A 57,671-nucleotide genomic window follows, 5' to 3' on the forward strand; every position below is an offset into this window, starting at 1 on the left:
TAAAAAATCAATACAAAATCAGGCTGGATCCAATAGCGGGTCCAGTTTTTTTTGTATGCCCAATATGCCCTCAATCCCTTATTCAATAAGGGTTCATAGCGTGTGCGGATGTTGTTCCAATCCCGTTTCAATACAGTTCGAAAGAATACGGAAAAGAAGAAAAGAAGCTATGAGAAAAGAGGATTTCTCGGTTTCTTTTCTCCCGTTTTTCTCTTCATTCCGTTCCCTTCAGGGAACATCTTTTTTACATAGTCAGAATATTCGATACAAGTCAGAGTAGAGAAAAGAGATGGAAAATGGGGAAATTCCTCTATTCTGGGGAAGAACTTTTTAGCAGAAAAAGGAAAGGGAAAAGAGGGTATGGAGCTTAGAGCTGCAAGGGTTTGAGGGGGATGGGGGATGAGAAGGGTTGGGGAAGGACTATAATACAGCTAAATATAATGATAAGAATGTATCTAATTGTTCTTTATCCATGTCTATCATTCTCCTGTTTTACAATCGAAAAATTCGATTATAGCTATCTGATATATTCGTTAAACAAATAATACTATATGGGATACAATTTAATCAAAGACATTTTTTTTATAGGGGTGATAAAGTATGTTCAATTATTTGATTTTTGATGTCGACGGAACGATCTTAGATACCGAAGCAGCAATATTAAAATCTCTACAAAAAGTGTTGGCACGTGAAGGTGAGGAATACGAAATTGAGGAATTGAGATTTTCTTTAGGAATACCAGGAAAAGAAACACTTCGAAGACTAAATGTGAATGATGTAGAACGTATTCATTTAGAGTGGGCGAAGGAAGTATTAGAATTTTCCGAAGAAGTAAATGTGTTTAAAGGGTTAGAAGAGATCCTAAAAGTTCTGTCAAATAAATCTGTCAAAATGGGTATTGTTACATCCAAAACACATCAAGAATTAAAGGATGAATTTGATCCATTCGGATTAAGCTCATATTTTCGATACACAATTAATGCTAATGATACCGAGAAGCACAAGCCACATCCTGACCCCTTATTAGCTTGTTTAGAAGGCTTAGGTGCTACTCAACGTGATGTCATTTACATTGGAGATTCAATCTATGATATGCAATGTGCAAAGAGTGCTGGGGTGAGATTTGCTCTTGCTTTATGGGGAGCTAAGACGGTAGATCGGTTTGAATCAGCGAACTATATATTAAAAGATCCGAAAGATATTTTAACTTTAATAAATAATTAAAACTATAAGTATTAATTTGATTCGGTGGTGAAGAGCAATGGAACCAAAATGGCTAGAATGGGCAAAACAGCTTCAATCAATTGCACAAGCAGGGCTAACGTATTCGAACGATATATACGACTTGGAAAGATTTGAAATGATTAGGGCCATTAGCGTTGAAATGCTGTCACTACATACGGGTGCTAGTAAGACTGTAATAAAAGATTTGTTTGCCAACGAAACAGGTTATGCAATTCCTAAAGTAACACGTGCTCGGTCTGCTCTTGAAACCTTCATTGAAGGATTTTCTGGAACGATTGTCTGTGACGGTTATTCTGCCTAGGGCAAAATAGAGGATGTCACCTTCGCAAATTGTTGGGCACATGTTCGCCGTTATTGGTTAAAAGCAGACAGTAAAAACGGGCAAATTGGAGTTAAATATTGCGATGATCTATTTCGACTTGAGAGGCAATTTAAACATTTGTCTCCAAGTAAACGAAGGAAAAAACGCAAAAAATACTCGAAGCCAATCGTTGATGAATTCCTTAACTGGGTTAAAAATGCGCCATTCTATAGCAAAAATGCACTTGGGAAAGCAGCTGAATACACGTTAAACAGAGTGAATGGCTTGAGAGCATTCTTGAGTGAGGGCCGAATTGAGATAGATAACAATCCAGCTGAGAACGCCATTCGTCCAAATGTGATCGGTCGAAAAAATTGGCTATTTTCTGTTAGCGAAGCTGGTGCAAAAGCCAATGCAATTTGTTTAAGTATGGCAGAAACGGCAAAAGCAAATAGTGTTGATTTCTATCGTTACTTGGAGAAGATAATGACGGATCTTCCCAATCTGGATATCTATCAAAATCCGGAAATTATCAATCAATACATGCCTTGGTCAAAAATGATTCAGGCTGCATGTAGTAAATAAATGCAATAAGCCGTAAATTCGCTTAAAAAAGTCGTGATTTACGGCTGTTTGTGGTTCGTACCGGAGGGTACACTTATTTTTTATATTTCGGGCTTACCTTACTGTTCAATAAAATGTATTCAACAAGCGGAAGCATTATAATAAGAAGCAATCACTACTTTTTATATTGAAATCATTGAATAAGACAATTGTGTTTTACTAATAGCTAATGGAAGATTTAAATAATATTTAAATAATATTTAAATGGTATTGACAGTGACGTAACGTTACAGCTTATCCTCTTAAAATAGGAGGTGAATAACTTGGATCAAAGAGAATATTACATTAATCAGTTTGCAAAGAGAGCATCTATTTCTGTCCGTACCTTGCGTTATTATGACAAACGAGGGTTGTTGGTTCCTTCAAAATACGATGAATCAGGGTACAAATTATATACCGATGAAGATTTTACAAGACTACAATTTATATTGTCTTTTAAATTTTTGGGCTTTTCATTAAATGAAATACAAGAAATTTTGTCTCAGTATTCAGAAGGAATACAAGAAAGACTTGGACAACAAAAATCAATGATGATGGGAAGGCGTATTCAAATTGATCAAATAATTGAAACGATTGAGGAAGTTGAAAAGTCCCTTCAATCAGGTGAATGTAACTATGAGTTAGTAACAAAGTTGATCCAAGTAACAAAAATGGATTTAAAGCCAGAATGGGTAAATAAATATCTAAGCAAGAACGAGCGCCAAACAATGAGAGAAATAGCTAAAGAATCGTATTCAAAAGAAGCGTTACAGAAATTAGTTTCAAGAGGATGGACAGAAGAAGATCATAAACAGCATTTAAATAAGTATCAGTATTTTAGAAAAATACTGACAAAACTTGTTAATGAGGGATACTCGCCTGAAAGTACCACAGCACAAGAATTAGTTTCGTATTTACAAGAAATGAACAAAAGTTATAGCAAAGATGACCCTGAAATTAGAGAAGGTATGAAGAAATCTTGGGGAAAGTTTAATTCATTACCTGATAATGAAAGGCCAAAAACGTATAATATACCCGATAGAGAAAGAGAGTTTATTATAGAGGCCAGTAAAATTTTCTATTCGAAGAAAAAATAAGGTTTTCCTATACAATAATTTAAATTAGCTAAATGGAGCTTTAGCTGACAGAATAATGACTGTGATTAATTATTGCTTTACTGAACAGTACAAGAATACTGTGTAGTAAAACGACATCTATTTGCGCTGACTTTGTGAAGAGGTGTACTTAAAGTAACGGGGACTTTAACACAATAAGAAATAACTGGAAGAGCCGGGTCTGTGGAAAATCTTGTGTAAGTAATATTTGACAATCTTTGCAAGGCAAGAATAAATAGGTATAAAAAAACATCATCTGTCAAAACTAATATTGGCTTTTACCATAAAACAGGATAGGGCAATGCAGAAGTGCAACCCGAGCGGTTCTATGGTTTTTACCCTAAAACGGACGTATTTATACTGTCCGTTTTTTGTGTCTGTTTTAGGGAAAATAAAAGCGATAAACTTCAGGGGTTTGGGGACAGAGTCCCCAATTATGATGTTTGGTTCAAAATCTCTAGCTGGCTCAAGATCATGTCCCAATTACGGTAACGCATGGTCCATTTCTTTGTAATATTTTGTGAAGCCAAATAAAGCATTTTCCTTAAGCTATCATCATTGGGAAAGATAGACTTTGTCTTTGTTACTTTTCTAAATTGGCGGTGTAGCCCTTCAATAATATTCGTAGTATATATTATTTTCCTAATTTCCGGCGGATATGCGAAGAAGGTAGCCAAAATATCCCAGTTTTCTTCCCATGACCTAATTGCTGATGGATACTCTTTGCCCCATTTTTCCTTAAATTCGATAAGTCTTTTTAAAGCAGATTCCTCGTTGATTGAGGTATATATCTTCTTCAAATCAGCGACAAACTCTTTTAAATGTTTATAAGAAACATACTTGGTGCTTGAACGGATCTGGTGAATGATACAACGTTGAATACCGGCAAAAGGATACACCGCTTGAATGGCTTCTCTAAAGCCTGTAAGCCCATCTACACAGAAGAGATTAACGGTTTTTACCCCTCTGGTTTTCAAATCGTTCAACACACCTAACCAAAACTTACTGCTTTCATTTCCTCCAACCCAGATTCCTAGTATTTCTTTATATCCTTCATTGTTAATTCCTAAAACAACATAGGCTGCCTTCGAGACGATTTGATGATTATCTCGAATTTTATAATGTATGGCATCCATGAAAACAAAAGGATAATAGGCTTCAAGCGGACGATTATGCCACTCATTGACTTGTGGCATAATTTTTTCGCTAATCTTACTAACTAACTCAGAGGAAATTTCAATGTTATAAAGATCTTTTATTTGTTCCTGGATATCTCTTGTGGACATACCATGAGCGTATAGTGACAGTATTTTTTCTTCCAGTCCGTCCATATTCCTTTGATATTTGTCCAAAATTTGTGGCTCGTACGAGCCATTTCTGTCCCGAGGAACACTTACTTCAACCTCTCCAAATTGAGTTTTTAATTTCCGTTTAGTGGAACCGTTTCGGTAATTGCTTGGCCCATCACCATGGCGTTGGTGCTTTTCATAGCCTAGCTGCTCATCAATTTCACATTGGAGTACTTCTTCCAGGATATCAGCAAACATTTCTTTGATGGTGTCCATAATTTGATTAGTGCTTGTAAATTTTTCTTGTTTAACAATTTCTTTGATTAATTCCTTTGGTATTTTCATGTCGAAAAATCCTCCTTAGCAAGTATTATTTATCCTAATTCTTGCCAAGGAGGATTGATATCAAACCTATTTACACAACTTTTTCCGCACTGTCTGTGACAGCATTAATTATAACTTACAAAAAAGCTCCCTTCCTTAGATAAATTGAAGGATTCTTCAATAAAAATTACGTTCCATATCCGAAGGTTTTTCCGGCACTATTTCCGGCAGACCTTCGGTTTTTTATTCGAAAATCGGAAAAAGTCGCACTGCAAATCAATTTCAGTCCCATCTCCATTTCATTAGTATTCAATCCTAATCCATTCGTTTTTCTTTATTCTCGTTATCCAGTAAGGGTTCCGGCAGCCTCCTATTCCTTTTTAGTGTTTCTCTTCATTATTTTTATCCAGTTAATCATCAGTTTTTCGTTCAGTACCTTTCCATAGTGATTGAGCCAGCGTCTTGAATAAAAAAAGGAAATAATAGAAAATAAATTACAAGCTCTATTAAGAATTGGAAGGGCAGTTATATAGGTTCGATAAAAAATAAAAAATATCCAAAGCTAACTTGATATTGGAGTGGAATAGATGAAAAGTATATCAATTTTAATTGCTGATGATGAGGAGGAGATTGCTGATCTGGTTGCCATCCATCTAGAAAAAGAAGGATACGATTGTCTTAAAGTACATGATGGGCAGGAAGCCATACGTGTTATCCAGACGCAGCCCATTGATCTGCTCATTTTGGATATTATGATGCCGAAACTGGATGGATTTGAAGTAACCCGTCAGATTCGGGAACAATATAATATGCCTATCATTTTTTTGAGTGCGAAAACTTCTGATTTCGATAAGGTACATGGGCTGGTCATCGGGGCAGATGATTATATGACGAAGCCATTTACCCCCATTGAATTAGTCGCACGTGTAAATGCTCAATTGCGGCGCTTTATGAAGTTGAATCAGCCCAAAACAGAAGATCATAAGGCGATCTTGGAATTTGGCGAAATCGTGATTTCTCCTGAACAACGTACAGTCTTCCTTTATGGCGAAAACATCGAGCTAACGCCAAAAGAGTTTGATATTTTGTATTTATTAGCTAGTCATCCAAAGAAAGTTTATAGTGTAGAAAATATTTTTCAGCAGGTTTGGGGGGATGCGTACTTTGAAGGCGGCAATACGGTCATGGTGCATATTCGTACATTACGGAAAAAACTTGGGGAAGATAAGAGAAAAAACAAGTTGATCAAAACGGTTTGGGGAGTGGGGTATACATTCAATGACTAAATATATCCGCAGTTTTCGCTCCAAACTAATCGTATTATTTGGTTTAAGTATGCTTCTGGCTGGCATGCTAACTTACATACTTTTTAAAGGACTCCAGCTTTATTATCATACGATGGTTCGTCGTGGTGACTCCTTGGCCATCCTTCGTCAATTCATAGAACGTATTGGAGACTTAAACTTCTTTTTTATACTATTTATCTTACTATCGATACTATTTTTCTATTTACTCACAAAGCCGTATTCTGCCTATTTCAATGAAATATCAACCGGAATTCATTATCTCGCCCGCGGTAACTTTAAACATCGGGTTTATGTACAATCAAATGATGAATTTGGAGATGTTGCACAAGCGATTAATCTGGCAAGTGAAAAATTAGAAGAAGCCATCCAAAGAGGCGATTTTTCAGAAAACAGCAAAGAACAGTTAGTCGTAAATTTGGCTCATGATTTGCGTACTCCGCTGACTTCTGTTTTAGGATATTTAGATTTAATCCTTAAGGATGACAAGCTGACGAAAGAACAAGTCAGACATTTTTTAACGATTGCCTTTACAAAATCTCAGCGTTTAGAAAGACTGATTGATGAATTATTCGAAATCACTAGAATGAACTATGGCATGCTGCCAATCGATAAAAAGCAAATTGATTTATCTGAGCTTCTTCATCAATTAAAGGAAGAATTATATCCTATCTTCGAAAAGAATCATTTGATTGCCCGAATGAATATTCCCCCCCATTTACCTATTTGGGGTGACGGTGAGCTATTAGCCCGTGTATTTGAAAATCTTTTAACCAATGCCAATCGTTATGGATATGATGGTCAGTTTGTAGATATTAACGGATTTGTTGATGCAGGTGAAGTGGTTGTTCAGGTAGTTAATTATGGAGACCGTATTCCCCAGGAGGAACTTCCGTATCTTTTTGATATGTTTTATACGGGTGATAAAGCACGAACACATCAAGAAGATAGCACAGGTCTTGGTTTATTTATTGCAAAGAATATTGTGGAGCAGCATCATGGAACGATAACGGCCGAAAGCAGTTTAATACGAACTGTATTTGAAGTTCGTTTACCGCAGGAAAACGGACAAAGTGAACAGGTTTAAAATTTATCTATAGGATTTAAGAAAAATTTAAACTTTACCCTACTCTTTTTTTAAAAAGTTTTTCCTATTCTAGTATCTATCAGAATAAGGAGGAGCTTGAAATGAAGAAGTGGGGATTTTTTTTGTTTTTATTATTGTGTCTGAGTTTTGTAATAGTCAATAGAGAATCTTCTTATCAAGATAATGAAGAGGTTCAAAATGATGAAAAAAATAACAATGATCATTTAGATAATAGTGAGACCCCTGAAAGTTTCCGAACAATCGAGATTACAAAAGAACAGGTCTTTCAAGGGAATTTACTTTTGGTTAATACTGAGTATCCGGTTCACCAAGAGAGTATAAAATCAGATGTGGTTAATTTATTTACGCATAAAGAATTGACAATGGGATACGGGCTGCTGGATCACGAGATTAAGTTATCAGAGGACGTTGCAGGAAAATTTTCGGAGATGATAGCTGCTGCTGGAGAAGAGGGGGTCAGACATTTCTTAATTACTAGCGGCTTTCGAGACTTTGATGAGCAAAGTGTACTTTACCAGGAAATGGGGTCTGACTATGCCTTGCCTGCAGGCTATAGTGAACACAATTTGGGTTTATCACTAGATGCAGGATCTACTCAAATGAAGATGGATGCAGCACCTGAAGGAAAGTGGATCGAAAAAAACGCTTGGAAATACGGCTTTATTTTACGATATCCAAAGGATAAAACAGAAGTTACGGGAATTCAGTATGAACCTTGGCATATCCGCTATGTTGGTTTTCCGCACAGTGCAATTATGGAGGAAAAGAATTTTGCTTTAGAAGAATATTTAGAATTCCTAAAAGAACAAAAGTCCATTTCTACTACAATTCAAGGTGAAAAATATGAGATCTCTTATTATCCTGTAACCAAAGATACGACGATTCATGTGCCTTCCAATCTTCGCTGGGAGTTATCAGGAAACAATATGGATGGTGTAATTTTGACAGTGTTTCTGGGTGCAGCACATACGGATCGCAAGGAGATAAGGATGGCGGAATGAAAAAAGACCTACTTAACGAACAGAACTAGCATTATTCAGGGTGACGCCAGCTTTTTAACATAAAAACGACGTTAGCTAGGACATCGGGTAACACTTAAACAAAAGAATTAGAGGAGATTAAATGAGAAAAAAATTATCTAGAGGATTGCTTGCTTTCTATTTAGTGACACTAATCTGGTTAGTGTTATTCAAAGTACAATACAATATTTTGTCAGTATTTAATTATCAGCATCGAAGTCTCAACTTGATTCCATTTGTTGCACATGGAAGTTCCAAAGAGATGGTAGATAATGTTATAATCTTTATTCCTTTTGGTTTGCTTTTGAATGTCAATTTCAAAAAAATTGGATTTTTAGCTAAGTTGGCTTATACACTGGTTTTAAGTCTTACTTTTGAATTTATTCAATTTATCTTTGCTATTGGGGCGGCAGACATAACGGATGTAATGACAAATACGGTTGGAGGCCTTCTTGGACTGAAATTATATGATTTGAGCAATAAGTATATAAATAATAAAAAATTAGACAGTGTGATTATCTTTGCAGGTGTACTTTTGCTCGTATTATTGCTCTATTACCGTACCCATTTAAAAATTAAATATTCTTAGTTTATTTACCTCAATGATCTACATTTAAATAAGGAAAATTGTCATTCCTCTACGCTGGGAAACCGTTGCTTTTAATCTTTAAGGAAAGTGTTGTAAAAAATTTTAATATTTGAAATAATTGTCATTGAACTAATAGGGCAGGTCAGCAGAAGTAGGATATTAATTTCCCTAGATTGAATTTAAAGAATCCAGAAAAGAGAGGTTTATAAATTTTGATAGAGTACAATGAATCATTTATTCAGTTACAAGGTAATCAAAAATTATCTTATATTAGTTACGGGGACACGAATAGTAATACTGTTATGTTCCTTCATGGTTTCGGTTCTTCGGCTAGTTCGATCCATCCTGATACAAAATTATTAGATAAATATAATATTCGTTTCTTTGCCATTAATCGCCCAGGTTATGGAGATTCAGATGTTGTGATGAAATATTCGATGGAGGATTTTGCTGATTCAATAAATGAATTTCTAATTGCTAAAGGAATCAAAAAGACTTCGATTATTGGATGGTCAGCAGGTGGATTATATAGCCAAGTTTTCACAGACAAATATTCCGAAAAAGTCACATCCCTTAACTTAGTTAGCAGTGCCATACCTCTAAATAGTAATGAAACCAATAGGATTCTGCCCTCGAATTGGAAAATGATTAAAAACATGAACAGATACATCCCTCTTATGACAAAATATTATTTTAAAAGTCTCAGCAAGAAAATGACCAAAGATTTGCATTCTACAATACAAGAATCTATAAAACAAATGGTCGAAGAGGACAAAAGAGTTGCAAATGACCCCATACTACAGCAGGCCATTATCAAAGGTGCTGTGGAAAGTTACCGTAATAGTGGTATCGGGGTATATTACGATGCTCTTGCATTATGCAAAAAAATGAATGACAAAAAGAGTCCTATTTTTAACGGAAAAATAAATATATGGCAAGGCGGCAAAGATACTATATGGACACCTGATACCTCAAATTTCCTTCGTGAAAAGTATTCTAATTCCACTTATTCCTTTGTCGATAATGAAGGTCACTTGCTTTATTTATCCCATTGGGATGAAATTCTTAAAAAGTCAATAAGCTAAACGGTGGCATTACTTCAATAAGAATCTTCCATGGAAAATGAAAAGAACTCAGAGTGGTAACCATGAGTTCTTAGTGTAAAACACTTATTTTGTGCGATTTTAACCGAATGCCAACCCCGTGCAAAGTTGAGTTTATAATAGGTTTGAACAAGTAGCTTTATATCAAGGTTTAAGGTAGTTTTTTTGGTTGGATTTCATGCCATTTTCACCATAACTAACCAAAGCTAATCAAATGGTTCAGTAAGATCTTAACTTTGCAATGGGTTTTATCATAAAACCATCTTCATGCCAGAACTCCAATTTGAACGTGATCATGGGAGACCCGAGGCCTATTTCTTCTTATTCGTTAAAAATAATGCTGGTATAAACATGACTGCTATCACAATAACGGATACTAAAAAGCCGATTTGGTAGCCATGAAGGATATTCGGCAATGTGGGTTCTAGTCCTGAGATGACCGTTGCCACGACCGTTGCTAATACAGCAGAACCAAAGCTTGATCCGACATTTTGAATAATCCGGCTGCCGATACTGGCCTGTGGAATTTGTTCTTTTTGAAGCCCTGTGTAAGCATCCGTCATTAATGGCATGGTAATTCCTCCAACACCAACTCCTCGAATAAATAACACAATCGCTATTAAAACAAAATTCGTTTTCTCGTCAATAAAGATAAAGGGAATGGAACCGAGCAGTGAGATGATAAGACTTACCATCACGACGAATTTTGCTCCAATTTTATCAATTAATTTTCCGATTGTCGGCCTTGCAACAAGCATTCCCAACCCTTGGGGGAACATAGCGAGTGCCGCTTCAATGAGAGTATATCCTCTTACATTTTGGAAAAATAAAGGCAGTAATAGCATCGGCCCATTTGTAGCAATACCAGCTAAAAACATCCCGGCTATTGAAGCAGAAAAACTTTTATGAGTGAATAGATGAAGCGGCATGACGGTTTTGTTCTTTTTTATATAATTATAAATGGCATAAATGACGGCCGTAACGATTCCAATTCCTACAAACAAAAAGGTTTGCCGGTTTTGAAAACTAGCAAAATGTGCTGCCCGAGTAATTCCATATATCACAGTGGAACTCATAATCGCCAGCAGAAGGATTCCTGCCCAATCCATTTTGCTGTCTGCATTAAATGGTTCAAAATCGTCAAGGCGTTTGGACACAAGAAATAGTGCAATTAAACCAACCGGAATATTAATGAAAAAAATCCAGCGCCATGTAGTTAATTGAATGATTAATCCACCAATAATTGGACCAAAAAGTGGACCAAGAATGATGGGTGTTCCAATCACAGCCATTAATCGCCCCAGTTTATCTGGGCCGGCAACTTTCATCAATAAAGTGGTCATTAATGGAATGATAATGCCCGCACTCATCCCTTGAAATATCCGAAACACTAGTAAACTTTCGAAGTTCCAGCTCAATCCGGAAAGCAAACTGAATAGAATAAAGCCCAGTTCAGCATAAATTAACACCTTCTTGCCGTTAAACTTATCCATAAGCCAGCCTGACACCGGCACAGCAACCGCAAGTGCTAATACATAACCCGTAATGATCCATTGAATCATTTCCAGTGACGTATGAAAATCCTTCCCAAATTGGTTGATCGCAATATTGACCATAGTAGTGTCAAGCATTGGCGCTATGGCAGCCACAGCGATTGCCCAAGCGGCACGCGTCACTTCTTTTGGAAGCTTTTCTTGTTTTATCTTTTCCTTTTCCACAGCAATCCTTCTTTCTATTTTAGATACAAAATGTATCTTATTTACCACGAGTAGTAATATACAACAAATTTTGATAAAATACAATGTGTATCTTAAGATTTTATTTGAGGTGAAAAAATGGCACAGCAAAGACGGCGTGGAAAAGAATTAAAAGAAGCGATTTATCAAAGCGCCCTTGACATACTAGAAACTGAAGGCTATAAAGCCATTACTTTTCAAAATATCGCTAAACGAGCACAGACAAGTCGTAGTGTTTTATATCGAGCTTGGTCATCGCCCTTTATCCTTTTGTATGAAGCGGTTAGATGGAAGACCTTTCAAAATGGGAATGGTAGTATAGGGGATGCCAGCTTTGACACAGGAAGCTTACGCGGGGATTTAATGGCACTTTGTCAATATTTCGTGAACAACTCACTTGCCTTTTCGTCTGAATTCTTGAAGGTCTTTCTGAATGAAATGATTGAAAATCCTGAAATCTCCCATCTGTCAGAGAAAATATCCGAATCCAACTTGCATGTCATTGGCAAGATTATTGAGAGAGCCATCATTCGTGGAGAAATCAAGCATGAGGTTAGTAACCTGGTCAAGTTGCTGCCTTTTGAGGTATTGCGTTATCATCTCGTTTTTATGAAGGATGATGAGGTTGATGATAAATTCATCGAGCAACTAGTGGATGAGGTCATGCTGCCAGCTATGACGAAATAGCTGATTGATGGACTCTGCGAAAGAGCCGCCGAATGGGGTGAAAAATATCAGAAGGCTCCTTTGATTGTGGGATTCTTCTGATATTTATCACATTCCCTAATTTCGTTCAATTATTTTTTTAGGACTCCTTGAATAACTAAAGTAATCCCGGTTAAAAAGTGAAATATCATTCCTACAACAGGAATAAATCCAATTATATTTCCAATTATACCTAAAATGTGACCGGATTTTGTGCGATGAGCATTTGATGAGAGAATGACACCTGCTATATGAAGGATAAAGAGTATAATGAGCGGGCTCCATGCATGAGCCAAAATGATGGCTCCCCCTAAAATGGGAATACCAAAAAATAATTCCACCAAACCTATTCCTATTTTGTACCACCTATTAACTGAATCCAATTCGATCTCTCCTTTAATAGAAACTGTTTCGTTCATTTCGTAAATCTTTATAAGACCTCCTTTTTCAATATGTCCTTCTCTTTTAATTATATGATGAAATATCTTTCCTTGGCTGCCATTAAGTATGTATGATGAAATTTTTAATAAGAAAATGGAGTTGAGAATCCGTAGAGGGCGGGAGACATTTAAATATATACTAATAGATGGGTGTCGTGTCGTAAATAAAAAAGGTTATTGACAAATGAGTTTATAAACCATATAATTATCTCGAATTCAAGATAAATTAATTCGAGATTTTGAGTGAGCTGAACTTTTAAATCAGCTTAAGAAAAAGATACCTTTAACTGGATTTTTTTTAAGTATATATCTCGAATTCGAGATAAAATAACAGAGGAGGATTTAAGGAGTGGTTAAAATGAGCAAGAAAACAATGGGTATTCACCATATAACGGCAATTGTCGGCCACCCGCAAGAGAACGTGGATTTTTACGCAGCCATTTTGGGTCTGCGTTTAGTCAAGCAAACAGTAAACTTTGACGATCCAGGTACTTACCACCTCTATTTTGGGAATGAAGGCGGAAAACCTGGAACCATCATCACATTCTTCCCATGGCCAGGTGCTCGTCAAGGAATTATTGGTGACGGCCAGGTAGGTGTTACATCCTATGTTGTTCCGAAGGGTGCTTTTGAATTTTGGGAAAGGAGACTGGAAAAATTCCATGTTCCTTTTACTAGAATAGAACGATTTGGAGAGAACTATTTAGTGTTTGATGATCCTCACGGGCTTCATCTTGAAATCGTGGAGAGAGAAGAAGGTGAAACCAATAGCTGGACTTTTGGCGGCGTAGCACCTGAAGTCGCTATTAAAGGTTTTGGCGGGGCCACTCTTTTCTCCACACAGCCTAATAAGACAGCAGAATTGTTAGAAAATGTAATGGGGCTGGAGCTGGTTGGCAGGGAAGGGGATTTTGTCAGGTACCGTTCAATTGGCGATATCGGCAATACAATCGATGTTAAATTAACTCCTGGAGGTCGTGGACAAATAGGAGTGGGGACTGTACACCACATTGCATGGCGGGCAGTGGATGATGAGGATCAATTGGATTGGCAAAAGTATGTGGCAGCGCATGGTTATGGTGTCACTCCTGTAAAGGACAGAAATTACTTTAATGCCATTTACTTCAGAGAGCATGGGGAAATCCTGTTTGAAATTGCTACCGATCCTCCAGGTTTTGCTCATGATGAATCGAAAGAGACAATGGGAGAAAGATTGATGCTGCCATCACAGTATGAGCCGCATCGAGAACAAATTGAAAGAGTATTATTACCGGTTAAAGTAAGAGAACTGGACTGATTTTTCGGATTAAGAGTAACCGTAACAATAGTGAGGCACATGAAAATTTCATGCGCCTGTTTTTTTCACTGCTATTGGTATGGTTTTCATCAAGCTTTATGCTTTAAATGAAAGACATTAAGTTCGCCAACCCTTTAGCGATAGCAAAGGCATTCATTGCAGCGGTTGACTTTTGATATGGCTAATTCCATATTGGTGTACTTACCCTAACTGGCGTTTAAATGCTTTAATGGCGAAAAAGTAAGTGATGACCATGATGCTGGCGCACCAGGCAAGCGCGACCCAGATATCGCTGCCAACGGACCCTTCATACAAGAGGGCACGAATCGCATTCACGATGGAAGTCACGGGCTGGTTCTCAGCGAACACACGGACAATTTTGGGCATGGTTTCGGTAGGGACAAAGGCCGAACTGATAAACGGCAGGAATATCAGCGGGTACGAGTAGGCTGATGCCCCCTCCATTGTCTTCGCTGTCAATCCAGGAATGACCGCAAGCCATGTCAGCGCCAGCGTAAACAGCCCGAGTATCCCAGCTACCGCGAGCCAATCCAGGATACCGGCGCTCGAATGGAAGCCCATCAAGAGTGCGACGAGGAAAACGACTACGAGAGTAAGGGCATTAGAAACAAGCGAAGTCAACACGTGAGCCCACAATATCGACGAGCGCTTGATGGGCATGGTAATGAACCGCGCCATCAGCCCGCTCTTTACATCCGTAAACATCCGAAAGGAAGTGTAAGCGACGCCGGATGCAATCGCCATTAGCAAGATACCCGGCAATAAATAATTGACGTAGTTGTCCGTTCCTGTCTCGATGGCGCCGCCAAATACGTAGACAAACAGCAGCATCATCGCAATCGGCGTAATCGCCACCGTAATAATCGTATCCGGGCTGCGCATGATGTTGCGCATTAAACGTCCAAGTAATATCCCTGTTTTGCTTTTCATTTACATTTCCTCCTTTTTGTTGATGATCGCGAGGAAAATTTCCTCCAATGTCGGCTGCTTCTCGATATACTCCACTTTCGCTGGCGGAAACGTCTCCTTGAGTTCGGCAAGGGTACCGGTCGTGATGATTTTTCCGCCATGCAGGATGGCGATCCGGTCCGCCAGTTGTTCGGCTTCTTCCAGGTACTGGGTAGTCAGCAAGATGGTCGTTCCGCTGCCGGCAAGCTCCTTGACGGTATTCCAAACCTCAAGCCGCGCTTCAGGGTCAAGCCCTGTCGTCGGTTCGTCGAGAAAAATGACGGCTGGCGTCCCGATCAGACTCATGGCGATGTCAAGCCGGCGTTTCATCCCGCCAGAATACTGGTCCGCCCGGCGATTGGCCGCGTCACGCAGGCTAAATTTTTCCAGCAGATGGTCGGCGACTTGAGCAGGATTGGCAACTCCCCGCAGTTTGGCGATCATGATCAGGTTTTCCCTTCCTGTTTGCATGCCATCTAAAGCGGCAAACTGTCCGGTCAGGCTGATGCTCTGGCGAACATGATCTGATTGGCGCTGGACGTCAAAGCCACAAATTGTTGCTTCGCCGCCATCAGGCTTCATTAACGTCGATAGGATGTTGACTATCGTCGTTTTGCCTGCGCCATTAGAACCCAACAGTGCGAAAATTTCACCACGCCGTACCTCAAAATCAACCCCCTTTAAGACTTCCTTGTCTTTAAAGGATTTTTTTAGCCCTTTTACTGAAATTGCCGCATTATTCATCCTTTTTTCCTCCTTATACTAATGTTGTTTTACGGGGAGAACATGCCTATCCTTGTCTATTAAGTCTGACTGATAATCTGTATTACTTATTACTGGGTTAAAAATATAACTGAATAGCAAAGTTGGCAGTTCACTTTTGAAACCAGCTAATCAGTTGGTATTATTTATTCGATTTATTTTTTCCCAACCGCTTCATGATACTATGATTCAAGTCTTCGCGATACTTGGCGGTATAGGTTTTAGCGTTTGCCACGAGTTCGTCGGCAAAGGAAGCCACATCGTCCCCGGTAATGTCGAGCACCTGTCTGCCTTCCGCTGCACCGGCTTCGAACAACTCTATTAATTCATATTGCATGTGGAGCATATCCATCCCATTGCCCGCTGAGAAATTCCACATGTAGTTTTGAATTTTCTTAAATACGTACTCATAGTCCTCTGGCAGGGCTTCGACCCTTGCCATCATCATCTTGTACTCTTTTTTATCGCCTATCATTTTTTTGAACAGTTCCAACATATTATTTTTCCTCCTTTTTTAGATCAAGCTGAACAAGACATTTCCATAAGATCGGACGGAATATCTTTTTCGGTTAGGTAGACTTTAAGGCATTGATTTTTGAAGATACGAAATCCCATTTTTCCCAAAATAATTCAAGTTCCTTCCGTCCAGCCTCATTAAGTGTATAAAACTTGCGGGGCGGCCCCATATCTGACGGTTTTTTTTCTATATTGACCAGCTTTTTCTTTTCTAATCGCACGAGGATGGTGTAGACCGTCCCTTCCACGACTTCGGTAAACCCCAGCTCGTTAAGAAGGCGGGTAATCTCGTAGCCATAGGTTTCATGGCGGCTGATGATTTCGAGCACGCAGCCTTCCAGCGAACCCTTCAGCATTTCAGTTAAATTTTCCATGTTCAGCACCTCCTCAACTTTGTCTGACATTTATCCAGGATAGCTTAGTACAAAGGGGTAATTTTCGGAAATCAAGCTATTTAGTATTACTTATTACAAGTACATTGTAACACTGAGTAGATGAGGGTGTCAATAAACTTTCATAAAAATAGGCAGATGATTCATCGGTAAATATCTCTTATTCGTGAGGATTTGTTAGATAAGGAATGAGAATATCTCCCATATTAGTTCTAAGTATGTGTAAAAAAATTCATAACTATATGATTCGTTAGGGGATAGGAATAGAGCTTACTATTCAAATTTGAAAAAAAACTTTGGTAGACTTTATAACATGCTAATAGACTTTATATGTAAATCTTCCTAAAATAAGAACATAATTAAGTAAGGACTTGGTAAAATAGCTGAATTATTGTAAAATGTTGGTAACCACATCGAATAGTGCTTTAAAAATTCTCAATATTCTAATTATTAAATGAATCAAAAGTCAGTCAATAGGATAAACGAAAATAGAGGGGATTGATTTATGTTTAAAAGTGTTAACAGTATTCATTTAACATTTAACAGTAGAATGATGGCGGGAAGCAGTTATTTTAATCAAAATCAGGATGTTGTGTGAGTAAAAGAGGATGATAAAAATTGAAAAGGGGATAATTTTTATGACAATGGATGTTAGAGACATGACAAGTCCAGAACAGTTAATGGGCCATATTCAACATATTGCCCAATGGGTCCGGTTATCTGGTTCGCCGGAGGAGTCCAAAGGCTTTGATTATATAGAGGAAAAATTGACAGAGTGGAAAATCAGCTATAAACGAATCACCCATCCAGCATATATTAGCTTGCCTGGAAAGGCATCTGTAACCATTAAAATGCAGGGCATAGAAATGCCTATAGAATGTATCACACATGCCATGGGTGCCAATACACCTAAAGAAGGAATAGCGGGATCATTGGTTTATGTTGGGAAAGGGATGCCTGATGATTATAAACATTTTCCTCAAGGGGCAATTGCTTTAGTTGAGGGTTTAGCGACTCCATTAAGTACGCTGAATGCTGGAAAAGCGAACGCAGCAGGCGTTGTTTTTATTAATGGCAGTGAATTTCACGAGATGATTGTATCCCCAGTATGGGGCTCTCCTCCTTCAGACCGCCAGCACCTATTGCCTGAGATTCCAGTTGTCTCTATTTTGGAAAAGGATGCAAGAAAAATAAAAAGTCAACTTGCTCAGCAAATACCTGTTCAAGTTACTTTGAATACAGAAGTATTAACGGAATGGAGAGAAATTCCATTATTAATCGCTGATATTGAAGGAAATCAATATCCGGAAGAAGTGGTTATGTTAGCTGGACATGTTGATTCATGGCATTATGGAGCAATGGATAACGCGAGTGCGAACGCTGTGCAGTTAGAAGCCTTACGTGTTTTTCAACAAAGAAAAGATAAGCTTGTCCGCAGTTTAAGGGTTGCCTTCTGGTCAGGGCATTCACATGGGAGATATGCCGGATCCACTTGGTATGTTGATGAGCATTGGGCAGAATTAGAGGAGGAACTAGTGGTCCAAATGTATGTAGATTCTGTTGGCGGCAAAGGGGCAACTGTTCTTTCTCAAGCCTGGGCCATGTCAGAGACGAAACCTGTTGCGATTGAGGCCTTAGCATTAGAAACGGGTGAAGTATTCGAAGGTGGACGCTTTGGACGCGGAGGAGACCAGTCTTTTTATGGTATCGGGGTTTCAGGATTGTTTATGTGTCTTTCTGAACAGCCCCCCATCACAGACCCTAAGTACATTGGTTCGAGTAATTTACTTGGCGGGAATGGAAAAACAGGCGGGCTGGGTTCGTGGTGGCATGCAGTAGATGATACCGTCGATAAGTTAGATCCAGCTTTTCTAAATAGAGATGCCCGGATTTATCTCTACTCATTATCTAGATATTTAGAAGAGCCAAGATTAGCTTTGGATTTTAGGGAAACAATCATGGAGCTGCGGAATCATCTCCTCCAATGGCAGAAGATAGCTCAGGACCGATTTGAACTGAGTGAGGCTGTTAAATACTGCAATCAGTTGGAGGAAGTGGTTCAGCCATTTTATCAGGCGCAAGATCTTGAACCTACAATTTTTAATCAGATAGTGATCACTTTGGGTCGTATCTTAATTCCGCTAAATTATACAACTGGAAACAAATATGAACAAGATTTAGCGCTAAACTATCAGCCCATTCCGTCTTTAGAACCCATTCAGGATTTACTCAAGACCGAGCCAGGGAGTGATGAGGAACAGCATCTGCTTATTTTATTGAAACGCCGATTAAACTATGTTTCTAATACATTGCGTAAAGCCAGCCAATATCTGAAGGAATTTCCTGCTGTTAAACAAATACCTGAAAGTATGGAAATGCGAAAATAATAGCCAGGTGTATTGATGTTATTATCGTTCTTTATATGGAGGAAATGACTATTTAATAAACTTGCATATAGCAAAAATTAAGCATCCTACTGGGGTGTTTTTTTTTGCAACATAACCCAGTGTAATATTTGGGATTATTTCACTATGGATAGGTGGAAGTATGAAGTGGTTTAATGTTAAAGTAGTAAAAATGTTTAAGGGTTAGCATATAATCAACGCTCATAAATACTTTGAAAAGGGCAAACCTGTTGAAAAACAGGGACGCAAAACCACAGATCTAAGGCAGTGACTAGGATGGCTGGGTTGCCGAAGGAGAAAAAGAGAAATGAACAAGCAGGATGATAGGAGATTAACACTAAATAGATTCAAATACTTATTAGATTATTATGCTTTACCTCTGAAAATCACGCTTTTATATGCCGTTTTGGGCAGTATTTGGATCCTATTTTCCGATCAAGCGTTAAAGGTATGGTTTATATATAGTACCCATTTGTATATATCATTGGCCATTTTTAAAGGGTATTTGTATGTCATTGTATCGTCTGTCATGATATTTGCTCTTGCTTCAAGAGGCATCATTCGGGACAAAAAGCGATCCGAGCTTGCCTTGGGTAAAAGTGAACAAGCCTTGAAAGAATCTATAAAAGAACTGGCTGATGTTCAAAGAGCGTTAGCTGAGTCTTCCATCATAGCGATAACGGATAATAGGGGAATCATTAAATTTGTAAACGATAAATTTTGTGAAATATCTCAATACACGGAAGAAGAGCTGCTTGGAAAAGACCATCGCTTATTAAATTCAGGCTATCATTCCAAGGAATTCTTCAAAGAAATGTGGAGAACCATTGGAACAGGACAAACGTGGCGGGGGGAAATTCGAAATCAAGCCAAAGATGGCAGTTTTTATTGGGTATCCACAACCATTGTTCCTTTCCTTAATCATCAAGGAAAACCGTATCAATATGTCTCCATCCGAAATGACATAACTGAAAAAAAGCTGGCTGAAGAATCCTTGCGGAAAAGCGAGGAACGCTATCGATTCATTGCCGAAAATATGACGGATCTAGTTAGGATTGTAGATACAAAAGGAGTCGTGACCTATGCTTCACCCTCACATGAACATGTACTAGGGTATTCTCCAAAGAGAATGGAGGGATATTCTGCCTTTAAATTGATTCACCCGGATGACATGGATCATGTGCAAAGTCAATTCAGGAGTGGAATCATGGCAAAGGAGGACCATACGGCTGAATTCCGAATGAAACATGCGGAAGGCCATTGGGTTTGGATTGAAGCACATGCTAAACTGGTTTTAGATGAACAAGATCATATCCTCAGCCTTCAATTTGTGGGCAGAGATATTACGGAAAGAAAAATGCTGGAAGAGAAATTGAGCAATATGGCTTTTTATGATCCATTAACAGGCAAGCCAAATCGCAGACTTTTTCAGGAAAAGTTAAAACAAGCAATAAAAGAGGCAGATCGGCATAAACGAAAATTTGCTCTTTTGTACTTTGATATGGACAATTTTAAAAAGATAAACGATACATTTGGACATGACGCAGGGGATGAATTGCTCAAGCAATTTACCGAGCGGGTCCAGAACTGCATTCGTGACATTGACACACTTGCAAGACAGGGTGGAGATGAGTTCACCGTTCTTCTATCGGAACTTCGCGAGGAACAAGAGGCTTTAATGATTGCTGAACGTATTTTGGCCTCTATTCAGGAACCATGGACGGTTCAGCATCATACGTTTAATACAACATCAAGTATAGGAATCGCTTTTTATCCTAAAGATGGAACTACTTTTGTTGAATTGATGAAATATGCAGATGCGGCTATGTATTCGGCCAAGGATTTTGGAAGGAATAACATTAAAGTGTATACAGCAAAGGAACCAAGCTAATTCTTGATTGGTTCCTTTTTTATGTTGTTATGTTAGTAAAATTAATTCTAGAAAAAGGTACTCCAAAGTAAATAGGCATTTAATACGACAATAACCGATGTCACGAACCAAGCGAGCCATTTTATCCAGGTTTTATTGACAAATATACCCATCTTGCTTTTGTCGCTAGTGAACATGACAAGTGGAATCACGGCAAATGACAATTGAAGGGAGAGGATGACCTGGCTAAGAATCAGTAATTCACCGGTTCCTTTTTCACCGTAAATTAACGTGACTGTCACTGCAGGGATGATTGCGATCAATCTGGTAATCAACCGTCTTAACCAAGGCTTTAATCGAATATTTAAGAACCCTTCCATGACAATTTGGCCAGCCAGGGTGCCTGTTAAAGTCGAGTTCTGGCCCGAAGCCAGCAAGGCAACCCCGAATAAGATTCCCGCGATTCCCGAACCGAGCATCGGATCTAACAAATGATAGGCATCTTGAATTTCTGCCACATCTGTATGTCCGGTCTTATGAAAGGCTGCGGCAGACAGGATCAGGATGGCAGCATTCACAAATAGGGCCAGCATTAAGGCAACGGTGGAATCGATGGTGGCGTACTTAATCGCCGAACGTTTACCCTCTAATGTGTCATCGTATTTTCTTGTTTGGACGATCGAAGAGTGCAGATACAGATTATGAGGCATGACGGTTGCTCCCAAAATCCCTAAGGCAATATAAAGCATATTTGGATTCGTCACGATCGTGCTGCTTGGGATAAAACCGGATACGATTCCGCTAATTTCAGGCTTTGACAAGATGAGTTCAAAGCCAAAACATACCGCGATCGTGGCAATCAAGGCAATGACAAATGACTCGATATAACGGAACCCCTTATTTTGTAAAAGCAAAACAAGCAGTATATCAAAGGCCGTAAGACAAACGCCATACACAAGCGGGATACCAAACAATAAGTTTAAGGCAATGGCTGCGCCGATGATTTCTGCTAAATCACATGCCGCAATCGCTAACTCACATAAGATCCACAGTACAAACGAAACGGGTTTGCTAAAATGATCCCGGCAGGCCTGAGCTAAATCCCGTCCTGACACAATCCCCAATTTAGCTGATAAAGATTGTAAAAGAATCGCCATTAGGTTTGAGATTAGTATGACTGAAAGTAACGTGTAACCATAGGCTGATCCTCCGGCAATCGAGGTTGCCCAGTTTCCTGGATCCATATAGCCCACTGCTACCAAATACCCTGGACCGATAAATCCTAATAATTTTCGAAAAAAGCTGCCCGTTTTTTTGATGGGAATGGATTTATGAACCTCTTGTAAACTTGGATTTGGATTTTCCTTTTTCCAAGAATGCTTCAAATCCCCCAAATTAGAAGCTGTTTCATTTGTGCTCATTTTTTTCATCCTCCCTTTTTATTGAAGTGAACAATTTATTTTTCCTGTAGGTATAAATTTTGCATTAAGGAAACTTTTAGATAAAAAAATAAAGAGTACAATTTGATGTAAATGGGCTTCCAATATTTTGAGAATGGATCGCCCCTTCCTCACTAATAATTCCCAATCGTTTAATTTAATTATATTGTACTCCTTTAAAAAGTTTCCTTCAACCAAAAAAAATTCCTAAATAAAAAATATTGTCCCCTATAAAACATACATTAAATTAATTGACATTGATAATCATTATCATCTACTATCAAATCAACTAATAAATGACAAACGTTATCATTTAAGGGGTGGAGCAGATGAATCCTATCCAATGGATCCAGAAAGGAGAACCAGATGTTCAGTGGGATGACCTAGTCATTAGACTGCGCAATATTGAAACAATGACAGGAAATAGCGGTTGGCGGAGTGAACAGCAATTCACGGCCTCCCATGTATTAATCGTGGTGATCAATGGTCAAGGGCGTCTATCCCTTGACCGCTTTGAGTGCCGTTTGAGAGAGGCTGGGGTCTATTTGTGCCCGCCTAATGAAACGTTTGAGGCAGCGGCTGATCACTCGGAGGATTTGAAACTGCTGCTGCTTCGGTTTGAGGTATATCAAGACAAAGAGCAGAGAAATCAAGATATAAAATCCAATGATAAAATGCAGTGGCTGGCTTTGAAAGGGGAAATCCCAATTCAGCCCTCTGAATCTCTAGTTTCAATGTGCATGGAGCTTTGTGGGTATTGGCAAAGTCCTTACGGGTTGGAGCGTTTTCGAAGTCAGGCCATCTTCCAGGAATTGATTTATCGGATCTTGAAAAACCGTATCCATCGTCTAGATGCACAGCAAACGTCACTTGAAAGTGCAAAAGAGTATTTGGAAAACCATTATAACGAGAATTTGACGATATTACAGCTTGCCCATATAGCCCAGATCAGCCCGAAGTATTTTGTCGATCTTTTCAAGAAAACGTATGGGACAAGTGCAATTGATTATTTGACCGAGCTGCGGATAAAACGGGCCAAACAGTTAATGTCCCAGGCTCATCTCCGGCTTCGGGACATTGCCTCTCAGGTCGGTTATCAAGATGAATTTTATTTTAGCCGAAAATTTAAGAAGCGGGTTGGAATTTCACCCTCGATGTATATGAAAAAGCGCCGGCGTAAGGTTGCTGCCTATCGGCCCAGTGATATAGGGCAATTGCTTGCACTAAACATCATTCCATATGCAGCGCCTCTCCATCCCAAATGGACTCCCTTCTATTACAACAGGTACCGGGATGACATTGAGGTCCATCTAAGTGCCTACCGGCGAAACTTACATTGGGAGTCTAATATTGAAACAATCCGTAAAGCCCAGCCAGATATCATTATTTGTACGGACCCCATCAGCGATGGGGAGAAAGAGCGGCTTGAGAGGATGCCGTCGCTGTTGTATGCCCCGGAGAGCGCAAAGGATTGGCGGGAGCAATTAGTGAGAATCGCTGAATTTTTAGGAGAAAGACCAGAAGCGATGCAATTCCTGCAAAGCTATCAAGAGAAAGTAAAGTTAACTCGTGAACAATTAAACAGAAGGATGAAGGGTGCACGGATTCTTTTGTTAAGAATCCATAAACATAATCTTTATATACATTGCAGCCGGAGCATAGTAGAGGTTTTGTATCATGATCTGCAGCTCTCTTCCGCCTATCCGCAGGCAGCTAAAGAGCCGATTTCCATTGGGCAATTGGCAGAAGTGGATGCGGACTGCCTTCTCATCCTGGTCTGCCAGGAGCCAGACACGTTAGCTTATTGGAGAGGATTGCAGCAATCCTTCGAATGGCAGGAATTAAGGGCCGTTCAATCCGGTCAGGTTCATTTGCTTTCTTCTGACCCCTGGCTGGAGTATTCCGCCTCTGCCCATGACCGAATTTTAACGGAAACCCTAAGGCTGTTTTCAGGAGATGATCCATCTTAATTTCTGGAAATTGTCCATGGACGGAAAAATGATGATGGACTATCATTGAGAATGATTATCGATATCATTTAATGAGGGTTGAGAAGAGAGAGGGGTTAGCAATGAAAAAGAAATTATTTATGTTCGGGATGACCGCTGTTTGCATGATTGGGCTTACAGCATGCAATACATCAGAAAAGACGGCTGCAAAACCGTCAGAAAAAACAGCAGAAACGAAGCAGAATAGCGAAACAACAAAACCGGTCAATCAGACCATCACCTATTTAAACAAAGAGTACACCATCCCTAATAAGGTCACAAAAATTGCCGCCGCCAGCTTAGAAGCGATGGAGGATGCTGCCATCTTAGGAGTTAAACCAGCAGGAGCCATTACTATTGGGGGAAAGCTGCCTGAATACGTGGCCGATGATCTACAAGGCGCTGAATCAATTGGGGAGAAGACCCAGCCAAATTTTGAGACGCTGTTAACCTTAAAACCAGATGTCATATTAGGGACGGATAAATTCCAGCCGGATGTAGCGGAGCAGTTAAAGAAAATAGCTCCGATGTTTCCAATTTCCCATATCTCAACAGATTGGAAAGAAAATTTGAAATTACTTGCTGAGCTGACCGGTAAACAATCGAAAGCTGATAACATAATCAAGCAATATGAAGAAACCGTGAAAAAAGTGAAGGACCAAGCAGGAGAGGATTTAAAGGATAAAAAAGCAGTTATTGTCAGAATCAGAGGCGGCAGCCTGTTTCTGTATCCGCAGGATGTGTATCTGAACCCTGTTCTTTACGCTGATCTGGGAATGACAGTACCTGAAGAAATCAAGGCAGTTAAAGCACAAGAAGCCATCTCATTAGAAAAATTTGCAGAAATGAATCCTGATTATATCTATTTACAATTTGAAGAAAGTGAAAACGCCGATAAACCGAAGGCATTAGAAGAACTGGAAAGCAATCCGATTTGGAATAGTATTCAAGCAGTAAAAAATAAACAGGTGTTTGTCAATGCCATTGATCCTATGTATCAGGGGGGAACGGCTTTGAGTAAAACCACTTTCCTGAAAGCAGTAGAGAAAACATTATTGAAATAAGCTAAGGTGTTTTGAAGGATATGAAGAAAATACATTGGGCCTCCATCCTTGTTTTGGGTATAGGGCCGCTTCTTATGATTATCACCATTTTTGTATCGATTTTATATGGAGCAAAAAATGTCGACTTAGTTACGATTTGGAATGCCCTTTTTCACTATGACTCCGAAAATGTCACCCATGTGATTGTCATGACATCACGACTGCCCCGAGTGTTAGGTGCCCTGCTGGTCGGAGCTTTCCTTGCCTTATCAGGAGCAGTGATGCAGGGGATAACCAGAAATTATCTAGCCTCTCCTTCGATCATGGGGGTTACGGATGGCTCCGTCTTGGTTATTACACTATGCATGGTGTTGATTCCAAATTTATCCTCCATTTCGATGATTCTACTCTCGATGCTGGGTTCTTTATTAGGGGCAGGTCTTGTATATGGATTCGGCTCGCTGATTCGAAACGGATTATCGCCTGTACGATTAGCGATTATTGGTACAATCATTGGCACCTTTCTAAGCAGTGTTTCTGCTGCCATTGCGTCCTTTTTTCAGGTGTCTCAAAATATTAGCTTTTGGTATAATGCACGGCTGCACCAAATCGATCCGGCGATGCTGAAGCTTTCCATCCCATTTGGGCTCTTGGGTATTATTCTTGCCCTGCTGATTGCAAAATCAATTACCGTCCTTTCGCTAGGGGAAGAGGTTTCGATTAATCTAGGGCAGCGGACAAGACTTGTGAAAGCCGCGGCCGTTTTGACTGTCGTGATGCTAACCGGTACCGCAGTAGCCATCGTCGGAAAGATTGGCTTCGTTGGTTTGATCATTCCTCATATTACACGGTTTTTAATCGGTATCGATTATAAATGGATCATCCCCTGTGGGGGTGTGTTAGGGGCTGTATTTCTTGGACTATGTGATGTCATCAGCAGGGGAATCAACGATCCCTTTGAGACCCCTATTGGCGTTGTGACTTCTTTGATCGGTGTTCCTTTCTTCCTTTACTTAATTCGAATGAAAGGAGGAAGGAAAGATGCATAGAGATTCATGGCAGCGCTATCTGTTGATGATGACGGTGTTGGTCTGCTTGATGATGGTAGCTATTTATCTGAGTTTAACAAATGGCACCTTCGATTTGAGCATGGCGGATATCATTCGTACCTTATTGCGGATTCATCCGGTAAAAGAATACGATCTTGTCATCTTTGATTTTAGACTTCCCCGGATTGCCATCGCCGGGCTGGTCGGATTGGGTTTAGGGGTTGCGGGTGCGGTTATTCAAGGGGTTACACGGAATCCATTGGCTGATTCTGGTGTTTTAGGGATTAATGCCGGCGCCGGTGCAGCCATGGTCATTTTTATGCTTGTCGTCCAGGGACAGCTCAATGGGACGGGATGGTTAGCGATTATGATGGCCCCAATATTTGGATTAGCAGGCGGCCTGGGTGCAGCCATTTTGATCTATCTATTCTCTTGGAAAAATGGAACATTGGACACGGAGCGGCTGTTACTAACTGGAATTGCCATTGGGTCAGGCTTTAGTGCTCTAGCCCTCTATGTATCTTTAAAAATGAAAGCCTCCGACTTTGAAATGGCTGCGGTATGGGTATCGGGGAGCATTTATAATGCGAATTGGTCCTATATCCTGTCCATGCTGCCGTGGCTGCTCGTTTTAATTCCGATTATCTATAAAAAAACCTATTTGCTAGATTTATTTCAATTGGAAGATGAATCTGCTAAGAGCTTAGGTATTTCAATTGAGAAAGAGAAATCGATTCTACTGCTTTGCGCCATCGGGTTAGTCGCCAGCTGTGTGTCAGTATCCGGCAGTATTGGTTTTGTTGGCCTGATTGCTCCGCAAATGGCCAAACGTCTAGTTGGAATCAAGCATCGTCAGGTTGTTCCTTTATGTGGCGTAATGGGGATGTTCCTTGTGATTGTTTCTGATTTTATCGCGAAAACAGTGGTGGCCCCGGCTGAATTACCGGTGGGGATAATCATCTCCATCATTGGCGTTCCCTATTTTCTTTATTTACTCGTAAAAGTAAAGGCATAGGAGGAGGAAGGAGTCATGTCGATTCTTAGTGTCAAGGACCTTGAAGCAAGTTATGAAAAGTTTACCGTATTCCAGGATCTGAATCTGGCTGTTAAAAAGGGGAAGATCACCACCATTATTGGTCCAAATGGCTGTGGAAAATCCACAGTATTGAAAACAATGGGACGAATTCTTAAGCAGAAGCAAGGCAAGGTTTATTTGCAAGGCAAGGATTTACAGACGATTCCCACCAAACAAATTGCCAAACAACTGGCGCTCCTTTCACAAAATCCGATTGCGCCAGGTCAATTGAAAGTAGAGGAATTAATCACATATGGCAGGTATCCGCATCGAAATAATGTTAATAAGTTAACCGCAAAGGATAAGGAAGTATTGGAATGGGCGATGGAGATTACGAAGGTTACGGGCTTTCGTGACCGTGAGCTTGGAAATTTGTCAGGCGGGCAGCGGCAAAAGGTATGGCTGGCGATGGCATTAGCTCAGGAAACAGATATCCTGCTATTGGATGAACCGACGACCTATCTGGATATGGCCCACCAGCTTGAGGTGCTTCAGATTGTTGAACAGCTAAATAAGGACCAAAAATGTACCATTGTCATGGTGCTTCATGATATCAACCATGCGGCACGTTTTTCCCATGAGATTGTGGCAATGAAAGAAGGAACGATCATACGGGTGGGCCCTCCCTTAGAAATCATGACAGCAGAAGTGCTGCAGCAAGTGTTTCAGATTCAAGCAAGAGTGATGATCGACCCGTATAACGGGGTGCCGGTCTGTTTTGGCTATGAAAGCATCGGACAAGATGAACACCAAGCTGTCGGCCAAATCATATAGGTGAGAGATTATGAATGGAAGGGAGCTTCAACCATGGAAGGCCGCATTACGAAATCGAACGTCATCATTCCGCAGACGGAGCAATGGCTGACGTATTCTAAAATAAACCATCTGCCATATCAAATTCTTGTCTCAATTCCAAAGCAGCCTGCTCCGCCTGCAGGCTATCCAGTTATTTATGTACTAGACGGAAATGCCTTCTTTCAAAGCTTTCAGGAGGTCATCAGGCTCCAGTCGGTCCGGTCGGAAAAGACAGGAATAGCTCCTGCTATCATTGTAGGGATTGGTTATCCCGAAGCAGAAGATTTTGTCACGGCAAGGCGGGTGTATGATTTTACACCCCCGGCTGCTTCCGTTGATTTGCCGCCAAGACCAGATGGAAGTCCATGGCCGGAAGCAGGAGGAGCGCATTTCTTTTATCAATTTATTCAAGAGGAGTTCATCCCGGAAATCAATCGGCGCTACCCAATTGATTTACAGCGGCAAATGCTGTTTGGCCATTCCTTGGGAGGGTTATTCACGTTATATGCCTTGTTCACAAAGCCGGCTGCATTTCAAACCTATGTTGCTTCCAGCCCGTCCATTTGGTGGAATAAACGAAATATTTATGAACATGAAAACCTGTTTTTCCCTCAATTAGCTCAAGTCAATCAGAAGCGAGGCGTTTTCCTGGCTGTTGGAGCATTAGAAAAGGACTATATGATTAAGGAAACAAAGGAATTAGCCGATCGGCTAGTACAATTAAATAACCCTAAACTGAATGTGGCGTTTCAGCAATTGGAGGGGGAAAATCATATATCGGTTGTGCCCACGATCTTAAGCCGTGCCCTGAGATTTTCATTCGAGCAAGGGTGAGCTGGGACCATGAATGAGGTCCATTGGACATCCTTCTAGGTCATTTTTTATTAAACAAACGTTTGATTAAAAACGGTGAAGGTTAAATAAACGTTTGATTAAAAAGTAAGAAGAAGTTAAACAAACGTTTGTTTAATACGAGGAAAGGCTTAATAATTCGATCGTTCTTGTTGATTCGAAAAAAATGATCTCATGAGGTATGATGAACTCAAAGAGGTCATTTTTTAATGTTAAGTTACGATAATGAACGAAGGGAAATGGAATCATGTGGGTGTTATATGCCTTTCTAGCCGCTTTTTTTGCGGGAATTATGTCCATTCTGGCGAAAATAGGGATTAAAAATATTGATTCGAACCTGGCCACCGCACTGAGGACCATAGTGGTTGCGCTATTTGCGTGGGTGATTGTCTTTGTTGTCGGTTCGCAAACAACTATTGCATCTATTAGTGCGAAAAGTTTATTATTTTTAATCCTATCTGGCTTAACGACAGGGCTGTCGTGGATTTGCTATTTCAAAGCCCTGCAGCTGGGAGACGTCAATAAAGTAGTGCCGATTGATAAATCCAGCACAGTGTTATCGATGGTGATGGCGTTTATCTTTTTGCAGGAGCCTGTGACAGCCAATAAGCTTTTCGGCATGATCGGCATTGCGGCTGGCACCTATTTAATGATTGAAAGAAAGAAAATCGACAAGAAGGATGTAAAAAGCGGCGGCTGGCTCATTTATGCGGTGCTTTCGGCTGTGTTTGCGGCGTTAACATCGATTCTCGGCAAGGTAGGTATTGAGGATGTAGAGCCTAATCTTGGAACGGCGATTCGGACGCTTGTGGTGCTCGCTATGGCCTGGCTGATCGTTTGGGCAACAAGGAAGCAAAAAGGGATTGGAAAAATCGACAAAAAGAGCTGGCTGTTTCTCGTCCTTTCCGGGCTGGCCACAGGGTTATCCTGGATGTTTTATTATCATGCCTTACAGGACGGACTGGCAAGTATCGTTGTTCCGATTGATAAGCTCAGCATCTTAATGACTGTCCTGTTTGCGTATATTTTTTTAAAAGAAAAACTTTCAAAGAAAACCACAGTAGGATTAGTGCTGATTGTAGGCGGTACTTTGCTGCTGCTTGTTACATTTTAAAGGAATCCTTTTTATGGAGGATTCTCTTTTTGCCATATTTAGTTATATCATTTATTGACATGTTAAAAGTAAAGGGGTGCTGTAAAAATGGGGTGAAATAAACATACAAACATGAGCAGCACCAACCAAGGCCGTGGTTGGTGCTGCTATTTTTTTAGTAGAAGTGAAGTAAGGCCGAACAACCCCTGGGATTAAGATGAGGCATTATTCCGAGCTAGAAATCCAGCAACAGCATTCGTCATCTCTACGGCCTCTGCTGGTCCATTTTTGCTCCCGAGCATGTTGGTAATTTCCCTGTGGGTCAGGGCGTGATTGAAAAATAGATCTACGGCATTGCCGGCCAGTCTAGCCTTCTCTGCATAAGCGGTGAAGGATTTTTTGTCTTTGCCGACTAGCAGAATTGGCGGCAGATTTTTATTGGACACATAAGTGACCGGGGAGGCATGAGCCCAATTTTCTTTATTGTCTCCAAACACTTCCATATATGCGTTATTCCTAGGGATAAACTCCGTTAAATCTACGGGACCGTCCAAGTTAACAATCGAGTTGATTACCTGAAGAGGAAGGCCCGCTGAAGCTAAATAGTAAGAGTCGGTTCCAATCAACGCAACTAAATGGCCGCCGGCGGAATGCCCCATTAAGTTTATTTTTGCCATATTAATTTGATAGTGATGGGCATGATGATAAATCCAGTAAATCGCCCTGGAAATATCCTTGGCCATTTCCTTATAGGTTACGCGGGGAGACAATTGATAATTGACAGAAATAAATGCATAGCCTTTGTTTGTAAAGAAGTCCGGTTTTTCTGCGACATTCGATTTATCGCCATGCATCCAGCCTCCGCCGTGTACATAAATAATGACAGGGCGGGATTGTTGTCCTCCATCAATCGGTGTGTAGATATCCATTGTCTGTCTCGGTTCGCTGCCGTACTTTACATGGGTCTGGCTGAAGCTTTGTGCCTGTGCAGGCTGATGAGTGACAGTACTAATTATGAGAACAAGAAAGAATGGCACGAATGGACGAAGCCATGTTTGGTTTTGCAGAAAATTATCCATCTTAAACCCCTTTCATTCTTTTAAATGAGGTATAAGTTATTTTTTCCCAGAAAGGCAGGAAAATATTGATTTTGGCGAGCGTTAATAAATTTTTTAATTTTGGTGGAGGAAAATTTAGGGAATCAACGAATATATTCATTTAGGAGTTGTCTAATTTTGGAAAGGGGGATTAGCGATATGTCTAAAAAAGTGTTAATCATTGCGGGCGATGCGGTGGAGGCTTTAGAAATTTATTATCCGTATTTTCGGTGCTTGGAAGAGGGCTTTGATGTCCAAATTGCGGCACCATCAAAGAAGAAGCTGCAAACCGTTGTCCATGATTTCATTGGCTGGGATACGTATACGGAAAGCAAGGGATACTTAATTGAGTCGCAAGTGGCGTTTGAGGAGGTCAACCCAGAAGAATATGATGGATTAATCATTCCAGGGGGAAGGGCGCCGGAATATATCCGATTAAACGAAAATGTCCCCAAAATTGTCGCCCATTTCTTTGAGGCAGGCAAGCCTGTTGGGGCGATTTGCCATGCAGCACAGGTTTTAACGGCTGTCCGTCAATATTTAGAGGGCAGGGAGATGACTGCCTATATTGCATGCAAGCCTGACGTAGAGGCATGCGGCGCCACTTATATTGAGGATACTCTCCATGTCGAGGGCAATCTTGTCTCCGGCCATGCATGGCCAGATTTGCCTGACTTTATGAGGGAGTTTATTAAGTTAGTAAAATAAAAATCAGGCAAAAGGAATGGAGGCGCATGTCTCTGATTCCTTTTTTCATTTTGCAGAATGAACCTGATGATCGGTCAGTACCTTTATAGAAAGAAATAGAAAGGGACGGTTACTGACCTCTTTTTTTGAGCGGACCAAAATCCACTTGATAAGAGGTCACAGACTGCCATTTTCAAATAGGAGGGAATTGTATGTGGGTGGAGCCAAATGATCTGACAGTCGAAAGAATCCAATTTTTAGATGAACACGGGAAAATAACAGGTACCATGCCGGAAGTATCTGATGAAGAGCTAATCAGCTTATATAAATGGATGGTACAGGCCAGGGTGTTTGACCAGCGCGCCCTAAAGCTGCAACGGCAGGGGAGAATCGGTACGTACGCCCCATTAAGCGGGCAAGAAGCCGCACAAGTTGGAAGCGCTTGCGCATTGACGGAACAGGATTGGATCTATCCTAGCTATCGTGAGGGTGCTGCCTGCTTTGTGCGCGGATTCCCAATGAAGAACTTTTTCCTCTATACAATGGGTCACCTAAACGGGACCGATGCGGCGGGGGCTCATGTTTTTCCAGTCCAGATTATCATTGCGGCCCAATGCCTTCACGCGGTGGGCGGTGCCTGGGCGAGTAAATACAAAAAGGAAGACAGTGTAAGTGTCGCCTATTTGGGGGACGGAGGCACCTCTGAAGGGGATTTCCATGAGGCGATGAATTTTGCCGGTGTTTACAAGCTCCCGATGGTTTTCTTTGTACAGAACAACCAGTGGGCGATCAGTGTGCCGGTCCGCAAGCAGACAGGCAGCAAAACAATTGCCCAAAAGGCGCTCGCCTACGGTATGGCAGGAGTGCAGGTGGATGGCAATGATGTGCTTGCGGTCTATACGGCCATGAAGCAGGCTCTGAACCGGGCACGAAAAGGGGAACCAGTATTAATAGAGGCGGTCACTTACCGGCAGGGCCCGCATACTACAGCGGATGACCCGACTAAATACAGAGAAGGCAGCGATGTGGAGCACTGGCTGGCGAAAGACCCGCTGAAGAGAATGAAGGCATTTATTGTAGAAAAAGGAATTTGGAATGAGGCATTAGACAAAGAGGAATACGAGCGGGCCGATCAGATGGTTACCGAAGCCTTTGAACAAGCACTCAATACACCAAAGAGCAGCACGAAAGAAGTATTTGACCTGGTATATGAGCAGAAAACAAGCCAGCTTAAAGAACAGCAGCTATCCCTAGGTTCAGAGGAGGTATGGAAATGACCGTGTTGACGATGATTGAAGCGATTAATTTAACCTTAAAAAATGAAATGGAACGGGATGATCGGATCATCTGCCTTGGTGAAGACATCGGGAAAAACGGGGGAGTGTTTCGGGCAACGGATGGTTTGCAGGCAATCTTTGGACTGGACCGGGTGGTTGATACGCCGATAGCAGAATCAGCCATTGTCGGGGCGGCTGTCGGCATGGCGGCAAGAGGTTTGCGTCCGGTTGCTGAGATCCAATTTTTCGGATTTATCTATGAAGCGATGGATCAAATGGCCTCGCAGGCAGCAAGGCTCCGATTCCGTTCGGGTGGAAGACTAAGTGCGCCAATGGTAATCCGCGCTCCATTTGGAGGCGGGGTGAAAACGCCGGAGCTTCATTCCGATAGTTTAGAAGGAGTATTTTTGCATTCTCCGGGCCTGAAAGTCGTCATGCCAAGCTCCCCTTATGATGCCAAGGGATTGTTAACCGCGGCGATTCGGGACAACGATCCTGTCCTGTTTCTTGAGCCAATGAAACTGTATCGCGCTTTTAAGCAGGAAGTCCCGGAGACGGATTACATGATTGAGTTAGGCAGGGCTAATGTGGTGAAAGAGGGGGAAGACCTGACCGTCATTGCCTGGGGCCCGACCGTGCCGCTCGTTCATCAGGTGGCAGAACAGTGGGAGCAGCAGCAAAATGTCTCGATTGAAGTAATAGATTTACGAACGATTTCCCCAATAGATGAAGACACGATCCTTGCCTCTGTAAAAAAGACAGGCAGGGCCATGATTGTTCATGAAGCGGTGAAAACAGGGGGGCCGGGAGCGGAAATATCCGCGCTGATTAATGAAAAGGCGTTGTTCTATTTATCAGCGCCTATCCTGAGGGTGGCGGGATTTGATACCCCTTATCCGGTGCCGTCGGTGGAAGATGATTGGCTCCCTAATGCCAAACGAATCAGCCAGGGGATTAGCGAAGTATTAGCGCATTAATTTTTCAGATAGGAGTGACAGAAGATATGGCTTATGAATTTCGCCTTCCCGATATCGGGGAGGGCTTGCATGAAGCAGAAATTCTCAGTTGGTTGAAAGAGGCTGGCGACCAGGTCCAGGAAAATGAAAATATCGTTGAGATCCAAACCGATAAAGCGGTGGTGGAAATCTCCTCTCCGGTTTCCGGAACGATCCTGTCATTTGGAGCGGAAGTGGGTGAGGTGGTAAAGGTCGGTGAAGTCTTGTTCACGGTTATGGAAGAAGCAAAAACAGCCCCCGGTCTGCCAGTCAAGGGAGCCGCCGTGCTTCCCGGTTCGGAACACGTTTCGAGGCAATCGCAGCCCCCGTCTGGTTTGATTGGTATTTTGCCTAAAAAACGGGTGATGGCAGCACCGTCCATCCGAAAATTGGCGAGAGAACTGGGGGTTGATATTACAGAGGTACCTGCCACTGGAAAAGGAGGCAAGGTGACCGAAGCGGATGTCAGGGGCTACGCCCTCCAATCTGAAAAAGAGGCAGCGGCAGCTGTCCAGGCGCCAATCGCATCAGCTAAGCTGATTCAGTCTGTAAGGGCGGGGCAGGATGAAGCAGAAGAAGTTCGGGAACCGATCCGCGGCTTGCGGAAAAAAATCTATGAAAATATGAAGCTGTCAAAATCAACAGCGATCCATTGCAGCGGGATGGATGAAGTGGTCGTGACCAAGTTAGTGGAACTGAGGAAGCAGCTTCAGCGCCATGCTGAAAAAGAGGGCGTAAAACTGACGTATCTGCCGTTTTTTGTGAAGGCTGCAGCAATGGTGCTGAAACGTCATCCGGTTTTCAATGCCACAGTTGATGATGAGAGAATGGAAATCGTTTATAAGAAAAAGATCCATATCGGGATTGCCACTGCAACGGAGGATGGGTTAATCGTCCCGGCAGTGAGAGGTGCCGATCAAATGTCAATTATGGAGATTGCTCAGGAGATTCAGGATTTATCCAGTCGGGCCAGGGAGCGAAGGCTAAAACCGCATGAAGTCAGCGGCAGCACCTTTACCATATCGAGTACGGGCAGCAAAGGCGGATGGTTTGCCACGCCGATTATCAATTATCCGGAGGTCGCGATCCTGGGGATTCACAGTATTAAGAAAAAGCCGATCGTCCAGGATGACCAAATCGTTGTTGGAGAAGTCATGGGCATGTCGATCACCTTTGACCACCGCGTCATCGACGGGGCGCATGCTAACCATTTCATGGAGGACATTCACCACCTCCTGGAGAATCCGGAGCTGTTCATTTTAGAAGGCCGCTAATGGTATTACTGGAAAGGGGACAAATAAAAGGGAGAGGATGTCATCAATGAGTTTGTATAGTGATTTATTAGCGATTATCGGAGATCATGAGCGGGTAACGGCCAATGAGACGATTTTGGAGCAGCACAGCAAGGGAATGGCGTATCATACTCCAAGAAAGCCGGATGTGGTCGTGTTTCCTGTTTCGAAACAGGAGGTAAGCCGGGTTCTTCAGTATGCCAATGAGCATAATATTCCCATTGTGCCGTTTGGGGCAGGCTCCAGTTTAGAGGGGCAGATTATCCCGATGGATGGAGGGATCAGCTTGGACTTCACCTTCATGAATCAGATTATCTCTGTGCGCCCAGATGATTTTATTGTAACCGTCCAGCCGGGGGTGACGCGAAACCAATTGAATCAGGCATTAAAGCAATATGGTTTGTTTTTTCCTATTGATCCGGGAGCAGATGCGACCATCGGAGGGATGGCTGCAACCAATGCCAGCGGTACAAACAGCGTGAAATATGGTGTGATGCGCGATCAAGTGCTGGGGCTGGAACTGGCGTTGACAGATGGCTCCATTATTCGGACAGGAGGCTATTCGTTTAAATCCTCCGCAGGCTATCATCTGACCGGATTGTTCGTCGGCTCCGAAGGAACCTTGGGTGTGTTTACGGAAATCATCTTAAAGCTGCAAGGGATACCGGAAGCGGTTACGGATGTCAAGGTGACATTTTCTTCGATTGAGGCCGCAGGCAAGGCGGCAACCATGCTGTTAAAGGCCGGTCTGCCGATTGGTAAAATTGAATTAGTGGATGAAAAAACGATTCAAGCGGTGAATGCTTACAAACATACGTCCTTTCGTGAAGAACCGACGCTGTTTTTAGAATTTAGCGGTAGCAGTCCGGATGTGGAATATGGTGTCCAATTGGCAGAAGAAATGGTAAAAGAAGAGGGATGTATTTCCTTTGAGTTTGAAACGGATTCCCTGAGACGGGCCCAGCTATGGGAGGCACGCCATCAAGCAGCCCTGGCCATCATTGCAGCCCATCCTGGCAAAAGCCATATGGTGACCGATGTCTGTGTCCCGCTTTCCAGTCTTGTCGATGCCTTGAAGTATACAAGACAAGTTGTCGACCAATACCAGATCGATGCAGTGGTGTTCGGCCATGTGGGGGATGGGAATTATCATGCAGCCTTTTCGGTGGATACGGCGGACGAAGAGGAAATGGAGCGGGTCGAAGAGGTTCACAAACAAATTGTCCGGTTTGCTTTAGCGAAAGGCGGAACCTGTACCGGCGAGCATGGGATTGGGATTGGAAAGAAGCCGTTTCTAATCGAAGAACACGGAGATTCGGTTGCCCTTATGAAACGGATTAAAGCGCTGGTTGACCCGAATCATATTTTAAATCCTGGAAAAGTTCTGGACCATACTGTTAGGGTCTCTCAATAGTAAAACTTGGCACGGGTGATGTCACTCGTGCTTTTTTCTTAGGCCAATGATCGTGAATCCTTCGGATGTCCGCTGTTTAAAAATATTCCCGGAATGGCCGCATACATATTAGTAATAAATGATAAACCTCAGGAGGAATTTCATGGATATAATTGTTAGACCTGGTGATTCGTTCTGGTATTATAGCCAACTGTTCCATATCAATCTGCCGCTTATTTTAGATTCCAATCGAGAAATCAACCCGAATCAACTGTATGCGGGGCAGCGTATTCGAATTCCTGGATTTATTGTACAAGATTATCGGCTAAATCAAGGAGATTCATTTTATTCCATTGCCCGTTCCCGGGGCTTGCCTGTTGAGGCAATGCTGCTGGTCAATCCAGGGATAAATCCTAACCGGCTGCTGGTTGGGCAGACTGTGAACGTTCCCTTAAGAGTTACTTGGAGATTGGTTCAAGGACGGCAAAACTATGATTACAGCCGGATGATGAATGATATCCGCCAGTTAAAAACCGTTTACCCATTTATTCAAATGAATCCGATCGGCAATACGGTGCTCGGAAATCAAATTCCTGAACTGCTGATAGGAAACGGGAACAAAAGAGTTCATTATAATGCTTCTTTCCACGCGAATGAATGGATTACGACACCGGTGTTAATGACGTTTATCAATGACTATTTATTGGCTTTGACCAACTCCACCCCGATTCGCGGGCTGGTGATGGCGAATTTGCATCAGCAAACTACATTATCTGCTGTTCCGATGGTAAACCCTGATGGCGTGAGCCTTGTCTTAAATGGCCCGCCGGAAAATGAAACATGGCGAACGAGAGTGATTCAATATAATAATGGCAGTACGGACTTTTCGGGATGGAAGGCCAATATCCGCGGGGTAGACTTGAATGATCAGTTCCCGGCCAGGTGGGAGGAGGAGCGGGCACGCAATCCGAAAGAACCGGGGCCAAGGGATTATGGAGGTGAAAGTCCCTTAATGGAGCCGGAAGCGATTGCGATGGCAGAACTGACACGGGCTAGGGATTTTGCCCGAGTCCTTGCCTTTCATACTCAAGGTGAAGTGATTTACTGGGGGTATGAAAATATGGAGCCGCCTGAATCGGAGGTTCTGGTCAATGAGTTTAGCCGGGTGAGCGGCTACGGGCCAGAACAGACTATTGAAAGCTGGGCAGGATACAAAGACTGGTTTATCCAAGAATGGCGGCGGCCAGGATTCACGGTGGAACTGGGGACGGGAACCAATCCTCTCCCGATCGCGCAATTTGATGAAATCTACCAGGAAACCTTGGGGATCTTTCTTGCGGGGCTGTATATGTAAATCCTGAGCGCTGAGTTTGTTGGAAGTGCCGATTTTATCGGCAAAAATCAGAATATATCAGGAAAAATATCATTTTATCAGCAAAAAATTGATTTTATCAGCAAAAAAATCATTTTATCAGGAAAAATCACCAATTTATCAGGAAAGCCGTTCATTTCACATAAAAAGTCCAGCTCCCATTGTGGGAACTGGACTCTGATCACTTTATATAATGCTCATCGCTTTTAAAAACGGGCTCACTAGTATTGGGCAAATACCATAATGTCTTGAGGGTGATACCGCTGTCATTAAACAGAGCGGCTAATTCTTCCATAAAGATCCCGCGCACAGGGTCACAGGACGGGCTGCTTTGGATGCCTAGTATTCCAGCAATCTCATAGCCGTTTTTCAGGTAATCCACGGCTTGAAACAGGACAGGCTGGAGTATTTCACGGCAATGCTGCCGGTATTCCAGCGTATTGTACTGCTCGTAGGTCATCGATGGCCGGTTCAATCCGAGAAAGGTAAATTCCGGACAGGAAAGCTGCAGAAACCCATAGCCTTGCTGCATCGCCCATTCGACAGCTGAAAGGATGGCACCTTCTGCTCTGGCTTCTTCGGCAATGACGGTATTCTGGTTTAATATGCAATGGGAAACGATCAAGATCTTTTTGCTACGCTGCATGGCGGTTTTCCTTCTTTAAAAGTTTTGAAAAATTTGGCAGCCGGGTAACCATAAACATGACAAGCAGGCAGGTAATAATTTTATCAACGAAGTTGCCGGTGATTCGAGAGATAAACGTAGAAGCAAATACACTTTCACCAGCAGCACGGAGCCATAGCACCACCACATCCATACCGCTGCCATTCAAACCTCCATATACGGCAACCGCAATCGGCGTGCCAATTAACGGTGCCGCTACTGACAGGATCAATCCAGTAATCAAGGCAACATACCATTTGGTGAAATCAAATTTTTTTGCCATATAGCCAGCCACTAATGCGATCGCTACATTGACAAGGCCAAAGAAAATGGCGGAGGGTCCTGTCGTCATGCCGAGCACTACATTGGTCAAAAGGCCAGCCAGCGCTCCCCACCAAGGGCCGAATAACACAGCTATTAATACAGTGCCAATGGTATCAAGGAATAATAGCGGAATTTTTAGGGACGAAACGACCGTCCCTAAAATGACATTTAAGGCAATTCCCATTGCCGAATAGGTTAATATCATCGTTTTGCTGGTTTTCATGTTCTCCTCTCCTCTGACAAAGGTTAGTGTGAAAATAGAACTTTAGTAAACTCTTGAATAATGGGCCGGTTATCTGCGTCTTTAAGGGTGGTAAAATAAAAGCTTCGCTGGATGGGATCAATTTTTTCAATCATTTGGACTCGATTCGCTTTAACGGCGGGCTGTGCAGCGAGTTTTGAGATAAAACTGATTCCTAGTCCTGCTTCTACTGCGGCAATCACCCCCTCGGTGCTTCCGATTGACAAACTATAGGGCAAATTCTCAAGCACCAAACCATGGGCAGCCAAGTATTCTTCCATTCTTTTTCTAGTGCCCGAACCTTTTTCTCGTACCACAAATTCATATTGCTGCAGTTCGCTAAACTCTGGGGCTGCAGACTCAAGAAGCGGATGATGATTGGGAGTGATTAACACCAGAGAGTCATTTGCCAGCTGCCAGCTATTGAGTTTGGCGGAAACTGGATGCATCCCAACGATTGCCGCATCAATTTGCTGATTGAGAAGTTTCTTTAGAATATCTTCGGAATCACTGATTTCGATGGATACATCCACTTTTGGGAAACGGTCTCGGAACTTTTTAGCCAATCCAGGGACCAAATAGGTGCCTGGAATCGTGCTGGCGCCAATGGTCAAGTTTCCGGTTAAAGTGTCCTGGAAGCTAAGCAGGTCATCCTCAAGCCTGCGCCACCTTTTTGTAATTTCTTTTGCCGCTTGGTAAACCAGGGCTCCTGCCGGAGTGGTATGGATTCCCGACATTCCCCTTTCCAGGAGGTCAAACCCCAAGTCCTCCTCTAAACTTTTAATCTTAAGACTAACGGCTGGCTGCGAACTGCTCAGTGCAGCGGCGGCTTCTGAAAAACTGCCTTTTTCCACCACTAAAATAAATGCATCAAGTTTATTTAAATTCATATGCTTGCTCCTATAAGTTATTATGAAATTTTATATATCTCATAAAAAATATTTATGCAGCGCTCAAAAAAATAATCTCTCTATTTATTTTAAACTATGGGACATGGCAAGGCTAGTGGGTAGGTAAAAATGCTTATAAATAAAAATTAATTAAACGTTTGATTAAGACGCAAAACCACTTAGTCGTTATATCTAAGAAATAACGAATAAACTATTTTATATCCTTTAAATGTTGCAGATGGATTCCAATATGTCCAACACCAAGCAATAGGACCGATAAGCTAAGCCAAATCACTTTTCCATAAATGCTTAACAATAAAAATGCCATGATCGGCAGGCTCGCACTGGCTACAGGAAAACCAAAAAAGCTGCCATAGAAGCTTTTTAACGTATGTTCACCTTTAAAATAACGAATCCAGTTCATCTCATACATCATCATGAGGGCGAGGGAAATGATCAGCCAGATACTCCATAAGTTTAAAAAATCGTAAACACTGCAAAAAGGATGAAATCGGTTCGATTCATCCTTAACGGTGTACGATATGTTTAAATGGAATTAAAAACCGGAACCTGCTACTTTTTAAACGCTGTTTTTTTTTGAAGCATTGTTAATGATAAATTTTAATAGAAAACCAACAATCAATCCTGGTATGACAGACAACATGGGCAGCCAAATTGGACCAAACAAAATTCCAAATGGGCGAAAAACAGTTGAAAAGATCAATCCAACGGTCACGAAATAGGCTGAAAAGACAAATGGTAAAAATGAATTCCTTCCTTTCCCTCCACCCGCATCTTTAAAAGCGTCCCACATGGCAAAAAAATAAATACATGGATAAAACATCAGCCACTGAAAATCAATCAGGTGAATCGCTTTGTCGATTTCTCCATGAAAACTCGAAATAATGGCCAAATTAAAACGCGCTTGGACGTTTACCAATATTTCTAAAAAAATAAAAACAATCCCCTTTAACCATTTGCCATTTAAAAGTTGTCCGAATCCAGGCAGGGCTATGCTCCACATTAAAGCTTCAAGTCCGTTCCGCACATTCTTCTAGTCCTTTTCTAAGTTTTCTCGAATTGAATAAATAGATGGTTGTTTTAAAACATGATTTTTCATATGGTTCTCGCCCCGCTTCTTAGTTAGGTAACTTCTTGAGGTCTCTTATAAAGATAGATATAGTATTTCGCGGAAAAGAAAAAGTATGATGCCATTTCTTCTATGGAAAAGAAGAAAAAATCATTTTGACAGCTTTATGAAGACAAAAATGGTCACCGCGGCCAATATTTTGTCGCCATGTACCAAATTGATTGTATTGAAATACGAAGAAAAAAGCTTCTTATTAGGTAATTTGTCCTATTCGTAAAAAATATTTCAATGAATAAAACTTTTTGATATGGTAAAACGTGGCTGCAGCGGCCGCTTTTTTAAGACCGTAAATAATTCATGTTATTTTGGAAATGATAAAAGCAAAAACTAATTTCCAAATGAGGGGGATCCAACATGATTTACATTTATCATGATTTCGGCGGTACACATACGACTTCTTTGGCTGCTGCCTACCACCTCAGAATCATCGATGATCCCTCCAAAATTCTTAATAAAGAAGAAATATTAGCAGTTCCTTATTTCAATAAATTGAAGAAACAAGATGCGGGCAAATTCATTTTCCATGGAGAAGACGAGGAAGGGAATCCCGTTTATACGATTGGAAAACGGACATCCAAGCTCGTGCTCCCTTCCTTATATCATTTTAGTGAAATCATGATGCAGCGCTCCCATCTAAACGAGAAGATTATTTTCTCCAATACTTCCCCTGTTGTTCCGCTTGCTATGACACTTGGAGGTTTTTTCTCCAGAGGCCTGGGGATCGATTCCATTGGAGTGCCCCTGCTTGTAAAAGGGGCACAGCAATGCTGCAAACATATTTATCAGTTGGTCGACCGGACAAAAGCAATGGCCAAAGAGACGGAATCGAGGATAATTTTGATCGATAATGAAAAGTTCCAAGCATAAATGCTTTTTTACTAGGTGAATTCTCTGCATGCAGGGAATTTTTTTGGCTGTTGATACATAAATTCTTAATCGAGTACTTCCCATATATCCCGCTCGGGTTCGAAACCGGGACGCCTTGGGAGAAGACAAGCAAAATTGAGAGGTTCAAAGATTCATAGCATTTGGCGGGCAAACCTGCCAACTGAATAGGAAAGGGGATTTAAAAGTATGTACATCATCGGGAAAGGCATAACCCGTAAAGATTCCCTTGAAAAAGTAACTGGCCATGCCAAATATACTGCCGATTTTGAGACTAATGATATGCTCCATGCCCGGCTCGTCATAAGTCCCTTTGGGCATGCCCTCATCAAACAATTGGATCTAACAGAAGCGCAAAACATCCCAGGGGTCAGGGCGATCGTCACAGGGGATGACCTTCCGTTGACAGGAGAGGAAATGCGGGACCGCCCGCCAATTGCGGTCAATCGGGTCCGATTCAATGGCGAAGTTGTCGCCATCGTTGTTGCAGACAACCCTTATTTGGCCATGAGGGGGGTGGAAGCCATTAAAGTCCAATACGAACAGCTTCCTGTAGTCAATTCACCATCAGAAGCATTGAAGCCTGATGCGCCGCTGCTCCACCCCCATCTGGACCAATATGAAAAAATCCAGGGAGTATACCCAGAGCCTGGCACCAATATAGCCACCAGAACCAAAATCCGCAAAGGAGACCGAAACAAAGGATGGACGGAAAGTGAAGTGCAGGTTGAGGAGAAATTTGCCTTCAGAATCTCCGATCATGCCGCGATGGAAACCAGGTGTTCCCTTGCCCAAATTCATCCCAACGGCATGATCGAAATTACGTCCTCCTCCCAAGCGCCATTTATGATAAAAAAATTAATCGGCCAATATTTTGGAATTAAGCCAGGCAGCATTAAAGCCAATACTCCTTTTGTGGGCGGGGCATACGGCGGAAAGGCGTCCATTCAACTAGAGATTTTAGCCTATCTTGCCACTAGGGCAGTCGGCGGACGCTTAGTGAAAATCATGAATACCCGTGAAGAAGATATGCTTACCTCCCCCGTTCATATTGGACTTGAAGCCCAAGTAAAGCTTGGCTGCACCAAGGACGGAATGCTAAAAGTGGCAGAAATCCTTTACCTATGGGATGGGGGCGCCTATTCAGATAAATCCATAGACTTAAGCCGGGCAGGAGCGGTGGATTGTACGGGTCCCTACCGTATCGATCACATTTGGTGCGATTCATTGTGCATGTATACGAATCACCCATATGCCGCCCCATTTAGAGGGTTCAGCCATTCGGAAGTCCATTTTGCCTTTGAAAGGACGATGGATGTTCTTGCTAAAAAATTAAAGATCGACCCGCTTGAATTGCGTTATAAAAACGCCATTTTACCCGGCCATACAACTCCGACCCAATTCCGCCTAAATTCCAGTACCGTAGGAAATCTGCCCAAATGTATCGAAAAACTAAAGGAGCTGATGAATTGGCAGGAGGGCCAGGTGGTAAAACATGGACGCGATAAAGTAAGGGCAAAAGGGGTTGCCTGTGCCTGGAAAACTTCTACGATTGATCCAGATGCCAGTTCAGGAGTTATTTTAACCTTCAACCCCGACGGCAGCATTAACCTTATTTCAGGAGTTATTGAAATCGGCACAGCCACTAAGACCATTCTTGCCCAAATTCTCGCAGAAAAATTAAAAATGGACATCAATGATATCTATGTCCAAATGGATGTCGATACCGTGAATACCCCCGAGCACTGGAAAACAGTCGCGAGCAGAGGGACACTCATGGCGGGAAGAGCGGTGTTAGCGGCTGCCGACGATGTGATCAGCCAATTGAAAAATCTGGCATCGTTTATTTTGCGTGCCCCTATAGGGGATCTCGAAGTAGGTTACGGAAAAGTTTATTTGAAAGGTGAACCGAATAAACAGATCCCGATAAAAGACATTGCCTACGGATATAAGTTTCCCAATGGAAACTCCATTGGCGGGCAAATCATGGGCAGGGGCCACTACATGATGCCGGGCATCACGAATTTAGACAAAGAAACAGGAGCCGGAAAGCCAGGGCCTGAATGGACAGTAGGCGCCCAAGGAGTAGAAATTGAGCTCGATACAAAGGAATACCGATATAAAATTCTTAAAGCCGTCACGGTAGTCGATATCGGAAAGGTAATCAATGAGAAAACAGCGACAGGACAGGTAAAGGGTGCGATGAGCATGGGGTTATCCTTTGCAGCTAGAGAAACGTTTTACTTTGATTCGCATGGCACCATTCTGAATCCGCAATTACGGACCTATCGGCCGATTCGGTTCGGGGAACATCCAAAATATGAAGTGGCTTTTGTGGAAACACCGCATATTGAAGCCCCCTATGGATTAAGAGGAGCAGGTGAGCATGGATTGATAGGGATGCCGGCTGCTCTCGGAAACAGCCTTTCTGCTGCATTGTCAGCCGAAATCAACTATTTGCCGCTGATTCCGGAATTATTATGGAAAATAAAAGGAGGCGGTTGATAAGTGCTGTCAGCAGATATCGAGTATTATCGGCCTGAAACAATACAAGAAGCGGTGGACCTTTTCCAAATTCTAAAAGGAGAAAATAAGCGCCCTATTTATTATTCAGGCGGTACCGAAATCCTGACCCTTGGCCGGCTGGAGCTAGCAGCGGCAGGGGCGTTCATTGATATAAAAGCGATAAAGGAATGTCTAAGCTTTGGGTTTAATCAGAGTTATCTCATTGCAGGTGCCGCCCTTTCGTTAACTTCTATTGAGGAAAAAAATTTATTTCCCCTGTTAAGTGCCACTTCCATGGGGATTGCCGACCATACGGCAAGAAATAAAATAACGCTTGGCGGAAATTTGTGCGGAAAAATTTTTTACCGTGAGGCGGTGCTGCCATTCCTTTTGTGCGACAGCTGGGTGGTTGCGGCTGGAGGAAATGGGGTGAAACCGATACCGATCGGGCAAATTTTTAATCAAACCTTTCAGTTGGAGGAGGGGCAGTTTATTGTCCAGCTCCTGACAGAAAGAAACTATATCCATTTGCCGTTTGTGAGCATAAAAAGACGCCAGCAGTGGGAGACGGGGTATCCATTGATTACAGTGGCTTCTATTAAAGCAGATAACGGGCTGCGCTTTGCCTTCAGTGGACTCTGCCCCTTTCCTTTTCGCTCAAAGGAGATGGAAGCTGAATTAAATAACATCGGTTTGCCGGTGCCAGAAAGGGTTAAGAGAGCTTTAGCCCAAATCCCGGGACCGGTGCTTCACGATGTCGAAGGGTCAAGCGAATACCGGCTGTTTGTTCTTGAGAATACATTAAATGAGATTATTCTAGAATTGGAGGGAGAATAGTGGCCCAATCCCTGCCCCAGAAAATAACCGTGCCCCTAGAAGTGAATGGTGAAGCACGCCAGGTAGAAATTCGGCCGGCAGACACGCTCCTCTATGTACTTCGAAGCCATCTTGGCTTAACAGGAGCCAAGCCTGGCTGCTTAAATGGAGACTGCGGTGCTTGTTCAGTAATGGTAAATGACACGGTCTATAAGTCCTGCATTATGCTTGCGGTCGAGGTCGCCGGTTCGAAGGTTACCACGATAGAGGGCTTAAAGGATGCGCCTATTCAGGAGGCATTCATTAAAAATTTTGCGTTTCAATGCGGCTATTGCACACCTGGATTTATTATGAATTGCCAGGCTTTGCTGAAGAACCACCCTCATCCAACTTATGAAGTGATCAAGGAATGGCTTGCTTCTAATATCTGCAGATGCACATGCTATGAAGAAATAGAGGCGGCGGTGATGTCAGTTATGAAAGGTGAAAGGCCATAAAAATAACGGGCTAAATATTCTAAATATTCTTGACTCCATGGAGTGCTGATGTTATTATTTTCCTCTGCGGCGATAAAAGCGGGGAGGGGAAAATATTGATCAAATTAGAGGGCATAAGCAAATCTTATCGGATTGCCAAACGCCAGGCAGGTCTGCGGCAGGCGGCAAAGGCGCTTTTTCATCGGGATTATACGACGGTTCATGCATTAAAGGATCTTTCTTTTTCTATCCAGCCAGGGGAAATCGTCGGCTATATCGGTCCAAATGGAGCTGGGAAGTCGACCACCATCAAAATCATGAGCGGCATTCTTGTCCCTGATGCCGGAAATTGCACCATCATCGGGTATACTCCTTGGAAAGACCGGGCCCGCTATGTCCATAATATTGGCGTTGTATTCGGCCAGCGCTCGCAGTTGTGGTGGGATGTCCCGGTCATCGAATCGTTTGAGCTATTAAAAGATATTTACAAAATTCCCTATCCAGATTTTAATGCCTCTTTAGACCTTCTGATCGAAACGCTCAATTTGCAGGATATTGTCCATGCGCCGGTCCGCCAATTAAGCCTGGGACAGCGGATGCGCTGCGAAATGGCGGCATCTCTCCTGCATAGTCCCCAAATCTTATTCCTGGATGAACCGACGATCGGCCTTGATGCCGTTTCAAAAATAGCGGTCCGGCAGTTCATAAAAACCATCAATCAAGAAAAGGGAGTTACGGTCATTTTAACCACTCATGACATGAATGACATTGAGGCCCTGGCAGACAGGGTTCTTTTAATTGGAAAAGGGAGCTTGCTTTATGACGGCAGGCTGGAGGAATTGCGGAAGCATTTTGGCACGCAGAAAACCATTACGGCTGATTATAAAACGGCCCAACAGCCTTTTATCATCCCTGGGGCGGACCTCTTATCTTGGTCACCGGAACGGGCTGTTGTCAGTGTTGATACAGCAAACACCAATACCTCCGATGTCATTATGGAGTTGTCCCGTCAAGTGGACCTTACCGATATTTCCATCGATGCGAAGCCGATTGAAGAAACCATTGTCCAGTTATATAAGGAGTATCAAATATGAGAGTATATCGGTCGGTTTTAAAGCTCCGGCTTGTCAATGGGCTGCAGTACCGGACAGCTGCTTTGGCTGGGGTGGCTACACAATTCTTCTGGGGATTTATCATCATCATGGTATTTGAAGCCTTTTACGAGCATGCTGCTCAACACCTGCCCATCTCCTTAAAGGAATTAATCCAATACATATGGCTGCAGCAAGCATTTCTCGTTTTTGTCACCATCTGGTTTAGAGATAATGAGTTGTTCGAATTGATCACCAGCGGAAATATTGCCTATGAACTTTGCCGGCCCTGTGGGCTTTACGGCTTTTGGTATGCGAAGCTGTTGGCACAACGATTATCAAGCGCCATTTTACGTTGTTTTCCCATCTTAATGGTGGCTTATTTTTTGCCAAGACCGTACAATCTCATTCTGCCGTCAAACTTCGAAACCTTTCTGTTGTTTTTAATGGGTCTTCTGCTTGGGTTATTCCTGCTTGTTGCTATATCCATGTTCGTCTATATTTCAGTGTTTATGACGATGTCACCAATGGGATCGCTATTAGTTTTCAGTGTCCTTGGAGAGTTTTTTGCCGGATTGGTTATCCCGATTCCGCTCATGCCGGACTGGCTCCAAAAGCTGGCAATGGTTCTTCCATTTCGCTGGACAGCCGATTTCCCGTTCAGGGTCTATTCCGGGCATATCCCTGAGCAGGAGGCAATGATTGGGATTGCCATTCAGCTAGGCTATCTCGCTGCCCTTATTTGGCTTGGAAGAATCGCATTGAATGGCGCATTAAGAAGAGTAGTGGTTCAAGGGGGCTGATGGCTAATGAAACTGTATTGGAAATGTCTGCTCATTCACTTAAAGTCTCAAATGCAGTATCGGACGTCGTTCTGGCTGCTCTCACTTGGCCAGTTTTTTATCCCGTTTTCCGTGTTTGCCGGTCTTTACTTTTTGTTTGAGCGATTTGGCCAGATTAAGGGATGGCAGTTTTATGAGGTGGCCCTCTGTTTTTCGATTATCCATATGTCTTTTAGTATAAGTGAATGTTTTGCCCGCGGGTTTGATATGTTTTCGAGCCTTGTGAGGAAAGGAGATTTTGATCGGCTGCTGGTTCGTCCGAGAAGCACGTTTGTCCAAGTGCTCGGTTCCCAATTTGAGTTTACGAGAGTGGGACGGATGCTTCAAAGTTTAATAGTCTTCATTTGGGCTTTGGCCAATCTTTCTATTGAATGGAGCCTCCTAAAAGCTGCCACATTAGGTCTGATGATTGCCAGTGGTGTCCTCCTATTTACCGGCATCTATATACTGGCAGCCACGATGTGTTTTTGGACGGTCCAAGGGCTGGAAGTGGCGAATATCTTTACAGATGGCGGAAGAGAAATGGCGCAATATCCGCTCAATATCTATCAAAAATGGGTAACCCGTTTTTTTACCTATGTCATACCGTTCGGGACTGTCAATTACATTCCGTTGTTATATCTCCTTGGAAAAATAAATCGCCATGAGCTGTTGTACATGCTTACCCCTTTAGCTGGAAGCTTGTTCATCCTGCCTTGTTTGGCTGTTTGGCAATTCGGGGTCCGGCATTATCGTTCAACGGGATCATAATCGCCATTCGCGATAAGATAGCCGATGCATGTCCGCTATCTTATCGCGAATATTTTTGTGAAAAATGGGAGTATTATGATAATATAGTTTCCAATAGCAATTTGAACGGATAAGGGATGAGGAATTTTGCTGAAGGAAAAAAGCATACTGGTTGTCGCTTACAGGCAAAACACATTACAGGCATTTGTTACACAATTAACGGAGCTTGGTTTGCAGGAATACTTTAGCATTGATGGGCGAAAAGTAGATGAATTAGATTATGACAACTTGAAAAAGTACTCGCTGGTGCTAATCTCAAGTCCAATTATTTACAAAATGGTCAAGCCCTATTTGCCCAAGGATATGCCATACCTGATTACAAAAAGGGCCATTAATTATGCCAATATAAGAGAACTGTTAGCGGTCCCTAAGGGCACCAGTGTCTATTTGGTAAGCGATTTAAAACAATCAACGGAAGAAACAATTGAATTCCTGAAGGAATCCGGCATTGAATTAAATTTTCTCCCCTATTACTCTCATGAGGAGCCGAGAAAAGAAATTTCGATCGCGGTGACGCCGGGAGAACCGGAACTCGTACCCTCCCATATTAAACATGTCATTAATATTGGCTGCCGTTTGATTGATATATCCTCCTTAGTGGAATTATACAATCACTTTCAAATAACTTCAGATGCGTCCATGACCCATTTGTCTGCAAGATTTATGCAGTCGCTGGTGGATATCACCAAAGAGCTGAGCGAGGAAATGTTCCGCTCCAAATTATTGCAGCAGAGCTTAGAAAGCATCATTCAAAATATGGATGAGGCTGTACTGGTTTATAATAATGATTGCCAGATTGATGTGTATAATCATATAGCCGGCGAGTACCTGGAAATGAAAGAAACCGGTCAGGCAAAACCCAGTTTGTATGATGTAAATAAATCCTATCGGGATACGATTTTGAACGTGGCGGTAGGCCAAGAAAATTTTGTTGAAATGAATGGGACCACTTTTTATATTCGAAAAAAACGGATTATCATTGATGCTCAGGTTCATTCGACTCTAGTTATTTTTCGCAAAGCGGAGGATTACCGGAAAATTGAGCACGACTACCGGTTTAAAGCAAAGCAGCGGAACTTAGTTGCCAGATACCGTTTTGATGATATGATGACCGCCAGCATCCCGATGTTAAACATGATGAAGATTGCTCAAAAACTCGCAAAAAGCAATTCTACCATTTTGATTCTTGGGGAAACCGGTACAGGAAAAGAAGTTTTAGCCCAAGCGATTCATAATTATTCCCCAAGGCAGTACCAGCCGTTTATCGGAGTGAATTTTGCTGCCATATCTGAAAGCCTGATGGAAAGTGAGTTATTTGGCTATGAGCCGGGTGCCTTTACCGGTGCAAATAAAAGCGGTCATATCGGAATGTTTGAACAGGCCCATATGGGGAGCATTTTTCTTGATGAGATTGGTGACGCATCGCCTGTTATTCAAAACAGGCTGCTCCGAGTCTTGCAGGAACGGCAAATTATGCGTGTTGGAGGGGATAAGGTGATTCCCCTCGATGTAAGGGTCATCGCGGCAACCAACAAGGATCTGCGCCAGCTGATTGAGGAGGGCAAGTTCCGAGAGGATTTATATTATCGCTTAAATGTATTGCCGCTAAGGATTTTGCCATTAAGGGAGCGAAAGGAGGACATCCCGCTGTTAATTCATCATTTTATGAGGGAATTTGAAGAACAGCTGGGCAGGACATCTTTTGCTTTTTCGAAAGCAGCTATAGAATGCTGCCAGGAGTATCATTGGCCTGGGAATGTCAGAGAGCTTCGAAATGTTGTGGAATATGCGGCCCATATTTCTGGTGATGTCGTTTATAAGGAAGAATTGCCATTTTGGACAGGTACCTTTTCCTATTTTCAGCCAGACCAGCAAATGACGGAGGCGTTAGCAGCCATTGGAGAGGATTTGCAGAATAAAGGATTTCTGGCAGAAACATTGGCGCTGCTCGAATTTTTAAACTCCGAAAATATCCCATCAGCAGGCAGAGCCGTCATGCTGGACTATTTGAATCAGAAGGGTTATCGCCTGACGGACACTCAGCTGCGATATCGTCAAGGTCTCTTGCATAATTATGAACTGATCGTGATTGAAAAAGGACGAAAAGGAACCAAAATTGCTGAAAAGGGCAGAAGATTTCTTGAATTCTATGAAAAAAGCAAGTGCTGATCTGCACTTGCTTTTTTGGGCAAGGAAAGCATTTACCTTTCCTAGAAGCCGGCGAGTTTTCTTTATGAATCGAGATTGGCAAGATGAAAAATCGCATTTGCATAAATGGCGGCCGCCAGGTAAAGGTCATCCATTTCCACATATTCATTTTTTTGATGAGCTGTGTTTGCTTTTCCTGGAAACACGGCCCCATAGGCAACACCGTTTCCAATGAAACGGGCATAGGTAGCGCCGCCAGTGGTTAATAATTTTGCTGGCTGATAGGTCTCTTCCTCATAGGCTTTCTGAAGCACTTTAATCACCGGGTGGTTTTTTTCGACATGGTGTGGTTTTTTCTCCCGTATTTCTTCTACTTCAAATCCATATTCCTGTACAGCTTCACTTAACTTTTCGATCGTCCTTAAGTAAGGAGTTTCAACGGGGCATCGGATATTTAATGAAATGACTGCTTGCTCACTCGGATGATAATGAAAGATGCCTGCATTAACAGTAAGTGGTCCAGTGATTTCGTCATGGAAGGCAATATTTAATTTTTTACCGAAAAAGTCATCGGCTAAACAATCTGCCATAAATTGCAGATAAGGATGGCTGACAATGGAATGGGTGACAAGAAATTGGGCCAGCTTCAGTCCGGCATTTATTCCTTTAAACGGCTCCATTCCATGAGCTGATTTTCCTTTTAATGTTAATTGCAGAATTCCGCCAGATCCTGTAGTGGATGACTCTAAATTCTCATTGCCGGCAAATTGACTAAATTCCTCTTTAATCTTGTTTAGCTGCCCGCCTTTAATCTCGGCAGAGGCATAGTCGGGGACCATATTCCCTTTTTCTCCGGAATGGAAAGATACTAAAACCGTTCCATTGTCCGCAGCCCCCTCCTGTTTCCACTTTAAAATGGCATTGATTTGCCCTTTTTCGGCATGGATGATCGGAAACTCTGCATCAGGTGCAAAGCCGGTTAACGGTTCTGGTTCGGATTGCACGTATTTTCTCATGCAGGACATGCCGCTTTCCTCGTCGGTGCCGAAGATGATGCGGACACGATGTTTTAATGGAAGGTGATTTTCTTTGATGATTTTTAGCGCATAGTAGGCAGCCAGCGTCGGCCCTTTATCATCAATCGCCCCGCGGGCATATAGTTTCCCGTCCTGCAGGTAAGGGGAAAACGGATCATGGTCCCATTGGCCTGTTGCCGGCACCACATCCAAATGACAAAGGATGGCAATATATTGGGACGCATCTTCAGGCCCTAACTCTGCGAAACCAACGAGATTATCGATGTTTTTAGTCCGAAAGCCATCCCGCTCGGCCTTGGCTAACATGAGATCGAGTGCCTGTTTGACGTTGTTTCCCATGGGGGTCCCTTCTGTTGAATCTGCTAAGTCTTTGACACTGGGGACTTTTAATAAGTCCGTTAAATCCTCTAATAATAAATCTTTTCGTTGGTCAACTTCCTGTTTCCAATTCAAGTTTGATTCCTCCTTTGCTTTCCATCCTAATGTTCATGCAATTTTTATACCAAAATTTTTCCGCTCATTTCCTTGCAAGAACCAATAAATAGGCTAACCCATTAACAGAAACAACTGGCTAATTGGGTGAATTGGCCTATCCAATAATTTTTTAAAAATCCATACTAATTATAATTTTCGGAATTAAAATAGGGGTTTTGAAAGTTGGCACGGAACTTGCAAGATAATTAATCGACATATTTTTTAGAGGAGGAATGAAAATGGTCAAAAAATGGCCGAAAATATTTGGAGTCATGTTAGCAGGATTAATGATTGTCTTGGCGGGATGTAATTTTCAAGAAAGTTCATCAGGGGAAAAGGGCGAGAAAGAAACAGCGAAAGCAGATAAAAAGGCTGAAAATGTCCTGAATCTAAGCCTGGAGAATGATATTCCAGATTTAAACCAAGTCAAAACCACAGATACGATTTCTTTTTCTATTTTAAATAACATCATGGAAGGACTTTACCGGATCAATAAAGACAATGAACCGGAGCCGGCTATGGCCAAAAGCTATGATGTTTCAGAAGATGGCCTGACGTATACGTTCCACTTGCGCGATAACGTGAAGTGGAGTGATGGCACCCCCATAACAGCCAATGATTTTAAATACTCTTGGCTAAGAGCGATGAATCCGGATACGGCGGGATCCTACTCGTTTATTTTGGCCGATTACATTAAGGGCGGAACGGCGTTTGCGGCGGGGGAAGCCGGGGCAGATACGGTGGCGATTGATGCTAAGGATGATCAAACATTAGTGGTTCAGCTTGAAAAGCCAACGCCATTTTTTGTCAGCTTAACTGCTTTTGTTACGTATTTTCCGTTAAATGAAAAGTTCGTCACGGAAAAAGGCGACCAATTTGCCTTAACCAATGACAATATTCTTTACAATGGCCCCTATGTATTAACGAAGTATGATCAAGCAAGCGGGGTCGAGCTAGAGAAAAATCCCGAGTATTGGGATAAGAAAAATGTGGCCGTTGACAAAGTCAACTTAAAGGTCATTAAAGAACAAAGTACGGCTTTAAATCTCTATGAGGCAGGGGAACTTGACAGGGTTATATTATCATCTGCTGATGTCAACTCGTATAAGGACAGTAAAGAGTTTAAAACTGAAACAGAATTTACTTCGTACTATATCCAATTTAACTTAGGCAAGGATCCAATCAGCAATACTAATATCCGCAAAGCGCTGCAATTGGCCTATGATCCAAAGACACTGACCGATGTCGTATTAAATAACGGTTCAGAGCCGGCAACAGGGTTAATCGCACCAAAAATGACAGGGGCAGATGGAAAATCATTTAGGGAGCTGCAGGGCGATGTTGTGAAGCCAGATGTGAAGAAGGCGAAAGAGCTTTGGGAGCAGGGAGTCAAAGAACTTGGTAAAACACCAGAAATTACCTTATTGACGGCTGACGATACGGTTTCCAAAGACACCGGCACCTTCCTGCAAAGTGAATATAAGAAAAACTTAGGGATCGATATTCAATTAGTAACGAAACCATACAGCGGCAGACTGCAAACGATGCGTGACAACGATTACCAAATGGTTGTTTCTAAATGGGGAGCGGACTACAACGACCCAATGACCTATTTAGACCTATGGATGTCACCGGCAATTCCATTCCGCGGCAATTATGCCAATCCGAAGTATGATGAGCTAGTGACAGCTGCCAAGAATGAAGTGGATGAAAAAGTCCGGATGGACAAGCTGATGGAAGCGGAAAAAATCCTTCTTAAAGATGATGCGGTATTGGGAACACTGTACTACCAAGGAACAGCATTCCTAGAAAAACCATACTTAAAAGGACTTGTGACACATCCATCTGGCTCGCCATTAGATTTAAAATATGCATCCGTTCAATAGGAATGAGTATATTCACCTAGAGGATGTTCATATAAGTTTTCATAACTGAACTGGAGGAGAGGGCGTCCTCTTCTCCTGTTTGTTATAACCCCGCAAAAGTGGAGGTGCAAACGATGAAAAAATATGTAGTTATTAGGTTGATAAATATTGTCCTTACGCTGTTTGTCATTGCGACCGTTACTTTTTTCTTAATGAAGCAGCTGCCAGGCTCGCCGTTTGATGAGGAAAAATTGGCCGTTTTATCAGATAATCAACGGGCCGAATTCCTTTCGCGTTATGGGTTAGATAAACCAGTGACAACCCAGTATGTTTTATACCTCAAGAATCTGGCACAGGGCGACCTCGGCACCTCTTATTATTTTAAAGGGCAGAGTGTTGTATCGATCCTGGCCGACCGGATTGGCCCATCGGCGCTGATTGGGACACAGGCGGTGATATTAGGGCTGACCATTGGCATTATCCTCGGAATTGTCGCTGCCTTTCGGCATAATACATTTTGGGATTATTCCACCATGTTTGTTGCGGTACTCGGGGTATCGGTCCCAAACTTTGTTTTTGCGGCACTGCTGCAATACTATGTTGGCCTCAAGCTTGGACTTCTCCCGGTGGCATTTTGGGAATCTTATTCAAGCTCGATCATGCCAAGTATCGCCTTGACTTTGGGCGTTGTTGCCACAATCGCCCGGTATACCAGAAATGAAATGCTCGAGGTTCTGGGACAGGATTACATGCTGACGGCGAAAGCAAAAGGCGTCAAACGGATCAAAGTGATTTACAAGCATGCGATCCGAAATGCGCTCATTCCAGTCGTCACCGTTTTAGGCCCCATTACGGTCAGTTTATTAACGGGTTCTCTCGTTATTGAAAATATTTTTGGCGTGCCAGGGATTGGAAGTCTGTTTGTTGATTCGATTAAAGTGAACGATTATACGACGATTATGGGGCTGACCCTATTCTATAGTGCTTTTTTTGTTTTAACCATGCTGGTAATCGATTTATTATACGGTCTAATTGATCCAAGAATCCGCGTAAGCGGTGTAAAGGAGTGAACAGTATGAAAAACGCTGAATCACTTGTTGCCGATGAATTTTCAGATGATTTGTTTGAAGTGGCGGGCCGCCGGGAAGAAGACAGTGAAAAAATCAGCCGTCCTCCTATGTCTGCCATTAAGGATAGCTGGATGCGGCTGAAGAAAAATAAAGGGGCAGTGATTAGTCTAGTTATCTTAATCATTATGACTCTATTGGCCATTGTTGGTCCGCATCTGACTGAGTACAAGTATTATGAAACCGATTATGGCGCTTCCTATCAGCCGCCTAATTCGGATCACTGGCTGGGAACGGATAAATTCGGGCGGGATCAGTGGACAAGAATATGGCAGGGGACAAGAATTTCGCTTTATATTGCCTTTTTAGCCGCGTTGCTTGATTTGGTGATTGGGGTCACCATCGGAGCCGTTTCCGCTCTTTTGGGAGGGAAGGTGGATCATTTCTTTCAGCGCCTCATTGAAGTTTTAGTAGGAATTCCGCATCTGATTGTGGTTATTTTGCTGATCATGCTCATGAAGCCAGGGATTATTACCATCACCATCGCCATGGTCATCACAGGCTGGGTCAATATGGCCAGGCTGGTCCGGGCACAGATTTTTAAACTAAAGGGACAGGAATTTGTCTTGGCGGCAAAATCACTAGGGTCCTCCAATTCCAGATTAATTCTGCATCATCTAATCCCCAATACCATAGGATTAATTGTTATCAATATGATGTTCACCATTCCATCCGCTATTTTCACGGAGGCCTTTTTAAGCTTTATCGGCCTGGGCCTACAAGAACCCCATGCCTCTCTAGGGGTCCTAATCAATGACGGGTTTAAGGGAATGAGGAACCAGTTTTATTTGCTCGCCTATCCAGCAGTGGTGATCATTGCCATCATGGTCAGCTTTAATATCCTGGCTGACGGCTTGCGCGATGCATTAGATCCAAAAATGAGAAGGTAAGAAAAGCGGAATCCACCGCCTTTCTGCTATTTTTAACACGAGTAATCTACTAAAATTTATAGAAATACGAAGGTGAATAGTGATGGGAAAACCAATTAAAGTCTATCGTGGAGCTTATCTTGAAAGTACACATAACATGCATGCTGCAGTCGTTAATTCAAAAGGAGAATTGCTGTATTCGTATGGAGATCCTGACAGGCTAACCTTCCCGAGATCGTCGATGAAGCCATTTCAAGCCGTCCCTGTTTTAGAAACAGGTGCTGCGGATGCCTTTGGTTTTGAAACAGCTGACGTTTCGCTCATTTGTGCTTCCCATAACGGGGAACAGCGGCATCGTGAGCGAGTCATGAGTATTATTAGCCGGATCCATTTGGGGGAAAATCATTTGCAGTGCGGAACGCATATTCCCAGAGATTTAGAAAGCTATAAAGCCTTAATCAGAGCTGGCGGAGAACTGACGCCAGTTTACAGCAACTGTTCAGGAAAGCATTCAGGAATGCTGACGGCCGTTGTCCATATGAACGAGGATGTGGACAGTTACCGTGAAGTAAGTCATCCTCATCAGCAGCGAATTCTTCAGGCCATTGAAGATATCTGTCAATACCCTAAAGAGAAAATTGACATTGGCGTAGATGGCTGCGGGGTGCCGGTGCACCGTTTGCCATTAAGAAATACAGCGTTGGGGTATGCCCGATTAGCGAATCCGTTTCAAACAGAATCCGGCGGCCACTCCGAAACACTTAATCGAATTTGCCAGGCGATGATGAAGCATCCGGAAATGGTTGCGGGAGAAGACCGATTTGACACCGATGTGATGCAGGCCTTCGCTGGAAAAATTGTTTCCAAAGGGGGCGCTGAGGGAGTTCAATGCCTCGGTGTTGTAGGAGAAGACATTGGAATTACTGTTAAAATCGAAGA

Annotated in this window: 51 protein-coding genes, 2 pseudogenes and 1 riboswitch (1 of these 54 running past the window's edge); of the genes and pseudogenes, 38 read left to right on the plus strand and 15 right to left on the minus strand. The window is 42.3% G+C overall.

Features of this window, described 5'->3' with window-relative positions; translation table 11 throughout:
- The first annotated feature begins 600 nt into the window (after positions 1 to 600).
- The 4 genes and pseudogenes from NFS43_RS15195 to NFS43_RS15210 all read left to right on the plus strand — a co-directional run bounded on the left by NFS43_RS15195 (position 601) and on the right by NFS43_RS15210 (position 3,246).
- Positions 601 to 1,224, plus strand: coding sequence for an HAD family hydrolase (locus NFS43_RS15195; RefSeq protein WP_251553093.1), 624 nt, complete (start codon positions 601 to 603; stop codon positions 1,222 to 1,224).
- A gap of 37 nt (positions 1,225 to 1,261) precedes the next feature.
- A pseudogene (locus tag NFS43_RS15200) lies at positions 1,262 to 1,468 on the plus strand (NUDIX hydrolase N-terminal domain-containing protein); the annotation flags it as partial.
- Positions 1,466 to 2,131, plus strand: a pseudogene (tnpC, locus tag NFS43_RS15205) (IS66 family transposase); the annotation flags it as partial. The pseudogenes NFS43_RS15200 and tnpC, both read left to right, overlap by 3 nt.
- A gap of 302 nt (positions 2,132 to 2,433) precedes the next feature.
- Entirely contained in the window at positions 2,434 to 3,246 is an 813-nt protein-coding gene (locus NFS43_RS15210) for a MerR family transcriptional regulator (RefSeq protein WP_251553116.1), read from the plus strand.
- A gap of 452 nt (positions 3,247 to 3,698) precedes the next feature.
- Here the strand turns inward: NFS43_RS15210 and NFS43_RS15215 are convergent, their stop codons facing one another.
- The gene (locus NFS43_RS15215) at positions 3,699 to 4,898 is read right to left on the minus strand and encodes an IS256 family transposase (protein WP_251553124.1); all 1,200 of its coding nucleotides are present in this window, start codon (positions 4,896 to 4,898) and stop codon (positions 3,699 to 3,701) included.
- A 566-nt stretch (positions 4,899 to 5,464) separates the two neighbouring features.
- On the opposite strand from NFS43_RS15215, the gene vanR reads away from it, so the two are divergent.
- The 5 genes from vanR to NFS43_RS15240 all read left to right on the plus strand — a co-directional run bounded on the left by vanR (position 5,465) and on the right by NFS43_RS15240 (position 9,982).
- A complete protein-coding gene (vanR, locus tag NFS43_RS15220) occupies positions 5,465 to 6,163 on the plus strand; it encodes a vancomycin resistance response regulator transcription factor, VanR-F/VanR-M family (RefSeq protein ID WP_251553126.1) in 699 nt (232 codons plus the stop codon).
- A complete protein-coding gene (locus NFS43_RS15225) occupies positions 6,156 to 7,268 on the plus strand; it encodes a sensor histidine kinase (RefSeq protein ID WP_251553153.1) in 1,113 nt (370 codons plus the stop codon). The genes vanR and NFS43_RS15225 overlap by 8 nt, the downstream gene beginning before the upstream one ends.
- 101 nt (positions 7,269 to 7,369) lie before the next feature.
- Positions 7,370 to 8,290: a VanY-A/VanY-F/VanY-M family D-Ala-D-Ala carboxypeptidase gene (gene vanY, locus NFS43_RS15230; RefSeq protein ID WP_251553155.1), complete on the plus strand. Its 921-nt coding sequence runs from the start codon at positions 7,370 to 7,372 to the stop codon at positions 8,288 to 8,290.
- Between the two features lie 121 nt (positions 8,291 to 8,411).
- A complete protein-coding gene (vanZ-A, locus tag NFS43_RS15235) occupies positions 8,412 to 8,897 on the plus strand; it encodes a glycopeptide resistance protein VanZ-A (RefSeq protein WP_251553169.1) in 486 nt (161 codons plus the stop codon).
- A 212-nt stretch (positions 8,898 to 9,109) separates the two neighbouring features.
- Positions 9,110 to 9,982, plus strand: coding sequence for an alpha/beta fold hydrolase (locus tag NFS43_RS15240; RefSeq protein WP_251553171.1), 873 nt, complete (start codon positions 9,110 to 9,112; stop codon positions 9,980 to 9,982).
- Between the two features lie 329 nt (positions 9,983 to 10,311).
- On the opposite strand, the gene NFS43_RS15245 is transcribed toward NFS43_RS15240, so the two are convergent.
- A complete protein-coding gene (locus NFS43_RS15245) occupies positions 10,312 to 11,718 on the minus strand; it encodes an MDR family MFS transporter (protein ID WP_251553180.1) in 1,407 nt (468 codons plus the stop codon).
- Between the two features lie 117 nt (positions 11,719 to 11,835).
- Here NFS43_RS15245 and NFS43_RS15250 point away from each other — a divergent pair, with 117 nt between their 5' ends.
- A complete protein-coding gene (locus NFS43_RS15250; RefSeq protein WP_251553195.1) occupies positions 11,836 to 12,423 on the plus strand; it encodes a TetR/AcrR family transcriptional regulator in 588 nt (195 codons plus the stop codon).
- A 110-nt stretch (positions 12,424 to 12,533) separates the two neighbouring features.
- Here the strand turns inward: NFS43_RS15250 and NFS43_RS15255 are convergent, their stop codons facing one another.
- The gene (locus tag NFS43_RS15255) at positions 12,534 to 12,860 is read right to left on the minus strand and encodes a hypothetical protein (protein WP_251553219.1); all 327 of its coding nucleotides are present in this window, start codon (positions 12,858 to 12,860) and stop codon (positions 12,534 to 12,536) included.
- A gap of 379 nt (positions 12,861 to 13,239) precedes the next feature.
- On the opposite strand from NFS43_RS15255, the gene NFS43_RS15260 reads away from it, so the two are divergent.
- Positions 13,240 to 14,178, plus strand: coding sequence for a ring-cleaving dioxygenase (locus tag NFS43_RS15260; RefSeq protein ID WP_251553220.1), 939 nt, complete (start codon positions 13,240 to 13,242; stop codon positions 14,176 to 14,178).
- Positions 14,179 to 14,379: 201 nt separating this feature from the next.
- On the opposite strand, the gene NFS43_RS15265 is transcribed toward NFS43_RS15260, so the two are convergent.
- The 4 genes from NFS43_RS15265 to NFS43_RS15280 all read right to left on the minus strand — a co-directional run bounded on the left by NFS43_RS15265 (position 14,380) and on the right by NFS43_RS15280 (position 16,799).
- Complete coding sequence (locus NFS43_RS15265) at positions 14,380 to 15,129, minus strand: ABC transporter permease (protein ID WP_251553242.1); 750 nt, start codon at positions 15,127 to 15,129, stop codon at positions 14,380 to 14,382.
- Positions 15,130 to 15,891, minus strand: a complete 762-nt coding sequence (locus tag NFS43_RS15270; protein ID WP_251553270.1) for an ABC transporter ATP-binding protein — start codon at positions 15,889 to 15,891, stop codon at positions 15,130 to 15,132. It abuts the gene before it with no gap.
- A 160-nt stretch (positions 15,892 to 16,051) separates the two neighbouring features.
- Positions 16,052 to 16,405: a DUF1048 domain-containing protein gene (locus NFS43_RS15275; RefSeq protein ID WP_251553272.1), complete on the minus strand. Its 354-nt coding sequence runs from the start codon at positions 16,403 to 16,405 to the stop codon at positions 16,052 to 16,054.
- A 73-nt stretch (positions 16,406 to 16,478) separates the two neighbouring features.
- Positions 16,479 to 16,799, minus strand: a complete 321-nt coding sequence (locus tag NFS43_RS15280; RefSeq protein ID WP_251553274.1) for a PadR family transcriptional regulator — start codon at positions 16,797 to 16,799, stop codon at positions 16,479 to 16,481.
- A gap of 656 nt (positions 16,800 to 17,455) precedes the next feature.
- On the opposite strand from NFS43_RS15280, the gene NFS43_RS15285 reads away from it, so the two are divergent.
- Both NFS43_RS15285 and NFS43_RS15290 read left to right on the plus strand, forming a co-directional pair.
- The gene (locus NFS43_RS15285) at positions 17,456 to 19,204 is read left to right on the plus strand and encodes a M28 family peptidase (protein WP_251553282.1); all 1,749 of its coding nucleotides are present in this window, start codon (positions 17,456 to 17,458) and stop codon (positions 19,202 to 19,204) included.
- 228 nt (positions 19,205 to 19,432) lie between these two features.
- Positions 19,433 to 19,515: riboswitch (cyclic di-GMP riboswitch) on the plus strand.
- A 14-nt stretch (positions 19,516 to 19,529) separates the two neighbouring features.
- Positions 19,530 to 21,113, plus strand: coding sequence for a diguanylate cyclase domain-containing protein (locus tag NFS43_RS15290; RefSeq protein WP_251553314.1), 1,584 nt, complete (start codon positions 19,530 to 19,532; stop codon positions 21,111 to 21,113).
- 47 nt (positions 21,114 to 21,160) lie between these two features.
- On the opposite strand, the gene NFS43_RS15295 is transcribed toward NFS43_RS15290, so the two are convergent.
- A complete protein-coding gene (locus tag NFS43_RS15295) occupies positions 21,161 to 22,522 on the minus strand; it encodes an Nramp family divalent metal transporter (protein ID WP_251553329.1) in 1,362 nt (453 codons plus the stop codon).
- A 338-nt stretch (positions 22,523 to 22,860) separates the two neighbouring features.
- On the opposite strand from NFS43_RS15295, the gene NFS43_RS15300 reads away from it, so the two are divergent.
- The 7 genes from NFS43_RS15300 to NFS43_RS15330 all read left to right on the plus strand — a co-directional run bounded on the left by NFS43_RS15300 (position 22,861) and on the right by NFS43_RS15330 (position 30,447).
- Positions 22,861 to 24,501 carry an AraC family transcriptional regulator gene (locus tag NFS43_RS15300; RefSeq protein WP_251553343.1) on the plus strand — a complete coding sequence of 547 codons (1,641 nt, stop codon included), beginning with the start codon at positions 22,861 to 22,863 and terminating at the stop codon, positions 24,499 to 24,501.
- Positions 24,502 to 24,602: 101 nt separating this feature from the next.
- Entirely contained in the window at positions 24,603 to 25,583 is a 981-nt protein-coding gene (locus NFS43_RS15305; RefSeq protein ID WP_251553345.1) for an ABC transporter substrate-binding protein, read from the plus strand.
- A gap of 20 nt (positions 25,584 to 25,603) precedes the next feature.
- The gene (locus tag NFS43_RS15310; protein WP_251553352.1) at positions 25,604 to 26,611 is read left to right on the plus strand and encodes a FecCD family ABC transporter permease; all 1,008 of its coding nucleotides are present in this window, start codon (positions 25,604 to 25,606) and stop codon (positions 26,609 to 26,611) included.
- Complete coding sequence (locus NFS43_RS15315) at positions 26,604 to 27,626, plus strand: FecCD family ABC transporter permease (RefSeq protein WP_251553382.1); 1,023 nt, start codon at positions 26,604 to 26,606, stop codon at positions 27,624 to 27,626. The genes NFS43_RS15310 and NFS43_RS15315 overlap by 8 nt, the downstream gene beginning before the upstream one ends.
- 15 nt (positions 27,627 to 27,641) lie before the next feature.
- Entirely contained in the window at positions 27,642 to 28,460 is an 819-nt protein-coding gene (locus NFS43_RS15320; RefSeq protein ID WP_251553384.1) for an ABC transporter ATP-binding protein, read from the plus strand.
- 33 nt (positions 28,461 to 28,493) lie between these two features.
- Positions 28,494 to 29,315: an alpha/beta hydrolase gene (locus NFS43_RS15325; protein WP_251553398.1), complete on the plus strand. Its 822-nt coding sequence runs from the start codon at positions 28,494 to 28,496 to the stop codon at positions 29,313 to 29,315.
- A gap of 265 nt (positions 29,316 to 29,580) precedes the next feature.
- Positions 29,581 to 30,447, plus strand: coding sequence for an EamA family transporter (locus NFS43_RS15330; protein WP_251553407.1), 867 nt, complete (start codon positions 29,581 to 29,583; stop codon positions 30,445 to 30,447).
- Positions 30,448 to 30,638: 191 nt separating this feature from the next.
- Here NFS43_RS15330 and NFS43_RS15335 read toward each other — a convergent pair whose 3' ends face one another.
- Positions 30,639 to 31,505 (minus strand): alpha/beta hydrolase, encoded by an 867-nt coding sequence (locus NFS43_RS15335; RefSeq protein WP_251553426.1) that lies wholly within the window; start codon positions 31,503 to 31,505, stop codon positions 30,639 to 30,641.
- A 177-nt stretch (positions 31,506 to 31,682) separates the two neighbouring features.
- Here NFS43_RS15335 and NFS43_RS15340 point away from each other — a divergent pair, with 177 nt between their 5' ends.
- From NFS43_RS15340 to NFS43_RS15365, 6 genes are all read left to right on the plus strand, one after another.
- Complete coding sequence (locus NFS43_RS15340; RefSeq protein WP_251553442.1) at positions 31,683 to 32,231, plus strand: DJ-1/PfpI family protein; 549 nt, start codon at positions 31,683 to 31,685, stop codon at positions 32,229 to 32,231.
- Positions 32,232 to 32,422: 191 nt separating this feature from the next.
- A complete protein-coding gene (gene pdhA, locus NFS43_RS15345; protein ID WP_251553462.1) occupies positions 32,423 to 33,487 on the plus strand; it encodes a pyruvate dehydrogenase (acetyl-transferring) E1 component subunit alpha in 1,065 nt (354 codons plus the stop codon).
- Positions 33,484 to 34,464, plus strand: coding sequence for an alpha-ketoacid dehydrogenase subunit beta (locus tag NFS43_RS15350; RefSeq protein WP_251553465.1), 981 nt, complete (start codon positions 33,484 to 33,486; stop codon positions 34,462 to 34,464). The genes pdhA and NFS43_RS15350 overlap by 4 nt, the downstream gene beginning before the upstream one ends.
- A gap of 26 nt (positions 34,465 to 34,490) precedes the next feature.
- Entirely contained in the window at positions 34,491 to 35,756 is a 1,266-nt protein-coding gene (locus tag NFS43_RS15355) for a dihydrolipoamide acetyltransferase family protein (RefSeq protein ID WP_251553474.1), read from the plus strand.
- Between the two features lie 46 nt (positions 35,757 to 35,802).
- Positions 35,803 to 37,188, plus strand: coding sequence for an FAD-binding oxidoreductase (locus NFS43_RS15360; RefSeq protein WP_251553545.1), 1,386 nt, complete (start codon positions 35,803 to 35,805; stop codon positions 37,186 to 37,188).
- 142 nt (positions 37,189 to 37,330) lie between these two features.
- On the plus strand, positions 37,331 to 38,521 hold the full coding sequence (locus NFS43_RS15365) for a M14 family metallopeptidase (protein ID WP_251553565.1): 1,191 nt from the start codon (positions 37,331 to 37,333) through the stop codon (positions 38,519 to 38,521).
- 199 nt (positions 38,522 to 38,720) lie between these two features.
- On the opposite strand, the gene NFS43_RS15370 is transcribed toward NFS43_RS15365, so the two are convergent.
- The 5 genes from NFS43_RS15370 to NFS43_RS15390 all read right to left on the minus strand — a co-directional run bounded on the left by NFS43_RS15370 (position 38,721) and on the right by NFS43_RS15390 (position 41,682).
- Entirely contained in the window at positions 38,721 to 39,185 is a 465-nt protein-coding gene (locus NFS43_RS15370; RefSeq protein ID WP_251553572.1) for a CD3072 family TudS-related putative desulfidase, read from the minus strand.
- Complete coding sequence (locus NFS43_RS15375; RefSeq protein ID WP_251553589.1) at positions 39,175 to 39,750, minus strand: CD3073 family putative ECF transporter S component; 576 nt, start codon at positions 39,748 to 39,750, stop codon at positions 39,175 to 39,177. The genes NFS43_RS15370 and NFS43_RS15375 overlap by 11 nt, the downstream gene beginning before the upstream one ends.
- Positions 39,751 to 39,773: 23 nt before the next feature.
- Positions 39,774 to 40,658 (minus strand): selenium metabolism-associated LysR family transcriptional regulator, encoded by an 885-nt coding sequence (locus tag NFS43_RS15380; RefSeq protein WP_251553591.1) that lies wholly within the window; start codon positions 40,656 to 40,658, stop codon positions 39,774 to 39,776.
- Positions 40,659 to 40,869: 211 nt separating this feature from the next.
- Entirely contained in the window at positions 40,870 to 41,097 is a 228-nt protein-coding gene (locus tag NFS43_RS15385) for a hypothetical protein (RefSeq protein WP_251553593.1), read from the minus strand.
- A 141-nt stretch (positions 41,098 to 41,238) separates the two neighbouring features.
- A complete protein-coding gene (locus NFS43_RS15390; RefSeq protein WP_251553595.1) occupies positions 41,239 to 41,682 on the minus strand; it encodes a hypothetical protein in 444 nt (147 codons plus the stop codon).
- Between the two features lie 480 nt (positions 41,683 to 42,162).
- On the opposite strand from NFS43_RS15390, the gene NFS43_RS15395 reads away from it, so the two are divergent.
- The 8 genes from NFS43_RS15395 to NFS43_RS15430 all read left to right on the plus strand — a co-directional run bounded on the left by NFS43_RS15395 (position 42,163) and on the right by NFS43_RS15430 (position 51,381).
- The gene (locus tag NFS43_RS15395) at positions 42,163 to 42,675 is read left to right on the plus strand and encodes a DUF3189 family protein (protein ID WP_251553597.1); all 513 of its coding nucleotides are present in this window, start codon (positions 42,163 to 42,165) and stop codon (positions 42,673 to 42,675) included.
- 207 nt (positions 42,676 to 42,882) lie between these two features.
- Complete coding sequence (locus NFS43_RS15400) at positions 42,883 to 45,198, plus strand: xanthine dehydrogenase family protein molybdopterin-binding subunit (protein WP_251553599.1); 2,316 nt, start codon at positions 42,883 to 42,885, stop codon at positions 45,196 to 45,198.
- Between the two features lie 3 nt (positions 45,199 to 45,201).
- A complete protein-coding gene (locus tag NFS43_RS15405) occupies positions 45,202 to 46,035 on the plus strand; it encodes an FAD binding domain-containing protein (protein WP_251553601.1) in 834 nt (277 codons plus the stop codon).
- Positions 46,035 to 46,511 carry a (2Fe-2S)-binding protein gene (locus tag NFS43_RS15410; protein WP_251553603.1) on the plus strand — a complete coding sequence of 159 codons (477 nt, stop codon included), beginning with the start codon at positions 46,035 to 46,037 and terminating at the stop codon, positions 46,509 to 46,511. Before NFS43_RS15405 ends, NFS43_RS15410 begins: the two co-directional genes overlap by 1 nt.
- A gap of 95 nt (positions 46,512 to 46,606) precedes the next feature.
- Complete coding sequence (locus NFS43_RS15415) at positions 46,607 to 47,584, plus strand: ABC transporter ATP-binding protein (RefSeq protein WP_251553605.1); 978 nt, start codon at positions 46,607 to 46,609, stop codon at positions 47,582 to 47,584.
- Entirely contained in the window at positions 47,581 to 48,384 is an 804-nt protein-coding gene (locus NFS43_RS15420; RefSeq protein ID WP_251553607.1) for an ABC transporter permease, read from the plus strand. The genes NFS43_RS15415 and NFS43_RS15420 overlap by 4 nt, the downstream gene beginning before the upstream one ends.
- A gap of 6 nt (positions 48,385 to 48,390) precedes the next feature.
- Entirely contained in the window at positions 48,391 to 49,173 is a 783-nt protein-coding gene (locus tag NFS43_RS15425) for an ABC transporter permease (protein WP_251553609.1), read from the plus strand.
- Positions 49,174 to 49,299: 126 nt separating this feature from the next.
- Complete coding sequence (locus tag NFS43_RS15430) at positions 49,300 to 51,381, plus strand: sigma-54 interaction domain-containing protein (protein ID WP_251553611.1); 2,082 nt, start codon at positions 49,300 to 49,302, stop codon at positions 51,379 to 51,381.
- A gap of 62 nt (positions 51,382 to 51,443) precedes the next feature.
- On the opposite strand, the gene pepV is transcribed toward NFS43_RS15430, so the two are convergent.
- Positions 51,444 to 52,850, minus strand: coding sequence for a dipeptidase PepV (pepV, locus tag NFS43_RS15435; RefSeq protein ID WP_251553613.1), 1,407 nt, complete (start codon positions 52,848 to 52,850; stop codon positions 51,444 to 51,446).
- Positions 52,851 to 53,110: 260 nt separating this feature from the next.
- Between pepV and NFS43_RS15440 the strand changes: the two genes are divergently transcribed.
- From NFS43_RS15440 to NFS43_RS15455, 4 genes are all read left to right on the plus strand, one after another.
- Positions 53,111 to 54,757 carry a peptide ABC transporter substrate-binding protein gene (locus NFS43_RS15440; protein WP_251553615.1) on the plus strand — a complete coding sequence of 549 codons (1,647 nt, stop codon included), beginning with the start codon at positions 53,111 to 53,113 and terminating at the stop codon, positions 54,755 to 54,757.
- Positions 54,758 to 54,870: 113 nt separating this feature from the next.
- Positions 54,871 to 55,806 (plus strand): ABC transporter permease, encoded by a 936-nt coding sequence (locus NFS43_RS15445; protein ID WP_277613952.1) that lies wholly within the window; start codon positions 54,871 to 54,873, stop codon positions 55,804 to 55,806.
- Positions 55,807 to 55,811: 5 nt separating this feature from the next.
- Entirely contained in the window at positions 55,812 to 56,753 is a 942-nt protein-coding gene (locus NFS43_RS15450; protein WP_251553617.1) for an ABC transporter permease, read from the plus strand.
- A gap of 82 nt (positions 56,754 to 56,835) precedes the next feature.
- Positions 56,836 to 57,671 carry the 5' portion of an asparaginase gene (locus tag NFS43_RS15455; protein ID WP_251553618.1) on the plus strand. Its footprint extends 172 nt past the window's final position, so 836 of the gene's 1,008 nt are visible here — the first part of the coding sequence; the start codon lies at positions 56,836 to 56,838; its stop codon lies beyond the right edge, outside the window.

Origin of the sequence: Neobacillus muris, from assembly GCF_943193175.1 — a bacterium.
Lineage (GTDB): Bacteria > Bacillota > Bacilli > Bacillales > Cytobacillaceae > Neobacillus > Neobacillus muris.

Coding starts and splice junctions, on each gene's coding strand:
- NFS43_RS15290 (WP_251553314.1), top strand. CDS start 19,530: ATGAACAAGCAGGATGATAGGAGATTAACACTAAATAGATTCAAATAC.
- NFS43_RS15295 (WP_251553329.1), bottom strand. CDS start 22,522: ATGAAAAAAATGAGCACAAATGAAACAGCTTCTAATTTGGGGGATTTG.
- NFS43_RS15325 (WP_251553398.1), top strand. CDS start 28,494: ATGGAAGGCCGCATTACGAAATCGAACGTCATCATTCCGCAGACGGAG.
- NFS43_RS15445 (WP_277613952.1), top strand. CDS start 54,871: ATGAAAAAATATGTAGTTATTAGGTTGATAAATATTGTCCTTACGCTG.
- NFS43_RS15440 (WP_251553615.1), top strand. CDS start 53,111: ATGGTCAAAAAATGGCCGAAAATATTTGGAGTCATGTTAGCAGGATTA.
- NFS43_RS15370 (WP_251553572.1), bottom strand. CDS start 39,185: ATGCAGCGTAGCAAAAAGATCTTGATCGTTTCCCATTGCATATTAAAC.
- NFS43_RS15365 (WP_251553565.1), top strand. CDS start 37,331: ATGGATATAATTGTTAGACCTGGTGATTCGTTCTGGTATTATAGCCAA.
- NFS43_RS15450 (WP_251553617.1), top strand. CDS start 55,812: ATGAAAAACGCTGAATCACTTGTTGCCGATGAATTTTCAGATGATTTG.
- NFS43_RS15375 (WP_251553589.1), bottom strand. CDS start 39,750: ATGAAAACCAGCAAAACGATGATATTAACCTATTCGGCAATGGGAATT.
- vanR (WP_251553126.1), top strand. CDS start 5,465: ATGAAAAGTATATCAATTTTAATTGCTGATGATGAGGAGGAGATTGCT.
- vanZ-A (WP_251553169.1), top strand. CDS start 8,412: ATGAGAAAAAAATTATCTAGAGGATTGCTTGCTTTCTATTTAGTGACA.
- NFS43_RS15305 (WP_251553345.1), top strand. CDS start 24,603: ATGAAAAAGAAATTATTTATGTTCGGGATGACCGCTGTTTGCATGATT.
- NFS43_RS15315 (WP_251553382.1), top strand. CDS start 26,604: ATGCATAGAGATTCATGGCAGCGCTATCTGTTGATGATGACGGTGTTG.
- NFS43_RS15285 (WP_251553282.1), top strand. CDS start 17,456: ATGACAATGGATGTTAGAGACATGACAAGTCCAGAACAGTTAATGGGC.
- NFS43_RS15280 (WP_251553274.1), bottom strand. CDS start 16,799: ATGGAAAATTTAACTGAAATGCTGAAGGGTTCGCTGGAAGGCTGCGTG.
- NFS43_RS15215 (WP_251553124.1), bottom strand. CDS start 4,898: ATGAAAATACCAAAGGAATTAATCAAAGAAATTGTTAAACAAGAAAAA.
- NFS43_RS15320 (WP_251553384.1), top strand. CDS start 27,642: ATGTCGATTCTTAGTGTCAAGGACCTTGAAGCAAGTTATGAAAAGTTT.
- NFS43_RS15350 (WP_251553465.1), top strand. CDS start 33,484: ATGACCGTGTTGACGATGATTGAAGCGATTAATTTAACCTTAAAAAAT.
- NFS43_RS15195 (WP_251553093.1), top strand. CDS start 601: ATGTTCAATTATTTGATTTTTGATGTCGACGGAACGATCTTAGATACC.
- NFS43_RS15265 (WP_251553242.1), bottom strand. CDS start 15,129: ATGAAAAGCAAAACAGGGATATTACTTGGACGTTTAATGCGCAACATC.
- NFS43_RS15390 (WP_251553595.1), bottom strand. CDS start 41,682: ATGTGGAGCATAGCCCTGCCTGGATTCGGACAACTTTTAAATGGCAAA.
- NFS43_RS15300 (WP_251553343.1), top strand. CDS start 22,861: ATGAATCCTATCCAATGGATCCAGAAAGGAGAACCAGATGTTCAGTGG.
- NFS43_RS15395 (WP_251553597.1), top strand. CDS start 42,163: ATGATTTACATTTATCATGATTTCGGCGGTACACATACGACTTCTTTG.
- NFS43_RS15255 (WP_251553219.1), bottom strand. CDS start 12,860: ATGAACGAAACAGTTTCTATTAAAGGAGAGATCGAATTGGATTCAGTT.
- NFS43_RS15340 (WP_251553442.1), top strand. CDS start 31,683: ATGTCTAAAAAAGTGTTAATCATTGCGGGCGATGCGGTGGAGGCTTTA.
- NFS43_RS15380 (WP_251553591.1), bottom strand. CDS start 40,658: ATGAATTTAAATAAACTTGATGCATTTATTTTAGTGGTGGAAAAAGGC.
- NFS43_RS15355 (WP_251553474.1), top strand. CDS start 34,491: ATGGCTTATGAATTTCGCCTTCCCGATATCGGGGAGGGCTTGCATGAA.
- NFS43_RS15360 (WP_251553545.1), top strand. CDS start 35,803: ATGAGTTTGTATAGTGATTTATTAGCGATTATCGGAGATCATGAGCGG.
- NFS43_RS15335 (WP_251553426.1), bottom strand. CDS start 31,505: ATGGATAATTTTCTGCAAAACCAAACATGGCTTCGTCCATTCGTGCCA.
- NFS43_RS15425 (WP_251553609.1), top strand. CDS start 48,391: ATGAAACTGTATTGGAAATGTCTGCTCATTCACTTAAAGTCTCAAATG.
- NFS43_RS15420 (WP_251553607.1), top strand. CDS start 47,581: ATGAGAGTATATCGGTCGGTTTTAAAGCTCCGGCTTGTCAATGGGCTG.
- NFS43_RS15270 (WP_251553270.1), bottom strand. CDS start 15,891: ATGAATAATGCGGCAATTTCAGTAAAAGGGCTAAAAAAATCCTTTAAA.
- vanY (WP_251553155.1), top strand. CDS start 7,370: ATGAAGAAGTGGGGATTTTTTTTGTTTTTATTATTGTGTCTGAGTTTT.
- NFS43_RS15260 (WP_251553220.1), top strand. CDS start 13,240: ATGAGCAAGAAAACAATGGGTATTCACCATATAACGGCAATTGTCGGC.
- NFS43_RS15250 (WP_251553195.1), top strand. CDS start 11,836: ATGGCACAGCAAAGACGGCGTGGAAAAGAATTAAAAGAAGCGATTTAT.
- NFS43_RS15275 (WP_251553272.1), bottom strand. CDS start 16,405: ATGTTGGAACTGTTCAAAAAAATGATAGGCGATAAAAAAGAGTACAAG.
- NFS43_RS15225 (WP_251553153.1), top strand. CDS start 6,156: ATGACTAAATATATCCGCAGTTTTCGCTCCAAACTAATCGTATTATTT.
- NFS43_RS15330 (WP_251553407.1), top strand. CDS start 29,581: ATGTGGGTGTTATATGCCTTTCTAGCCGCTTTTTTTGCGGGAATTATG.
- NFS43_RS15400 (WP_251553599.1), top strand. CDS start 42,883: ATGTACATCATCGGGAAAGGCATAACCCGTAAAGATTCCCTTGAAAAA.
- NFS43_RS15310 (WP_251553352.1), top strand. CDS start 25,604: ATGAAGAAAATACATTGGGCCTCCATCCTTGTTTTGGGTATAGGGCCG.
- NFS43_RS15385 (WP_251553593.1), bottom strand. CDS start 41,097: ATGATGATGTATGAGATGAACTGGATTCGTTATTTTAAAGGTGAACAT.
- pdhA (WP_251553462.1), top strand. CDS start 32,423: ATGTGGGTGGAGCCAAATGATCTGACAGTCGAAAGAATCCAATTTTTA.